This window comes from Rhizobium sp. BR 362 (assembly GCF_036528765.1).
GTDB lineage: Bacteria > Pseudomonadota > Alphaproteobacteria > Rhizobiales > Rhizobiaceae > Rhizobium.
The window spans coordinates 1-55,533 of the sequence record NZ_JARWGH010000034.1; the positions used below are offsets into that span (position 1 = coordinate 1).

Here is a 55,533-nt window from a genome sequence, read left to right on the forward strand (position 1 = left end):
GGTGAAGCTGTTCGTGGCGGTATCGCCATCGGAATCGGTTGCCGTATAGCCGAAGGTCAGCGTGATGGCATCCGAACCCTTGGCGTCGTCGAGCGACTGCACCAGCGTGAAGTTATAGTGGCCGTTGTCGGTGTCCGAGACGGTGGCATAGAAGACGATGTTCGAGCCAACCGCGCCCTCGCCATTCATCACGGCCGTCGGAGCGGCCTCGCCGGTGTAACCGATCAGCGTGCCATCGGCCAGCAGCGCCGTGTGAACGGCAAGGCCATGCGAGCTCAGCGCTTCGCCATCCTGGCCCTGTGTCGTGACGGTGGCATCGGTGAAGGCGACCGAGCGGTCGCCGGCACCACCCTGGTCGGTGTTGGCGTTATCGGCACCCCAGGAGATGTTGAGCGAGCCGGTGGTGATGGCATCGGTCTCGACATGCGGGTTTTCGTTGCCGCTCGGAAGCGCGCCTTCGGTGACGGAACTGGCATCGCCGGTCGCAGCGACAGGCTTGTCGTCGGCAACGGTGAYGGTGAAGCTGTTCGTGGCGGTATCGCCATCGGAATCGGTTGCCGTATAGCCGAAGGTCAGCGTGATGGCATCCGAACCCTTGGCGTCGTCGAGCGACTGCACCAGCGTGAAGTTATAGTGGCCATTGTCGGTATCCGAGACGGTGGCATAGAAGACGATGTTCGAGCCAACCGCGCCCTCGCCATTCATCACGCCCGTCGGAGCGGCCTCGCCGGTGTAACCGATCAGCGTGCCATCGGCCAGCAGCGCCGTGTGAACGGCAAGGCCATGCGAGCTCAGCGCGCCGTTGTCCTCACCCGTCGCTGAAACTGTGGCATTGGTGAAGGCAACCGACCGGTCGCCGAGGCCGCCCTTGTCGGTGTTGCCGCCGTCAGCACCCCAGGAGATGTTAAGTGAACCAGTGGCGGTCGCGTCGCCGGTCGCATGGGTCAGGGCTGCGTTGCCGGCAGACAGAGCTGCTTCGGTAACCGAACCCGCCGTACCAACGGCCGCAACCGGCACACTGTCCGTGATATCGACGGTCGCGACAGCCGAAACCGTATGGCCGCTCGTGTCGGAGACTGTATACCGAAATTGCAGTTCAAGCACATCGCTGGCGGAATTGGCGCCGCGGGGATGGTCGAGAGCAGCGAGCTGGGTGAAGGTGTACGCGCCGGTCGAGGCGTTGAATACCAGCGTGAAGACCGTGACGCCATTAGCAACGCCCGTGACCGTGTGGCCGTTCTGGGTGACGACAACGGGAACGCCGCCGGAGGTCAGTCCTGATAGCTGCTGAGTGCCGCTACCGGTAATTTCTGCCTCGCCAACAAGCGTCACGGTGGTGATCGAGGCATTATTGCCGCCAAACCCGAAGCGGCCGGTGCTGCTTGTCGTGAGGAAGGCGCCAGTGCTGCTGCCGCGTTCGATCAGCGAGGCTGTTTCGGTCGCCTGCTGAAGGATAAAGGGAACGCGAGTCTGGGTGCCAGACAGATTGCCGCCGTTACCGTTGCCGACTATATCGCCAGGACCGAGGAGACCAATCAAATTGAGCGGCGTGCGGGGATTCCCAGCCTGGCTGTCCGTGAACTGGTGGCCGGAATCCGTGCTATTGCCGGCATGAACCGAACCATCAGGACCTTCGGCGACGTTGACGCCCTGCTGCTGGAGTGCAGCGACAACGGCCTGCTGCGGCAGCGTGACTTCGCCAATCAGGAAGGTCGGGACATGCAGCGCGCCGTTGATGATGACGATGCGCGTGCCGTCGGCCTGGATGAGAACAAGGTTGCGACCCTCGACGTGGATGTCGTCGATCGAGGTGTTCGCCGGCAGATGGACGACATTGCCATTGTCGGGCACGATTTGGATCGGCTGACGGGTGTCGGCGTTTTGCGGCTCGTTGGCGGCAACGCGCGCAGTCTTGCCGTTCGCCTGCTGCTCGGCGGCCTGCGCCAATTCGAACGCGGCAACATCAGCATTCTGCGACAACGGCAGCGGCCGAGACGCATTGATCTCAGCTGCGAGACTCGCGTTCCGGTCGCCCGATGCGAAATCGTTCGAAACCGCTTCGTGGTCTACCGTCGAAATGCGCGAATCTTCCATAAGTCTAACCCCCGGTGTCTCGTAATGTGGCGCCAATCAATTACGAGAGCGGGGGGATTGCAATACTTCGTTAACCTCACCGATATAGCCGGTTATGCACGACCGCAGATATATTTACCCATGGTTAACTCAACAACCTAACAACTCCTTAAGTATACCGCTTGACTTTGCGTCAGCCGCCGTGTGCAAATGCCCCACCTAGGCTGTCGCAGCCTGGGTTGGAGAATTGGGGGAGTGAGTTTTGCCGTTTGCGATCAGCCTTTCGTTGAGCCATTTGACTAATTGGCTGCCGCGACCAGCACGCTGTGCCTTTCTCATCCTCTGCGCCGGCCTCGCCGGCTGCCAGATGGACGGTGCAGGCCTAGGCAGCAACAGCAAAAACGACGACATAAAAATGCCGTCCACCGCAATCGATGAAACCTATGGCGGCGAAAGCGGCACGGAAGTCACCCTGCTGCTGCGCAAAGGTGCGGCAGGCCTCTACGAAGGTCCGGCCCGTGACGTGCGCGACGGCGCGGTGCTTGGCGTCGGCGAGCTTGGCAACAATCAGATTCGGCTACGCGTAAAGGATGTCGGCCCGGGTCTGGCCGGAGTCACTGCGCAAGTCGCGGCAGCCAAGGGCCGAAATGCCGCGCTGATCGTCAGCTACCTGCCGCCGGCCGAAACCGCTGCCATCGCTGCCATTCCCCCTGCCCAGCGCCCGCCATTGCTGAACCTTGCGAGTGCTATGACCTTGACCGGTGGCAATGTCTTCAACCTCGCCTCGGACGAAATCGACAGCGCAACCGAGGGCGTCAAGGCGCCCGGCCCCGGAGGTCACAAGAAGGTGTCGGCGCTCGTGCCTGCGGATTTTTCTCAATCCGACAGCACGAGGTTGAGCAATGCCATCTGGAACAGCGGCAACACTTTCATGGGCCTCGGCCGTTACAACACAAGCGATCAGGCCGCGGATATCCTGACCAAGAACCGGCCGCTTATCCAGTCGGCCGAGATCGTGGTGATTCTCGGCGGCACGTCGGAAATCGGCGCAGTGGCGAGTGCCGTGCGCAGTGCTGCGATTCCCGGCCAGGCTCTGGTGGGCACCAACAGGTGGCCGCAATCGGTCTACACGGCGCCGGCTGCGACGGGGGCATTTGTCGCGACGGACGATACGCAAAGCAGCGGGCTCATTGCCGAACGCTATCAGCGCCATTTCAACCACCCGCTGACAACCTCCGGCGCCTATGGCTACGACGCCATGGCGATCGCCTCCGGCCTTATCCGCTCCAAGGGGCCGCAAGCCATCACCGCCGCCAATTTGACGAACAAGGTCGGCTTCCGCGGCACGACCGGGCTCTTCCGCTTCAACGCCGCTGGCATGGTGGAGCGCAAAATGGTGATCAATACGATCGACGGCGGCAAGCTGAAGGTCGCGGCGCAGCCCTCACAATCGTTCTGAAGCAGACCACAGTCGGCATCGAGCGTAGCGTGTATTAGAGCGCGCTGTCGCTGCTGCTGTTGCCTCATCGATTCCCGCACCATACCGGGTCATTTTGATGCGCCCGGCAACATCATCCTTAATCCTTTCCCACCAAGCCCGCTAGAATTTTATACTTATCTGATCGTTCAATTTATACTCAGGTTATCTACGCTTCCGAACGCCATATTCAGAGGTCTCGCGCATTATTCTCCCAACAAGGGAGAAATAAGCGCCAATGGAACGCAAGAAAAATAAAATTATACTTGCAGCACTTGCTGCGACTTCCCTTACCTTTGGCCTGTCGTCATCGACGATTTGCCTGGCGGCGACCGGCGATACCGTCCGCCCCGTAGTCAACCTGCTTGCGGATCCGCGGGTCGACACAGTCATCGATCTCTTTGCGCCGGCCGCCGCGAACGCAGCCAAGGCGATAAGAGGCGTTGACCTTGCCGCGCTAAACCAGAGTCTTGCCGCCGAGCCGGCCGGCCTTCCGACTAACGCTACGGCCACTCTCCAGCCGGTACATCCCGCACAGCCGACCAACGCCCCGATGGGCGACTCGGTGTTCGGAACCGTCGCCATTCCTTTCAAGCATCTTGCGGCGCTCGACAAATTCGCAGGCCCGCTCGCCGAGATCCGGTCCGGCAAAGCGCTCGATTGCGGCGCGGGCGGATGCGACGCAGCCGCAGCCGCCGTCGCGGCTGCCGAGACAAAGACTGCCGGAGCCTCGATCCGCGACAAGATCAACACAATCAATTTCACCGTCAACCATGCCATCCGCTACGCCAGCGACATGGATACCTATCGTGTGGCGGACTACTGGGCGAAGCCGAGCGAAGCCCTATCGCACCAGCAGGGCGATTGTGAAGACTACGCCATATTAAAGATGGCAGCCCTCTACAAGGCAGGCGTCGATCTCGATCATATGACACTGGTCGTCCTCTTCGACCAGCAGCGGCATTTCTACCACGCCGTCCTGTCGGTTTCTGTCAACGGCAACAATCTCATCCTCGACAACATGCGCGATGAGGTTTTGTCCGACAAGCGCATTGCGGAATATTTGCCGCTTTATTCGATCGTCGCCGGCCGCGGCTATCTGCACGGCTCCCGCGATCCTCATGCGCAAGCAGTTGTCGCCGCAATGCCGCTCGCTAAGGTGGCGCCTGGCGAAGGCGAGATCCACTGATCGGACTGGCCTTTTCAACCTTCCGGAAGGAAGGCCGCGTCTAGTCAAAGAGGCGACGTTTTCAATAAACGGAAATATAACCGATCAGCATCGGCGCCTCGTGCGTCGGCGCCAGCGCCAAGTTGATCTGGCCCGTCAGAGATTGCGAACCGAGGCCAATCTTGAAACCGGTGTTCAGCGTTTTGCCACGGTTGGCCGATAGGACGGAGAGCACCTCCTCGACCTGAGTGTCGATCGAAAAGCGCAGGGTGCGTGCCGTCTGCTGGACGTCGTCGATCAGCGGCAGGCGATGGCGCAGCATCTTCAGGAAGGCATCGTTGAAGAGCTTGATCCCGCGTTCCTGCGTCAACACGACCGCCGGCGTCGGCGAGGCCTGAAGGACCGCGTTGAGATTGGTCAGCGACGCGACATCCTCGATGGCGTCCAGACGGCTCAGCGCCCATTTGAAGCTCAGCACGCGCAACAGCGAGGCGAGATTGCCGGTCTCCGGCATGTCGGCCGCCGTGTGGTAAACAAGGTCGCCGATGCTGATGCCGCCGGCTTCGGACATCCGTCCGAGGCTGTCCCAATAGATCCGCTCCAGGCGAATGCCGCGACGCTCGCCGCCGCCCGTCACGGCACGGAACCGCGGCTCCAGTTCGTCACCATCGACAGACGGCAAGGCTTCGCTGCGGACCATCGTCGTGACTTCGTCCTTTCCGGCTACTTTGCGCATGGCCGCCCTCACCGTTCCGTCAGCGCTTCGGAGCGCGCCTTGTTGATGGGCTTCATTAGATAGGCGAGGATCGCCTTGCGGCCGGTCATGATCTCGGCCGAAGCCACCATGCCGGGAATGATCGGATAGCGCTTGCCGTCACGCTCCAGCTCCGACTTGTCGGTCTTGATGCGCACGAGGTAATAGGTCTCGTTCTTGTCCTTATCGACGAGGCTGTCGGCGGAGACGTTGACGACCGTACCGTCCAGCGCGCCGAAGATCGAGAAATCGTAAGCCGAGATCTTGATGACCGCCGGCTGGCCGACGCGCACGAAGGCAACGTCGCGTGGTGAAATCTTTGCCTCGATCAGCAGATTGTCGGCTGTCGGCACGACGCCGGCGATGACCTTGCCGGCATCGACATAGGCGCCGATCGTATTGACCTCCAGCGTATTGACGATGCCGTCGACCGGGGAACGAATATCTGTATGCTTGACCCGGTCGGATGCCCCACGGATCGTCTCGTCGACGACGGAGAGCTCCGAGAGTGCCTGCCCCTTATCGGTCAATGCCTGCTGGCGCAACTGCAGCCCAAGGTCATTGACCTGCAGAGTCGCCTCCTTGATGGCCGCCTGCAGGCGATCCAGGCTTTCGATATAGACTTTAAGTTGACCTTGCAGGTCGACCAAGTCTCGCTGAACCTTCAGTACTTCAGTCTCCGCGACGAGCTTCTTCTCGCCGAGCGGCTTCAGCAGATCATACTGCTTCTGGGCGCCGGCGATATTCTGCGTCAGGCGGTCTATATTAGCGTGCGCCTCGTCCAACTCGTTCTGATGCTGCTTCAAGCGCTGATCGAGAACATTAAGCTTGTTCTGATAGGCGGCACGATCCGCCTCGAAGAGCTTTTCCTCATTGTCGCAGACGTTCTTCGCCGTGGCCAGAATATCGGCCGGGCAGACGAATTGTGCGTCGTAGTTGCCCGCCTCCTCCAAGGCGAGACGCTCAACCTTGGCACCGAGAGCGCGGGCCTTGGCCACGGACTCGCCGAGCGTCGATTGTGTCGTGGTATTGTCGAGCTGGACCAGAAGATCGCCCTTATGGACGACCTGGCCGAGATTGACATTGATCTGCTGGACAATGCCGGGCTCGGACGACTGTACGATCTGCGTCTTCGATACCGGTATCACCTTCCCCTCGCCGCGTGCGATCTCGTCGATGTCGGCCAAGGCCGCCCAGGCGATGAAGGCGGCGATCATCAAGGCGCAGATACCGAGGATCAGCCGAGCGAAAAATGGAGGATTGTCATGAATATTGTGACGACGAGTAGGCATCAGGACACTGCCTTGCGCTGCATAGCCTCGATGACGGCCTGCTTCGGTCCATCGGCAATGACGCGGCCCTTGTCGATGACGACCAGCCGGTCGACCAGCTCCAGCATGCTATGGCGATGGGTCGCCACAATCAGCGTCGTTTCCGGACCGAACGCATTCGTCAGCTTGTTGATCAGATGCCGCTCGCTCGCCAGATCCATCGCCCCGGAGGGCTCGTCGAGGAAGACGATCTTCGGCCGCGTCAGCAGCAGGCGAGCGATGGTCAATGCCTGCTTCTGACCATTCGAAAGGTTCGCGCCGCGCTCGCCGACCGGCATGTCGAAACCGCGCGGATGAACGGCGACGAATTCCTCAACACCGGTCATGCGCGAGACGGCCAGCAGCTCCTCGTCGCTGGCATCGGCCCGGCCGAGCAGCAGGTTTTCCTTCACCGTGCCGGAAAAGAGGTCTGACGATTGACCGGCGACAGCCACGGCGGCGCGCACCTCGGCCATGTGATACTGACGGATATCGACGCCATCGATCAGCACGCGGCCGCTGGCCGGCTGGAAAAGCCCATCGAGCAGCCGGCCGAGCGTCGTCTTGCCCGAACCGATGCGGCCGATAATTCCGATCTTCTCGCCGGGCGTGACGGTGAAGGACAACTGGTTGATGACCGACTGGTCGGAACCTGGATATTGGAAAGAGACATTCTGGAAGCTGAAGCCGCCGCTGCGGATCTGCCGGTTGACGAAGCCGACAGTCGACGGCCGGTCATCAGGCTGTTCCATGATCTTATCGAGAATGCGCAGCGACATTGTGGCCTGGCGGAAGCGCGCCAGTGTCATGGCGATCTGGCCGAAAGGTGCGCCGGCACGGCTCGCCAGCATGACGGTCGCGACGATCGCGCCCATGGCAATTTTTCCATCGGCAAATTCATAGGTGCCCGCCACGACGATGAACACGCTAACCATCTGTTGCAACAACATCGTCAAGTTGATGGCGTTCGACGAGATGTGCTTGATGTCCTCGCTGGTGCGGCTCGAAAATTTCGTCAGCTCCTGCCAACGGCGCAACATGGTCGCCTCCGCTCGAAGGCTCTTCAATGTTTCGATCGTGGAGATAGTCTCAACGAGCATCGATTGCCGGCGCGATGCCTCATTCGTCGCAGTCGCCATGCGCTTGCCAATCCGCGCCTGGGCGACGAGGCCGATCACGACAGACAGAACGAAGGCGACCGCGGGAATAATCACCAGCCAGTCGGCGATCATATAGATGACGATCAGGAAGATGATGACGAAGAGGCTGTCGATCAGCACGCCGATCGTGTTCGAAGTGAAGAATTCGCGCACGAATTCATATTGCGTGACCCGGTTAGCATATTCTCCTGTCGACATCGGGCGGGAGGCCAGCGTCGAATTCAGGATCTTGTCGAAGATCAGTTGAGACAGACGCATATCCGCCTTGCGGCCGGCATAGTCGATTAGCGACGCGCGGGCCGTCTTCAGCAGGAAATCGAACAGATAGGCCAGGGAAATGCCGGCAGTCAGGACCCAGAGCGTTGGGAACGCCTTGTTCGGCAGCACACGGTCGTAGACATTCATGGTGAAGAGCGGTGAGGCCAGCGCGATGACGTTGATAAACAGCGCTGCCAGCATGACGCGGGCATAGGTGCGCCAGTAGGGCACCAGCGTCGTTGCGAGCCAATGACGCTTCTCGATCTCCATCGCGTGACCGACGCGAGCTTCTTCCGAAGCATTCTGATAGAAGAGCGTGAAGGCAAAGGCGGCTTGCGGATTAAGCGCGGCAAGCTCATCCCGCGTCAGGCGGAGAGGCGCCCCGGCTGTTGACGCGATGTCGATGACATAGGAGCCATTTTCGGTCATTTCGAGCAATGGGAGCACGCCGCCACCGGCAAAGGAGACGATGGCGGGACAGTCGAAATTGCCGAGCCGGCAATCGCGCTCCTTATGCTTCAGCACCTGCAGGCCGACGCGTTCTGACAGGCGCTCGACATCGTCCTGCTCCATGGCCTCCAGAACTTCGTCCGGAACGCCTGAAAACAGCACTGTATCGGAGCTCGGGCGACCGTAAAACGCAGCGACCGATTTAAATGCCGATTTAAAAGTCTGCAGCGATACGCTCGCAGACACCTCAGGTGCCACGTTCAACATGGAGTATTATCCAATCCGGATCGCGACGATTAACGAATCGGCTCGAGCAGATCCATCGGTAGGCCAGGCTTCTGATGCGAGTCGTATTTGACATAACCGGGATCAGCGGTGTTCGACGACACACCGAACTGATCGCGGGCATAAGGCGTTGCTTGATCGACCGGCTTCAGCTTCATCGTCGACAACAAACTGCCCGATGCGGCGAGAATCTTGTATTCGGCAAAGAGCGAGGCAACGTCCGCCGTCTTGGCCAAAACTTGAGTGTTGAAGCGGGTGTTCTGGGCATCCAACAGATCGAGCAGCGAACGCTGACCGACCTTGAACTGCTCCCGATAGGACGTCACGAGCTGGGCGTTTGTCTTTTCCTGACCGTCCAAAATGCGGGCTAGCTGAGCCTGATTGGTGCGCTCGCTCCAGGCGGAACGGACAGATTGATCGACCTCGCGATAGGTCTCACTCAGCGCGTAGCGCTGTTCGGCGGCGCGACGGACCAGTTCCTGCTGATGCGCAGTATCGATGCCGCCGTGATAGAGGTTCCACTTGGCGACGACACCGACCTGGACGTCGCTGGTGTTGCCCTGGTTACCGTCAACATCATCGCCAATACGGGCACTGCCGACGAGATCCAGCTTCGGCAGGAAGGCAGACTTCGAACCGCGGACATCGGCGTCAGCGGCATTGACGTCGGCTTTGCCGGAGGAAATCTGCGGATTGTTCTTCTGCGCGATGAAAACGGCGTCATCCAGCGTCTTCGGCAGGTAACGGGCCACGGAAGCCGGACGCTGTGCATTGCTGATCGGCTCGCCTACAACCTGAAGGTAGCGGATCTTCGTGGCATCCAGTTCCTGCTTGGCTTCCTGAAGGCGGGCGTTTGCCGCTTGCAGGCGCTCGCGACCTTGATAGCGGTCGGCATCGGTAAGCGCGCCGCCCTTGATGCTATCCTCGATATTGCCGACCATTTGCTTATGGAAGGCGACGTTCTTCTCCGCCGCGGCGACGATTTCCGTCTGCAGCGTATATTCGAGATAATCCTGGGTTACTTCAAGCGCCAGGGCTTCCGAACGCTGCTGAACGCGAAAGGATGCGCTGTCGACGCGAGCCGCCTGCTTGTCCTTCTGCGCCTTGCGATCGCCGCCGTCAAACAACGTCTGGGTAATCGTCAAGCTAACGTCGGCCGGATTCAGGTAATCCGTGTTACGCGTCAGGGCTCCCGATGTGACGTCCGAAAGTCTACGGCGACCATAACCCGACTCCAGATCGATTGAGGGCAGATAAAGGCCCCTCGCCTGACGCAACTGGAACTCGGTTGCCTCCCGATTCTGCGCAGCCTCCATGATCTGCGGATTGGTTTGCATCGTCTTTTCTATTGCCTGCTGCAATGTCGTAGCGCAAGCAGCACCACCCAATAAAGAGCTCACGGTCACCGAAATCCCGATCGCCCCAATCAATCGTTTTCTATAAACCAAAATATACCCTTCCATATTGCAATACTTTGCTAATATATAATATGCTTTTGAAGCTTCTTCACCTATTAGCCATAGACGAAATCGCATTTGCTTGGAAAGCAGATTCCATACTTATTGTCTGAAACAGTTAATATCGCAGCGCGCAAGCCTTGGAACTAACAATTTTCCGACTATTTTTGGGCTATTCACAGCCGCAGCACGAATGTTGGCAGTGTTTTGCCATCAACCCAAATTTGAACGTTGCTCTCGAAAGTCTAGTTGTTCATCATTCTGCACCGCGCCATCGGCGGAAATGTTGCCGACGCTGGTCTTTGTCTAGCGATTAACGCTTCGGAACATTGTCGCGGCACAAATCCTCTTTGCTGTACAAATATAAATAAGCGGCCTTGGTTATGCTGCTAAGTGGCCTCACAAAATGAATTGCAATACGCATGGTCTTCACGGCAAGAGAACTTAATCGCAACGAAAAATTTTCCATCGGTCATATTGCGAAGCTCACACGAGCTTATATCGATCTACCATCAGAACCCGTGTGTAGCGTCGATAATGGCGTCACAGCAAAGATGGCTTCTGGCCCATTCCGGCTTTGCCCTGTTTCTCGGCTGTGCGGATAATCCGACGCCAGGGCTTTATAGCGGTCGTTTTATGGACTTCGCCATGAAGCAGGAGATTGCCAGCCGTAATACTGCGGCTTCCTTGCTGAAGGAGAATGCTGGATCAAAAGCTCGTCCGACCTGCACGGGCCAGTCCGGATCGCCGCATCACTTTGCTGGAGCCGACTGAAATAATCTTAGAATACATGATGAAATGGGTTCACATGCATCTCGTTTCTCTGGACTCCCTCGATGGTGGGAAAAGAGAGGCAAAGATCGCAGCCGATGCGCAAGCAGTTTGCGCGAATACAACCCGCCATCGGCAACATGAGCCTTAGCAGCAAGATATTCCGGGCATCCGGGAGCGACCCTTAGCCTGTTCAACTTGGCGATCTCCGGCAGCACGGTGATGGATTATCTCAAAAAGAAGGCTGAAGCTCAAGCACGCGCGGCCGCCGCACTTGCTTCCTCCGACCGGCCAAGTTTGGCCAGCGCGGCAGCCAGCTCCACAGCTTTCCGCCCGCCGACATCTGCTGGCGGACTTTCTCGACGGCACCATCGTTGCCATACAGCTGTCGGAGGAGGTCGATGGCAACGGTGCCGAACTTCTGGGGAACGCCTGCTCGATGGGGCTTGAGGGTATTATTGCCAAGCACCGGGATAGTCCCTATCGCTCGGGACGCACCGGTGACTGGCTGAAGATTCAAATGCGTTCAAAGCGAGAGTTTCATGATCATCGGCTATGAGCAGTCGACCGCTGCACGCGGCGGGATCGGCAGCCTGCTGCTCGGCCGCAAGGGCCATGGCTGGGTCCATGTCGGCTCGGTCGGCACCGGTTTCAACCCCAAGGATGCCCAATCCCTGGGCAGCACGCTCGATAAGTTGAAGACCAAGCAACCGGCGGTGCCGCTCAAGGGTAAGAACCTGGTCTTCGTGCAGCCGACATTGATCGCCGAGATCGAGTTTCGCGGATGGACCGATGACGGCAATTTACGGCACGCCTCCTATAAGGGCCTGCGGGAGGTCCAGGACAATGCTGCGGTTTTTGACATGGCCGAGCAGCCGGTCGGCTGAAAAAAGACTGGCTCGACCCTTGCGGCGAGTGGCTTTTCCGGTTGTTCTCCACGACGATCGAGACGTCAAGACAATGATCAATGCTATTTCCCGTGCGGGCGAAAAAATCGACGGCTCGCCAGGAGGGAAGGAGTTGGACGCCGGTCAAGCTCTCCGACTACCAAAGCTCCTCCTCGACCGCTTCCCGGATTGCACCGGCGATATAGTTGGCCAGATCGCCGCCGGCTGCTTGCGCGAGCATATCCCGGCTGATGTCCTCGGCCTCAGCAGCGGCAACGAGGTCTTCGACGAGCTTCGATGCGTCTGCCTGCTGCGTGCCACTGTCGATATGTTCGGATTTCCAGCGTTCAAGGAATTGAAAATGGTTGTCAATTCTGCCGCTCACGCCGCCCGCTTTGATTTTCCTAGACGCTTGATCGCCTGCTCGAGCGGCCGCTCGCCATCACAATAATCCTGCCAGGCCGAGCTCTTCGCAAGAAGCGCGGGCACCGTCCGCACTGTAAACCGCTGGGGATCGAGATCGGACTTCACCTGTGTCCAGGTGAGCGGCATCGATACGGTGGCGCCGGGACGTGCGCGCGGTGATAGCGGTGCGACGGCTGTCGCCATGCGATCGTTGCGCAGATAATCGAGGAAGATCCGGCCATTCCTCAGGCTCTTGGTCATTTTGATGAGATAGAGGGCGGGATTGTCGCGGGCCATCTGCTGGCAGACGTCGTGTGCGAAACCTTTCGCCTCAGCCCAGGCGAGCGGCTTGCGCTTGTTGACGGCAAGGGGCGTTACGACATGCAGGCCCTTGCCGCCCGTGGTCTTGCAGAAACTGACGAGACCGAGCTCATCCAACCGGTCGCGCATCTCGCGGGCGGCTGCGACCACAGTCGAAAACGGCACATCGGGTCCGGGATCGAGGTCGAACACCAGCCGGCCGGGCACTTCCGGCAGGCCAGGCTCGCAATTCCACGGATGCAGTTCGATGCCGCCAATCTGGGCGATGGCCGCAAGCCCCTCGATCCGGTCGATCTGCAGATAGGGCTTCTTGTCGCCGAAGACTTTCACCAGCTCGAGAAGGTTCGAGGTGCCGGGCATCGCATGGCGCTGGAAAAACTGTTCTCCGCCGATACCGTCCGGCGCCCGAATGATCGAACATGGCCGGCCCTTGATGTGCTCGATCAGCCAGGCGCCGACCAATTGATGATAACGCCCGAGCTCTTCCTTGGTGACGGGCTCGCCGTCTCCAGCGTCGGGCCAGAGCGGCTTGTCAGGATGGAAGATGAGGACGCCCATCACCTCGGCCTTCGCACCTTTGCGCCTGATGGGTTTGGCCTTGGCGGTCGGGGCGGGTTGCCGCGTTCTTGGAAGGCGGGGCCGGCTTTTCTGCCTCGACTTCTTTTGCCGGCTTGTCCTCGCGCAGGCCCTTGAAGGCGGCCTGGCGGACCAGGCCGTCCGCGGTCCACCCCTCGAATTCGATTTCGGCGACCAGCTCGGGCTTCAACCAGGCAACTTCGGCCTGCTTCTTCGGCGCGCCGATGCCGGCAAAACGGCGATCGCGCCGTCTCGAGCGCCTTTAGTTTCGGAAGGAGCATCTCGACTTTCCTGGCGCCGTAGCCAGTTCCCACACGCCCGACATAAACGAAGTGATCATTGCGAAAGACACCCACCAGCAGCGACCGGAATTTGCCGTTGGTCCTGGCGTAACCGCCGATCACCACCTCATGGCCGGCCCGGCATTTCGACTTCGCCCAGGTGTCGGTGCGACCCGATTGATAGGGCGCATCCATCTGTTTGGAGACGATACCTTCGAGCGACAGCTTGCAGGCGGATCGCAGCACCGCGTCACCGCCGGACTGGAAATGTTCGACGAAGCGAATGCGGGTATCATCGTTCGCCTCGGCAAGGAGATTTTGCAGCCGCTCCTTCCGCTCAACCAGGCGCAGGGACCGTAAATCCTCACCGCCATCAAACAGCAGGTCGAACCTGCTCAATTATCGCAGCATCCATTATGTCGATCAGACGAACAGCTGGATTCAGCACACCAACGAAGTGCTGCGTGCCAGCAACGGTGTGCTGCTGAGCATGGTCAACCAGGAGACCGGCATTCGCGGCTATCTTGTCTCCGGCAAAGACGATTTCCTCGTGCCATATCGCAATGGTATCAAGGACTATGAAAGCACCTTTGCGCAAGTGAAGGAACTTACGTCCGACAATCCCGCGCAACAGAAGCGGCTGGCGGCATTGAACGAGCGCGCATTGGGTTGGCGCAACGACGTCGCCGAAAAAGAAATCGCACTCATGCGCCAGCCCAATTCGGTCGAAGAAGCGCGATCGATGGAAGCAGGTGGCGCCGGCAAGACCTATATGGACGGCCTACGCGAATTGATTACCGAGATTCAAGATGCCGAGCGTGGTCTCATGGTCGAACGCACCGCCGCCGGAAAGGCAGCGGTCTCTTCCTCGGATTGGGTGAGCATTGGCGGCCTGGTTGGAATGTCGGCCTTCGCACTGATCGCCGGATTTGCCCTTTACCGCGGCATTGCCACACCCATCGCCAATACGACGCATACAATGCGGGCGCTTGCAGACGGTAATCTTGAGGTCGCGGTACCGTTCACGGATCTCAGGAACGAACTTGGCGACATGGCTCGTGCTGTCGAGGTGTTCAAGCAGAACGCCATCAAGGTTCGCGAGATGAATGCACAGGAGACGGCCTTGCAGGCCAAGAGCGCCGACCTGCAATCGAGCATTGGTCAGGTCGTCTCGGCGGCAGTTGCCGGCGATTTCACCCGCCGCATCACCAAGGACTATGATAACGCCGATCTCAACCGCTTCGCGGCCCAGGTCAACGAACTGGTGACTTCGGTCGACCGTGGCGTTGCCGAAACCCGCCGCGTCATCGCGGCCTTAGCCGGAGGCGATCTGACGGACAGCATGCGCGGCGAATTCCAGGGTGCATTCGGCGAGCTTCGGGACAATGTCAATCAGACCATGGCAAATCTGCGGGCAGTGCTCGGAGAGGTGCGTGCAGCCATCGATACGATCAACAGCGGTGCCGGCGAGATGAGAAAGGCGTCCGGCGATCTGTCGAAGCGCACGGAACAACAAGCCGCATCGCTGGAAGAGACCTCTTCGGCGCTGGAGGAGATCACAGTTGCCGTAAAGAGCTCGACCGAGCGGGCGCTGGAAGCCAGCCACATGGTCGATGAGGCTCGCCGCAGCACCGAGCAGTCGAGCGCCGTCGTCAAGGATGCGGTCGCGGCAATGGGGCGCATCGAGCAGGCCTCTGGTGAAATCGGGCAGATTATCAACGTCATTGACGAGATTGCTTTCCAGACCAACCTGCTGGCACTCAACGCTGGCGTCGAGGCAGCGCGCGCCGGGGATGCCGGCAAAGGCTTTGCCGTCGTTGCTCAGGAGGTGCGCGAACTTGCACAACGCTCCGCCAATGCGGCGAAGGACATCAAGGCTCTGATCTCACGCTCTGGCGAGGAGGTTGGCTCCGGGGTCAAGCTGGTGACAGCAACTGGCGAGGCGCTGACCCTCATCCAAGGCCATGTCGTCAAGATTAACGAACATGTCCATTTGATCGCCACGGCGGCTAAGGAGCAATCGACCGGATTGTCGGAGGTCAGCACGGCCGTTAATCAAATGGATCAGACCACGCAACAGAATGCAGCCATGGTGGAAGAATCGACAGCGTCGACGAACAGGCTCGCCGACGAGGCGGCAAACCTTGCGCGGCTGATCGCCCGCTTCAAGCTCGACGGTGGACACGCGGTGCCGCGAACCACCACATCGGACAACCGTCCGGTCGCCTCCCCCGCGCGCGCGCTCGGCCGCAGGCTCTCAAACGCATTCTCGGGGAACGCTGCGCTCGCTGCCAAGGGTGAATGGGAGGAATTTTGATAACCGGAACGAAGAGGTCATGAGGCGCCGAGCGGCACATGAGATCATAGTTCCTCGTCTTGGCGACCTGCAGTTCTGAAACGGAACTAGTTCGACCGAGATCCGACGTGGGCAGCGGCGGTGCCGCTGCCCACGTCACTGCAGCTTAAGCTTGAGCTGTCCCTCCGCCGATGGCTGCAATGACTGCTCTTCAGGAACTAGATTTTGGCGCGAAGCTCTTTTCCAACAGAGCAGGCCAGACCGCCGTTTCCAGATTATCGTTGTTTCGACTGTGCTATTGATCGAAAAAACGCCACACCCTTCACCTTATTCCTGTCAATGGCACTTCGCTGCGGTAAACGTGAACTTTTTCCCCGAACCAGCTACAGTGACCCAATCCGAATTGGGAAAATGCCGACAAATGTTGATATCGGTTACGTTTGTTCGAAAGGTCAGGATGGACTTCGTGCCATATCAGTGCGGCGCAGGTCTATTATTGCCGCATTTCAGGGAGCCAGCCTACTATGAGGCGACCGCGAGGCCGTCGTTGTGATCTCTCTGGCACCGCGTTCGATCGTCGGCTGGTTCGTGGTCTGCTGGGGCGTCTTCTTGCTGGCGGCGGTAACCGTGGGCATCCTGCTGTGGTCGCTTTATCGGGAGTCGACGGTCGAGCAGGTGCGCCGCGCATCCGCGACGATAACACATGGCTGTGATGCCATTGCCGACCGCTATCTTTTCTTCATTGCGGGGACAACTGACGCGCCGCGCGACCTGCACGATCCCGCCTTTGTCCAAGGGCTGACAAATGTGGTGCAGATCGCGCTGCGTAATCTCGACGGCGTCGAGGGCGGCGTGTGGCAGGCGCAAACGGGTTCGCTCGCTTATGCCTTTCCGACCTACGAAGGCGCGGGGAAAAAGACTGACCTGCCGCAGGCGGAGCAGTCCAGCATCAAAGAAGCGGCGGAGGCAGCCGCGCTGGATGGGACTCCCGCGGACAGACGCCAGGAGGCGCGTTCGCAAATATTGCTGCTGCGGGCCTGTCCGCTGTCCGGCCCCATCCCGAAGCTCGCTGCTTGGACGATGACGCGTATCGTCACAACAGGAGGGCGCGCCTTCGGCCTGGCGATGGGCGGGCTTGCCATCCTGTTGATCGTCGTAGCCGGTTCGGCCGCCTGGCTCGGCTATCTCCTTCTCGGCTGGTCCTCGCGCCTCAGGCAAATCGAGGCAGCGCTTGCGCAAGGGTCAGGGGACCTGCCGCTATTGACGGCGACCGGACAACGCGATCTTGACCGGATGGTTGACGCGATCAACGGCGCCAGCAATCGCCTCCGGGAGGCGCGGCTTAGGGCCGAGGACCTTGCCCGGCAGGTCGCACAGGGCCAGCGGCTCGCCGCCCTCGGTCGAGTGACTGCCGGTGTCGCTCACGAGATTCGCAATCCGATCGGCGCCATGCGGCTCAAGGCGGAAAATGCGCTCGCAGCAGCCGACGATCCGGCACGCAAGGATCGCGCTCTCCGTCTGGTTCTCGATCAGGTCGGCCGGCTCGACTTACTCCTCAGCAATCTGCTGCAATCGGTGCAGACTCCGTCGCTTCAACCCAAGCGCATCAACAACATTGCCGAATTTGTGCGGGAACGGGCGGCGTTCTTTCGCGAGCAAGCTGCCGAAGGGGGTATCGAGATCCTGGTCGACAGCGAGGGGGTTGAGGAAGCCTGTTTCGACGCGGAGCAGATTGCGCAGGCGATCGGAAATCTTATCCTCAATGCCGTTGAGAATACCCCGTCCGGCGGAGAGATCCGTCTTGCCGCACAACGCTCCGGCATGCGCCTCGTCTTTTCCGTTGTCGATAACGGACGAGGTGTTCCCGAAGCTTTGCGCGGAAACCTGTTCGAACCCTTCGTGACCGGACGCGCAAACGGCACAGGCCTTGGTCTCGCGATCGTCCGCGAAATTGTCGACGCACATGCGGGCGCCGTTCGTGTTGTGCATCGCGATGATGGAACGACCTTTCTGATGGAGTTACCATGGCAACCGTCCTGATCGTAGACGATGATATCGCGATGCGCGAAAGCCTCGCCGAAACCGTTGGCGACCTCGGTCATCAACCGGTGACGGCAAGTGGCGGACACACGGCGCTTGCTCTCGTCGCGCGCCAGCCGCCTGATGCGGTGCTGCTCGACCTGCGGATGCCGGATATGGACGGCCTCGAAGTTCTCCGCCGGCTTCGGACACTTCATCCAGGAAAGGCGTTGCCTGTCGCCATTCTCACAGCTCATGCCGGTGCCGCCAACACCATCGAAGCCATGCGGCTCGGTGCCTTCGACCATCTGACAAAACCGATCGGGCGCGAGGAGCTTGCCGCGCTGCTGTCCAGGATGACGCACATCCAACACCCGGCCCCGGCTGATCTGCCGATTTCCCACGGCGACGACAACGGCGAAGACTTGGTCGGCCCCAGCGCCGCCATGCGCGAGGTGCAGAAAACGATCGGTCTCGTCGCCGACAGTGACGCGACGGTGCTGCTGACGGGCGATACAGGCACCGGCAAGGAAGTGGTCGCACGCGCCATCCATCGATACGGGCATCGGGCACGAGCCGCGTTCATTGCGGTCAACTGCGCCGCGATCCCGTCCGATCTGCTTGAAAGCGAGCTGTTCGGTCACGTGCGTGGGGCTTTCACCGGCGCTATCGCGGAACGCAGCGGCGCGTTCAGAGATGCCCACGGGGGCACGCTATTTCTCGATGAGATCGGCGACATGCCTCTTACGATGCAGGCCAAAATCCTGCGCGCACTGCAAGACAAGACGGTCACACCGGTTGGCGGCCGTCCGATGCACGTCGATGTCCGCATCCTCGCCGCCACACATCGCGATCTCGCCGACCATATCCGGGCTGGTCGCTTTCGAGAGGACCTGTATTACCGCCTCAACGTGGTGCCCATTCATTTGCCCCCCTTGCGGGAACGGCTGGCCGACATAGTGCCGCTCGCAGAACACTTCCTGCAATCGGTGAGCGCATCGCCGAAACGGCTTGCTCCGCAAGCGGCTGCACGTCTGCTTGCCAGTGCATGGCCGGGAAACGTTCGCGAACTTAAAAATGCGATCGAGCGTGCCGCGGTCCTCAGCCGCGGCGAAATGATTGATGCTGCGGATTTCGATTTTCTCGGCGCGCCATCCGGCGCACGCTTCGATGAGCCTGAGGACTGGACGGCTGGCGACCTGCCCGGCGCAGTTGCTCGCCTTGAGGCCTACATGATCGGGCGGGCGCTGCGCGAGGCAGGCGGCAATCGCACGGAGGCTGCCCGCCGCCTCGGCATTCACCGGCAACTGCTTTACGCAAAGGCGGAAAAATACGGAATTGTCGCCGCCGGTTCGTCCGATGATACGACAACAGGTGTCGTCAATGCGGACGCCGCTCCTCAGGAGCAAAATAAAAATCTAGGGAATTCGGCGAGTTAGACTTTGGCACGGCGCTTGCTGCCTATCCTCCGGAACCGCAGGAAAACGGAGGATTGAATGCCATACTCAATAGCACGACTTATCGCGGCGGGCGCCGCCGTGGCGGCTTTGGACATGCCCTCGCAGTACCAGCCCAAACTATTCCCTCGTTGCATCCTGACGTTTCTCCTTCAGAGGCACGCGGCAAGGCCAATGACGAAGGGAAGCTCCCCGTTTTTCGAGGAACGGTAGCGCAGTACACGCTGACGCCCCACGGCGATGTTGACGGCTTCATTCTGACAGACGGCACGGAAGTTCATGTCCCACCACATTTTTCGACGCAGCTTGTATTCGCAGTGCGGCCGCGCGATGCCGTCGCAGTCCGGGGGCTACGCGCCTACAGCATTCCGATGATCGCAGCCGTCGCCGTCACCAATGAAACCACAGGACAGACGGTCATCGATACCGAATCTGCTGCAGGGCCCGAGAGACCTGACGACCGCGTTCAGCCTATGACGGTGCAGGGCCGAATAAAGGCGGCACTGCATGGTCCTGCCGGCGATCTCAATGGTGCGGTGCTCGACGACGGTACGATTCTAAGACTGCGGCCACCCGAAGCCGGGCACATGGCGTCGCTGCTGTCGCCGGGCGAGTCCGTCGTCGCTCGCGGAAACGGCCTCATCACACCGATGGGAAACGTTCTCGATGTCCAAAGCCTTGGCCAGGCCGCGCGCTAAGAAGCAAGACCGGCGGTGAATTTCCAACCTGCTATCTCAAGATCAACCGAAGAGCAAAAAGGAACACATCATGCACTGGATCGATCCGAACCATCTCCTGCCCATTCGTGGCAAGGTCGACTGCCTCCTCGCCAACCTCGCTGGAGAACGCGACGGCTTCGTGTTGATCTATGACGACGGCAGAGAAATTCTCGTCCAGGTGCCACCCCACCTGTCGATGGAGCTCAGCAATGCAATCCAGGTCGGCGACATCGTCACGGTTCGCGGCCTGAAGCCGCGGCATGCCGATGTGATCGCGGCGGTCAGCATTGAAGGCCGCGACGGCGGCATCGTGCTTGACCAGGATCCACCGAAGCACAAGCCGCAGCCTGAAGGGGGCAAGATGACGACGCATACGGTCGCCATTTACGGAGATGTGCGCCTCACGCTTTTCTCGCCAAAAGGCAAGCCGCGCGGCGCTCTTCTAACCGACGGAACCGTCCTTCGTCTCGACGTCAAGGACGCCTCTCGGTGGCGGGACGTCCTTAGACTGGGCGCCGGGCTCAGGGCTCGCGGAAGGGCGATCGCGACAGACGAAGGGCTCATCGTTGCCGTCGATGAAATTGATGCCGGCGATAGCGTCTTTAAGGCTATTGCAAAACCACGAACGCCGGAACAGCAGGAGACCCACCCGAGAGCGTCCGCGCCTATTGTTTTGACTCCATCTAGCCTGTCTTGAGGGGGAGTTTTCGAGTGCCGGATTTCCTGACAACCAGAAACGAACCGGAGACAAGCACGAACGGCCCGCGACCGCCAAACCGATTGCGGATTTTCGGCCGCTCGACTTGGGCGGCCGTAGCGGCTGTGGCCGTTAGCCTATTGACTGCGCACTATCTCGGATCCGCATGGATGTTCGATGCGGAGGTCGCCGGTTCCATCCATGTCTTCCCTGCGCTCGCAATCTTTTTGGCGACCTATGCGGTGGTGGCGCTTGGCAAGATTCCCGGCTGTCATCTCGATCGGACGGGAGCGGCGCTGCTTGGCGCAAGCCTCATGGTGGGAAGCGGAATCCTCTCGATGAAGGAAGCTTATGACGCGATCGATTTCGACACCATCGTGCTTTTGCTCGGCATGATGATCGTCGTCGCTCATCTGCGACTTTCCGGTGTCTTCCGCATCGTAAATGCCTGGGTAGGACGGCATGCGCGCTACCCCATCATTCTGCTTGCAGGGATCGTCCTGGTCGTCGGATTTGCCTCTGCCTTTCTGGTCAACGATACCATCTGCCTCGTGATGACGCCGCTCGTGCTCGATATCGTATTGCGGATGAAGCGGGAGCCCACTCCCTATCTCATCGGGATCGCGACTGCGTCAAACATTGGCAGCGTCGCGACTATCACCGGCAATCCGCAAAACATGATCGTCGGTACGCTCTCCGGCATACCCTATGGCCGCTTTGCCGCAACCCTTGCACCTGTCGCGGGTGTCGGGCTTATCCTGACCGTCGGTCTTTTGGCGGTGCTATTCCGCCGCGAGTTCACGGCGCGCGATGTTCTCGCCGTTGACGAGGAAGTGACCCGCTACCACCCGGCCGTGGCCTTCAAGACGCTGGTGGTCACCGCCGTCATGGTCCTCTTCTTCTTTCTCGGCCTGCCGGTGGCTGAGGTCGCCATTCTCAGCGGCGGGGCGCTCCTGATCACACGGCGCATTCGGCCGGAAAAAATCTATCGCGAGATCGACTGGCCGCTGCTCGTCATGTTCGCCGGCCTGTTCGTCGTCGTCGCCGGGCTGGAGAAGACGGCCATCACGCCGGATGTCGTTGCCTGGGTCGGGGCACTGCACCTCGATCATGTCGCCATTTTGAGTACTGTAACAGTGGTGCTCTCGAATATCGTCAGCAACGTTCCGGCGGTCCTGGTTCTTCGCCCCTTCGTCGCGGGGCTTGCGGATCCGCAGCGCGCCTGGCTCGTGGTCGCCATGGCGTCGACGCTCGCCGGCAATCTCACCTTGGTCGGTTCGGTTGCCAACCTGATCGTCGCCGAGCGCGCTCGCGCGGCAGGCATCCAGATCAGTTTTTCCGGCTATTTTCGGGTGGGCGCGCCACTCACGCTGCTCACGCTCGCCATCGGCGTATTTTGGCTGGGGTCGATCTGAGATGGCCAATCGCTCTCCGCGGCTCGAACCGCTCGATCTCATCAATTTCTTCCTCGCCGACGTGCGCGGGGCGTTTGGCCCCTATCTCGGCATCTTCCTGCTTACCGAGCGCCATTGGAGCCCTGCAACGATCGGCCTTGTCATGACCACCGGCGGCCTTGCGGGCCTGATCGTCCAGACGCCGGCAGGCGCCCTTATCGACGCCACCAAACATAAGCGCGCCGTGATCATCATCGCCTGCGCCATTCTCGCCATTGGCGCACTCGCCACCGTGGCAATGCCGGACTTCGCCGTCGTGCTGGCCGTCAATACGACAATGGCGATCGCCGGTGCCGTGTTCGGCCCAGCGATCGCCGCCATCACGCTAGGCCTTTATGGTCATGCCGCGCTCGCTCGGCGCTTCGGCCGCAATGGTGCGTTTGATCACGCCGGCAATGTCGCCATTGCGCTCCTTGCCGGTTTGATCGGCGAAGTCGCTTCGCAACGAGCGGTCTTCCTGCTCGTGCCGCTATTTGCGACACTCACCTCTCTTGCCGTCCTCGCAATTCCCACGCAGCAGATCGACCATTCCCGCGCGCGCGGACTGAATCCGGCGCAGGATAGTGCCGGATCGCCGACGGCGTTCGGCACTCTTCTTGCCTGCCGACCACTGCTGGTATTAGCGGTCTGCGCCGCACTCTTTCATTTCGCAAATGCGGCGATGCTGCCCCTCGTCGGCCAGGAGCTTGCCCTTGCTCATCCCGGCAACGAGACGGCGCTGATGTCGGCCTGTGTGATCGCTGCCCAATTGGTCATGCTGCCCGTCGCTCTCCTGGTCGGGGCAACTGCCGACCGCTTGGGACGCAAGCCGTTGTTCCTCGCCGCTTTCGCAATCCTACCACTCCGTGGCGCCCTCTATACTTTTTCCGATAATCCTTATTGGCTGATAGCGGTGCAGGCGCTTGATGGCGTGGGCGCCGGCCTATTCGGGGCGCTGACGCCCCTGGTCCTCGCCGACCTGATGAACGGGACAGGGCGCTATAACTTGAGCCAAGGCGCCATCGCCACCGTCCAAGGCGTCGGTGCATCGCTCAGCAACGTCGTCGCCGGTACGATTGTCACCGCCGCCGGCTATCACATGACCTATCTCGCGCTTGCGGCGATCGCCGCCATTGCCTTTGGAGTGTTCTTTTTGTTCATGCCGGAGACCTGTTCTAGAATCAGAAGCCCGCGGCTCAGTGAAACGCCGGACCCACGAACTCTCGCCCCATGCAAGCGCGCATGGCGTGAACGATGTCCCGCAGATAGCGAACAATCGCACGATTGGCCGGATCGTCGACCATGGCAAGATCTTCGCGCAGGACCTGAAGCATCCGATTGATCTCGATTAGCGTCCGTACGAGATCATCATCGTAGTCCTCACCCATGTCATCGATGAGATCGGTGACAGCCGTCGCCAAAGAGTCGATCCAAAGGAGGCGCTGCCCCGCGCTCAATTGCGCGAACAGGACAATGTCATCGACTGTCGGCATGTCTCCAGCCCTCCGACGGGAGACATGCGACCTTTGCGATCAATCGTCAATTCACAAACTCGGCATTGCTGCCCTTTCAATCCTAAGCCCTTGACGGGATTAGAACCCGCGATCCATTTTTGCCAAGACCTAGATTATTGAAATACATGATAACCTGGAGAATTCCCTGTGATGCGGTTCGGTCACCTCTGCTGGCGTGAATTGCTCATGATATACGGTGAATCACTATTGGCATTTCTCCGGCCCACTAACCTGGCGCGGACAACAAATTCTCTCGCCGGCCAACCATATATTTTAAAGCCTATTGAAAATAGTGGTGGTTATAAGGTTGTTTATTTCTACGATCCGGCGAGGCGAGCGACTTTTCTTAGTTCAATAGTTATGCCTGACGAACAATGCTGCCGAGCGAGCGCTGCGAGGCTTCGAAGTGCAGACGCAAGGCGAAAAGGCGCTGGCGAAAATCCAGTCGCACGGCAAGGCCGCCGGCATCCTGATCGGCGATCTCTCCCTCGCCAAACGCTATATCGAGCTCGGCGCGACTTCGTCGCGATCGGCAGCGACGTCACCTTGCTCGCCAATGCAACGACCAAACTCCTCGACGACTTCAAGAAAGCGGACGCCGCCACGCCGCCCGAACACGCAAAAGTCTACCGATTTTCCGAAACCAACCTGCTTGGACATCATGCGAACGGCTGTTGTCGAGCACGCGATTTTCCGCGCGCCCGCGGCTTCAATTGTGCATGATCAGTCAAAACGGACTGCACAGCTGGACGCGACGTCTCCTCGGATATCGATCATGATGAGCCTGAATGCCAGGAGGAGGAAATATGCGTTTCAAGAACAAGACCGCCCTGATCACCGGCGGCGGTACGGGTATCGGCGCGGCGGTTGCGCGCCGCATTCGGCAGGACGGTGGTGATGTCGCACTCGTCGGACGCCGGCCCGAGCCACTGAGAAGCGTAGCCGATGAAATCGGCGCGACCATCGTTGCGGCCGATGCCGCAGATGGCGTCGCGATGAAGGCCGCCGTGGAAAAAGTGGTCGAGATGCATGGCGGCCTCGACATCCTGATCGCCAACGCCGGCGGCCACGGCGTCGGCCCGACCGTCAGCATGTCGGATGAGACGTGGGATCTCGCCGTCCGCTTCAACCTTAATACCGCCTTCGTCAGCGCCCGCGAATCCCTGCCGCATCTCATCAAGAGCCAGGGCAACATCGTCGTCTTGGCCTCGATCGCCGGGCTTTTTGCCGGGCCAGATGCGGCCGGCTACGTCACCATGAAGCATGGCTGCATCGGGCTCGCGAAATCGCTGGCGCGCGACTATGGCCGCAAGGGCGTCCGCACCAACACCGTCTGCCCCGGCTGGGTGACGACGGCCATGGCCGACGAGCAGATGGAATTCATCGTCGAGAAGTACAAGCTGAAGAATATCGAGGAAGCCTATAGGCTCGTCACAAGGGATGTGCCGCTCGGACGGCCGGCAACCGCCGAAGATGTCGCCAATGCCGTCTGCTTCCTGGCATCGGGCGAAGCTTCGATGATCAACGGCGCTATCCTGACCGTCGATGGCGGCGCCGGCACCGTCGATCTGCCGACGCTGGCCTTTGCAGAATAACCGGAGGAAATACCGATGAACCAGAAACCCAAGGACTGGAAGACCTACGACGAATTCGCCTATGGCATCGATACGAACCGCCTGCCGGCAACGGCGGCCCTGACCGGCTCGCCTCACACAATCTCATTCGACGACGGCCGCACGCTCGAGCTTGCCTTCGCCAAAGGCGAGGTCAAATGGTCGGATGGTAAGGAGGGCGGCACTGACATCTCCGAGGTAATCGAAGTCGCGCCGAAGACCTATTTCGTCGAGATCATCTTTGCCGGCCGTCCTAAGGAAGCCGAGACGCTGATCCTGAACACCGCAACGCGCCGCGTACTGTCCATCTATTCCATCGTTCGCGACCTCAAAAATTCCGTCGGCGAGCCGCAGGTCGCCCAGATCTTCCGGCCCGGCATTATCGAGGGCGGGGCGGCAAGCGGACCGGCGCCGCACGAAAGCCGCGACCTGATTGGGCTCAGGGCACATTTCACCTACAGCCCCAATCACGTCTACGAGCACACCTATCTGTCGTCGCAGCGCTATGCCTGGCAATGCCTGGTCGGCGTTCAGCGCGGCCATGGCGACGTCGATCTCGCCACCACCTACAAGTTCGACGACAACCTGTACATCTTCACCTTCCGCGAATTCAAAATTCCGGTCGCATCCACATTCTTCTACAATCTCAATGACATGCGGTCGACAGGCAAGTTTCTCGGCATCACCGGAGATGGCCGTATCCAGAACAGCCCGGCCGGCGCCTTCATCCGTAAGGCATCGATGACCTATTACCTGCCCGGCCAGGAGCCAGTGTGAGGACGCCATGCGAAAAGCATTCGATATCGTAAAAGCGCATTACGACGCCAATGACCGCCGCGACATGGATGGCATGCTTGCAGACATCGCACCGGATTGCCGCTGGACGGAGATGGACGGTTTTCCCTGTGCGGGCACCTTTGTCGGTCCGCAGCAAGTCTTGGAGAACGTCTTTCAGGCGCTCGGCCAGACCTTCGATGGATACACCTTCAAGCTGGAACGACTTCTCGACGCCGGAGACGAGGTGGTCGGCGTCGGAGACTATAGCGGCACGCATAAAGGGACAGGCAAAGCCTTCAAAGCCCGTGTCGTGCATGTCTGGGGGGTAGCCGGCGACAAGATCCGGCGTTTCGAGCAGTTCACCGACACGCTAAGGGTGGCCGAATCCATGCGATGAGAAATCGAGGTGAGCCGACGCTCTGTCGGGTCACCTCACCCTGCCTAGGACATCCGGGCTTTGCGCCATTGCGACGGAGAAGCACCATAGCGATGGCGGAAGGCGCGCGAAAAATGTGCGCTGGAGGAAAAGCCGAGCGCAAAGGCGATCTCGGATATTTCTCCGGCATAACCGCCGGCGTCCCGCAATTGAGCCGCCGCTTTCTGCAGGCGCAGATCCCAGATGTAATCGGAGGGCGACAGGCGCTCGATCTCGAATGCGCGATAGACGTAGCGTACCGAGCACCCCATGCGGCGCGCAATCATGGTGACGCTCAAATCCGGTCGTTCGAGGTGGAGTACTATGAACTCCTTGATCCGCTGCAGTAGCACATCAAGCGGACTGGCGACGGACTTTGCCTGCGGCCGCTCGGCGCCGATCATGGTGCGCACGAGTTCGATCATGGTTTGGCCGACGCTGGCGCGCCGGGCCTCATCGAGATGGTCGATCTCATGCATGGTCGAGTCCATGAGCGATAGAAGTATCCGGCACATGCCATCCTGCTCGGCTTTCGCCAGGAAAGGCTGTGCCAACCGTTCCACGGCCGCCGTAGGGAGCGCGTGGCGCGGCAATTGCAGCAGCAGCTGGCGAACGGGCGTGCTGTTCGTCAGCATATAGGGGCGGCTGGGATCGTAGATGACAAGCCCATTCCGTGATACTGGCGCGTGCAATCCGCTCTGCGCCAGCGAAGCGCCCCCCTCCATCTGCACGATCAGCTTGATCGCGTCGGGATCGGCGGGCCTAGCCGTCACATGCTCGCCGAAGACGACGTGCCGATCGGCCTCCAGCCGCGTCAGCCGGCAGGCGCCCAGCATGGCCGATGCCATCCGGCTTTTTGCCTCGTCGCCAGAAGCGAAATCGAGCCGGACATTCCCGAAGAGACTGCGAGCCAGCCCCGGAAATTGCCGACCGCTGGCGCTCTCGATAGGCCTATGAACTGCTATAGCCATGACAGAGCACCTCAAGACGTGAGATAGCCGCCATCGACTGGCAGGCAGGCGCCCGTAATATAGCGTGCCGCGTCGGAAGACAGAAAGACGATCGCATCGGCAACTTCCTCGGCGGCGCCCCATCTTCCCGCCGGGATGCGTCGCAAAATCGGTGTCGAGGCGGATTCGTCGCCAAACAATGCTCGGCTCAGGGGCGTGACGATCCAGCCCGGCGCAACGGCATTTACGCGGATATCCGCTTGCGCATATTCTTGCGCCAGGGACTTCGTGAGCTGCACGATCGCGCCTTTGCTTGCAGCATAGGCCGGTCGGTCGGCAGCGCCGAAGGTCGAGTACATCGACGCGATATTGATCATCACCGATCCCGCCTTCATGCGGGCGCACGCCAGCCGGCAGCAATCCATGACGGATGTGAGATTGATTGCCATTACCTTGTCGAACGTCGCTTTCGCCCACTCGCCCCGATCGCGGCTGACGCCGGTACAATTGACCAGCACGTCAATCGCGCCGACCGATGAGAAGAAGCCTTCCAGTACGCCAGGCTTCAGGACATCCACCTCGCAATTTTCTATCTGCCTGCTTGCGGGCACGACAGAGGCAGCAAGTCCGAAACTCAGCACGCGGCCACCGAGATCCGCAAAACGACGGGCACTCGCCGCCCCTATGCCCGACGTGCCACCGGCAATAACAATCGTTCGGCCGGCAAAAAGATCGGCAGAGAATGTCATGAGAATCCCTTCGCTTCAGCTTGCGAGATAGGCGCCATGGAGAATGTCCGGTTGCGCCTTGAGGGTGGCGGCAGCGCCGGAAAAGACCAGGCGCCCGCGCTCCAGAACGAGCGCCTGGTCAGCCAGATCGATCGCGAGATTGGCGAACTGCTCGATCAGCAGGACGCCGATGCCGCTGGCGGCCGCGATCTTCAGCGCCTCGGCCAGGCGCTTGACGACGGCAGGCGCCAGCCCGAGCGACAGCTCGTCGACTATCATGAAACGGGGCTTGGCGACGAAGGCTTGCGCCATCGCCACCATCTGCTTCTGTCCGCCGGAAAGATCCGACGCCGATTGACGGCGCCGTTCGGCAAGCTCGGGAAAAATTTCATAGGCATGTTCCAGCCCTCGCCGGCGCGCTGCCGCCGAACCCTCGAGCGCCGCCACGAGAATATTATCCTCCACAGAAAGCTGCCCGAGCACGCGATGTCCTTCGGGGACGAGCGCAAGACCCGCCCGGCGAATGCGGTCAGGCGAGAACCCATTAAACGCCACATCGCCTAGACGCACCGAGCCGCCGCGCGGCAAGACGCCCGCCATAGCCATCACCGTACTCGACTTTCCGGCTCCGTTGGCGCCAAGCAATGTCGTGATCTTGCCGGCCGCGACCGAAAAGGAAACACCATGAATGACGCGCTTGCCGCCGCGCTCGACAACAAGATTCTCGACGCTCACTTCCGATGGGACGCTCATGTCAGAACTCCCCGAGATAGGCGCGCCGCACATTAGGATCGGCGAGAACCGTAGGTGTTGCCCCGAGCACCAGAAGCTTGCCGTAGTCGAGTACCATGGTTTCGCTGCACATGGACCGGATGAGATCGACATCGTGGTCGATGATGAGTACCTGCGCGCGGAATTCCGCCGGAATACGCAATACCAGTTCGCGAAAGACTTTCCCCTCCTCCTGGGTCAGGCCTGCGGCAGGCTCGTCGAGCAGGATGAGCTTCGGCTGGCCGACTACGCATTTGGCAAGCTCGACCAGACGGCGCTGGAAGAGATTGAGGGATTGGCCGAGCCGGTCGGCAACAGCGGTGAGACCCACAAAGGAAAGAGCCTGATCGACAGCGCTGGACCGGTGACCCATGTCGACGACATGATCGGCGATCGCGGCGATGTTGCCGGCGACCGTCAGGTCTTCCACCACTTGCTCGGTCTGGAACGAACGGCGCAAGCCTGCCCGGACACGCTGCAGCGGCGTCATCGGCAGCAGGGCCCGTTCTCCGAGCGACACCGAGCCCCGGATCGGTCTTACAAAACCGGAGAGCACATTGAGCAAAGTGGTCTTTCCTGCACCGTTCGGGCCGATAAGGCCGGCGACCGGCGCCGTCAGCACGGCGCTGAGCTCATTGATCGGCCGGACGCCACCGAATTGAACGATGAGATTATCGATCTTGATCATTGCGTCCTCCCGTGGAAAAAACGGCGCTCAACCGGGAGATCAGCGCCGATATCTGGCCGGCGATGCCGGTCGGCGCTGTCGCCAGCGCATGGAAGAGGGCGACGCCGAAAATCCCGATGGTGACATAGCCATCAATGCCGAAATCGGTCAGGAGGGCCGGCACTGCCCGCAACAACAGACCGGAGATCAGCGCGCCGTACCAGTTGAAGACACCGCCGACGATGGCAAGGGCGAAGAGATTGAGGCTTTCGAAAGCGCCGAAGGCGCGCCCGTCGAGCTGGCCGACATTGCCCGCAAGCAGGCCGCCCGCGAGACCCGCGAGAAAGCCGCTCAGCGCGAATGCCCATGCCTTGTAGATCAGGACATTGACGCCGCTTGCGACGGCAACCGTCTCGCCTTTGCGGATCAGTGCCCAAGCCCGGCCGGGGCGGGCAAGCTTATGCGATTGCGCGATCAGCAGGCCGATTGCCGCCACTGCGCAGACATAGAGGAAGTAGGAGACCTCTCCATTAGCCATTGCCGGCCTTACCAGCATCGCGCGGCCGGAGCCATCCGCCCGCCCCAGGAAGCCGGGACCACCATCAGGGAAACCCCAGGCGCTGATGACGATCTGGAAGGCGCCGGCAAGCATGAGCGTCACAAGCGCGAGATAGAGACCGCGCAGACGCAATGCCGGCACACCGAACGCCAGCCCCACCACCGAAGCGACCACAGCGCCGGCGAGGAGGCTGACTTCGAAAGGTGGATGAAAGGCGTGCCCGACGCGGAGCGTCACCCAGCCGCCGACACCGACAAGTGCAAACTGGCAAAGGGAGACAAGACCAAGCTGGCCATAGAGAATGGCGAGCCCGGCAACCGAGAGCGAGAGCGCGATCGCAGAGGTTGCGGCGGACAGCCAGAAGGAATTGGCAAGGCATGCGACGAGGATCGAAAAGGCCAACATCGTCACAGGCACATGAACAAGCTGCTTGGGCAGACGCACCATCGATATGCTTTCGGCGGTTGGGGCGTTTGTTTGCTCCTGAATGCTCATCTGTCCTTCAACGCGACTTTCGCGGTGCCTCCCAAAATTGTGACCGCGACAAGCGCGATGATGAAGGGTGCCGCTGCGCGATAGGGCGATATCCAGGCGATCGGCGTCAGCACCGCTTCGGTAATGCCGATCAGAATGCCGGCCACGGCCGTTTGCCACAACGACTGCAGCTGGCCGAGGATCGCAGCCGCGATTGCGGGTATGACCAGCAATGTCAGAAAGGTTCCCTGCAGCCGCACGAGATCAGCAAGTAGCAGGCCGGCAAAGCCCGAGAAGATGCCGGTGATGATCCAGGCCGCGGTTTCCGTGTAAAGAATGCGCACGCCGAGGATGGCGCTGAGATCGCGATCATTGGCAAGCGCACGCATGTCAAGGCCAAGCCGCGTGCGGGTGAGCAGCAACGTAATTCCGACGACCATGACCACGGCGAGAATGATGGCGATGATGCGCGTGAAGGTCAGACGGACAGCGAAAAGAGAAATAAACATCTGATCGGTCGGGAACTGCAAGCGGCGCGGCAGCTCGCCCCAGATCACCCCCATGAACGCGATCAGGACAAGCGCCGGCGCCAGGGTGCCGATAGCGCGCACGACGATATCGCGACGCGACAGCATGGGTGCGAATACCCGGCCATAGAGAAAGCTGATTGCCGCCGAGACGGCAACGGCGACCAGGATGGCAACGGCGAGCGGCATCTTCCACTCCAGCAGTTGCCAGGCGCAATGCGCACCGATCGCGCCGAAGGCACCGAATGCGAAGTTGAGAACGCCGGTCGCTCGAAACAGGACGACAAGGCCGACGCCGGACAGCGCATAGACGGCGCCGATGCCCAAGCCGGAGATGACAAAGGGTAGAAGGTTCATGGATCGATCCTTTCGGGTCGCTCGGCTCCGCGGTTTTGCCGCGGAACCGATTGCAAGCGTCAGGGCTCAGTTGATGCCGGCGGACTTTTCGAAAGCGCGGATGTCTTTCAGCTCCGGATCCGGCGACGGTGCGCAATCGGAGACGACCTTCCACTTTCCGCCTTCGCTGACGGCCATGCGCGTCGTCGAATTGGCGTTGTGGCGTGGCTGGCCATCGCCGAAATACCAGGGAGCACAGAAGATATCGCTCTTGAAATCCTTGATCTGGCGGACGGCAGCAGACGCCGTCTCGCGGTTGATCTTGGCCGGATCGAGCGTCATCAGCGCCTTCTCGGCGATGCGAGCCGCCAGATAGCCGGCCTGAGCGAAAGTATCGCGTGGGTCAGACTTCTGACCGTACTGGTCCATGACTGCGAGCCAGTTCTGATTGTCCGGGGTTTCGGCATTCAGATCGTTGAATTCCATGTTGACATAGAACTTGCCGTCCCAGCCGGAACCAATGGTTGCTGGCACGGAAAGATCATAGGCAGAGGCGGCGCTCAGGAAGGTGATCGTCTGGTTGAGGCCCTGTTCTTCGGCAGCCGTCAGCAGCGGCACGGTCACACCTTTCGGCAGACCAAGGACAATGACATCAGGTTTGCTTGAGGCTGCCTGAAGGATAATCGAGGTGGCATCCGCTGAGCCCGGATCCATTAGGATCGTCTGAGCAGCAAATCCCCTTTCCTTGGCCAAAAGCATCACGCCATCGCAGGACCACGTGCCGACATTCGGAATATTGGGGCCGATGCAGACGACAGACTTCGCGTTAAGCTTATCCAGCGCATAGCCCATCGCGCCCAGCATGGAGACACGGGGTCCGGCATTCGCCGGCGCATAATTTTCCGCAAAGTAGCATTCTCGCGGTACACCGACACCGGCTAGCACCAGAATGCCAGCCTTCTTGTAAAAATCCGCGTTGGCGCCGCATTCGACGAAACTCGAATTCCCGACCATCAGCACGGCTTTTTGATCGTTGACGAGCTTGGCGGCGAGCTGCGCGGCAATCTCCGGGTTCCACTGGTCGTCTTCGACCATATATTTGACCGGCCTGCCCTTGATGCCGCCATTGGCGTTCAGGCAATCGAAATAGGCCTTGGCCGCCTTCGTGGAATTCGAAAAGTCATCCGGTCCAGTCTTGCCGGTGATGGAGCCGATCACGATCGGCTCGCCTGTCGCCGGGTTGCCGGTATTATCGCCGCAGGATGCTCCGGCATGTGCGCTGAACGCCGAAATGAGCGTCAGGAAAAGGCCGATTGCCAGCCCTTTTAGTTTGATAGGCATTGTCTCCTCCAGTTTGTTCGTCCCGCTCCCCACGGGATCTGTGCTTCGATAATCTCCGGCTCAGCCGGAAATCGTCTTTCCCGCCATGAAGGCGGCGCCCCTTGCCGCAATCATCATCGTCGGAGCGTTGGTGTTGCCGGACACCAGGGTCGGCATGACCGAGGCATCGCAGACACGCAGTCCTTCGATGCCGCGTACCTTCAGATCCGGCCCGACGACTGCCATCGGGTCGTCGGCGCGGCCCATGCGCGCCGTTCCGGCCGGATGGAATACGGTCTTCGCCGATTGACGGATGTAGTCGCGCAGGCTCTGCGGATCCTTTTCGACACCCGGCTTCGGCAGCACGCGGCGCTTGACCAGTTTAGCAAGGGCTGGTGCATCGAGGATGCGGATCGCCGTTTCGACACCGCGAACCAAGGTCTCGAGATCGGCGGGATCGGAAAGCAGATTGGCGTTGAACTCCGTCTGATCCTTCGGGTCAGCGCTCTTCAGCCTGATCCAGCCACGGGAGCGCGGCCGCAGATAGCACGGCCCGATGCTGAGGCCATGACCCGGCTCGGGGTCGCGATCGACGAAGCCGATCAGCACCGGCAGGACATGGAACTGGACGTCCGGCTGCCCAGTGCCCGCCGTATCGACAAAGCCGCCGCACTCAACAACATTGGACGACAACAGTCCGCGCCGGGAGGTGAGATAGCGCAGCATATGGCCAACGGCGCGCAATCCGGTGTCGTGACCGAGAATCGAAATCGGCTCGCGCGTCTCGCCCTGCACCGGCACTTCCAGATGGTCTTGATAATTGGCGCCGACACCCGGCAGGTCGGCAACGACCTTGATGCCGAGCGAGGAGAGATGCGCGCCGTCGCCAATCCCAGAGAGTTGCAGGATCTTCGGCGTCGCGATGGCGCCGGCGGTGAGCGCGATCTCCCGCGACGCCTTGAAGGTGGTGCCATCGGCCAGCTCGACGCCTGCAGCCCTTTGTCTCTCGAAAAGAATGCGGGTGACTTTGCGCTCCGTCAGCACGGTCAGGTTCGGCCGTTTTTCAGCTTCGCGCAAAAAGGCCTGGGCGGAACTCCAGCGACGGCCGCCATAGGTCGTGCTTTGATAAAAGCCGACGCCGGCCTGATCGGCACCGTTGAAATCGTCATTATGGGGAATGCCGATCTCGGTCGCTGCCTTGACGAAGGCTTCGCTCAACGGATGACGGTGACGCGGATCGGAAACGCGCAGTGATCCCTTGCTGCCATGAAACTGACCGTTCAGCCGCTCATTGTTTTCGAGCGAGCGGAAGGCTGGAAGCACATCCTCATAGGACCACCCCTGGCAGCCCATTTGCGACCACGTGTCGTAATCGTTGCGATGACCGCGAACATAGATCATCGCATTCACGGAGCTGCCGCCACCGAGAACATTGCCCTGCGGCACGATGCTCGGCCGGCCATTCAGGCCCTTGTCGGGGTTCGACGCATAGGGATGAATATCAATGCCCTTGCCCAGCACCTTGAAGAAGGTTGCAGGGATATGGATCCAAGGATCCATGTCGCGGCGCCCTGACTCGATCAGCAGCACTTTATGCCCCTGATTTTCCGAAAGCCGGTTTGCCAGCACGCAGCCCGAGGAACCGCCGCCGACGATGATGTAGTCGTAGGTCGCCATGGCTCAGCTCAACACGGTCTGGATTGTGGTGAATTCCTTCAGTCCTTCGGTGCCGAACTCGACGCCGATACCGGACTGCTTCACGCCGCCGAAGGGCGCATTGGGCTGAATCGTGCCGTGTTTGTTGATCCACACCGAGCCGCATTCGAGCATTTTAGCATAGCGCTTCGCCTTCTCGGCATCGGATGACCAGACGGAGCCGCCAAGCCCGGCCGGATTCTGATTGGCGCGCGCAATCACCTCGTCAATGTCGCTGTAGCGGATAATCGGCAGGGCCGGACCGAATTGCTCCTCGTCCACCAGTCGCACGCCATGATCGACATCGGCAACAAGCGTGATCGGGTAGAAATAACCGGGCCGCTCCATCGGCGCCCCACCGGTCAGAATACGGCCGCCATTGGCCCGCGCGTCATCAACAAGTTCGCGCACTTTGTTGAACTGCATCTCGTTCTGCACCGGTCCGAGAATGCTGGCCTCGTCAAGGCCGTCACCGACGGCGATCTTGGCGGCATAATCGGCCAGGCCGCGGCAGACCTCTTCATAGATGCCGTCATGCACATAGAGGCGTTTCAGCGCCGCACAGGTCTGGCCATTGTTGATGAAGGCGCCCCAGAAGAGACCTTCGACAATGGCCTTTGGATTGGCATCGGGCAGGACGATGCCGGCATCATTGCCGCCAAGCTCCAGCGTCAGGCGTTTCAAGGTCGCGACCGCGGAGGCCATGATTTTCTTTCCGGTTTCAGTCGAGCCGGTGAAGGTCATCTTGGCGATGCCGGGATGTGCAGAGAGCGCAGCGCCGATGCTGTTTTCGCCAGTGATGACGTTGACGACGCCGGGCGGCAAAACCGCATTCATGATTTCAACCAGACGAATGGTCGACAACGGTGTCAAAGGCGACGGCTTGATGACGACCGTGTTGCCGGCCCGTACAGCCGGAACGATATGCCAGCAGGCGATCATGACAGGCCAGTTCCACGGCGTAATCGACCCGACGACACCGATCGGCTTGCGATGTAGCTCTACGCGGCCCTCATTGTCGTCCTGCAGGATCTCGACAGGCAGATCGAGTTCAGCGGTATGGCGTGTCCAGGCGAGCGCTGCGCCGATCTCGAAACGCGAACCGAGACCGTTGAGCGGCTTACCCTGCTCGCGGGTGAGGATTTGGGCGAGTTCCTCGGCATGCTCGTTGATTTTCTCCGCAATGTCGCGGCAGGCTCTCGCCCGCTCTCCGCTCGAGGTTTGCGACCAGCTCTTGAACGATTTCGCGGCAGCGGCAACTGCCTGTTCAAGTTCGGCTTCTCCAGCAAGCGGCATATAGCCGACGACTTCACCATTCGCCGGATTTGCGACCGGTGCATGATGGGATGTGGCGACAGGTTCGCCGCCGATGAGCAGAGCATACTGCTTCACGATATTCTCCTCCCGTGACTTCCGGGAGGACTATGGCTATTGCTGCAAAACCCGTCTTGGGGAGAAACGCGCCTCGTCTTGGACTGGAGCGCAGATTGCGCATCAGTCCAATTTATGCGCCGGCTCGGCGGAGCGAAGCAGTTCGCTCGGCGCACAATCGAACAGTTCCTTGAAGCTGCGATTAAAATAGGAAATGTCGTTGAAACCCGCCGAATAGGCGACTTCGGCGATAGTTGTGGAGTTGCGTTGCTCCTTCAACTGCTCGATCTTTTCACGCGCGAAACGCAGCCGCTTGTCGCGAATAACGGTCGTGCAGGTCATCCCCATGCCTTGGAAATCCTGCTGCAGGGTACGGATCGACACACCCAATCGTGTTGCCAGCCATTTGGCGTTAAGATCGGTATCGGTCAGGTGTTTGTCGATCAGAATGTCAACCATCTGCATGCGCCTGCCGGCACTGTCATGCAGTGAATTCAAGCTGGTGGTCTGGATGCCGGTCGACAGGAACGCCTGACGGGTCGTATCGAACATCAACTGACGCAGATGCGGAGAAGCCACATCACTTTCCGGCGTCGTCATCATCTTGGCAATGAGGGCACGCAGCATCACTGCCATCGGATCGCTGGCTACAAGCTTGCGGGCAACGTCGAAATCGACCTTGCGGTCCGAATACATCAATTGCCGCGGCAGATGTAGCGACAGATGATTGGAGAAGTGTCCGCGGAAATAAAAGGTCGTCGGCCGCGTGGAGTCGACCAGAATGCATTCGCCGACATCAAGGATGTTCTGTTGCCCGGAATGCTCGACGCCGCAGGCGCCTTCAAGCTGCAGGATCAGGAACAGGTGTTCATTGGCATCGCGGCGAATATCGTCCCAATCGCGGTGAACATAGTCGAGATCATTGGAAACATGGGCGAACTCCATGCCGCAGACATCGATTCGGCTCGCCGTACCGACGACGCTATCGCCGCGCCTCATCGTGTGCGGGTTGAAATTCCCGCAAATGCTTTGAAGCTCATCCACCCATTGATCGTAGGGTGTCGGTGACCAAGCCCGATCCACGAGGCTGCGGTTCTGCAACAGGTCCAACTCTGCCTCCCAACAGTGTCAGCATGGTTTAAGACTGCAGCAGCCGAGGCAGATCGTCAACTATTTATTTAACACATTAATTAATGAAGCCTGTGCGGTCTTCAGGCGCTCACTACTTACCACCCGGAATCACCTCGCCGATCAACGCGCGCCCTGCGGGCGTGATCCGCATCAAAACCCGTCGACCGTCAGCCCTGTCCTTATGCTTCGTGATGAAACCGCGCTCCTCCGCGAGCGAATCATACGCGTTAGGCTCGGCGCCTGGATCGAAGCCTTGTCTGCCACCTCTGTCGCATCTTGCCTGCTTCACAGAGAACGCGGATCGCCCGCCACCGCTGTTCGGTTACGTTTGGCCGACAGTGAACTCATCACCGCCTCGCGGGCACGCAGAAGTCCTATAGCCAAGGAACGGCGCCGATCCCGATGCGGTAGGTTGGACATTGCGGATGATGTACCGAAATCTGGTGGCTCTCTGGCGCCATTGGACATTTGTTTTTGCACCTTGCACGGCGGTTTAGATTAGGAAGTGATTTAATCAACATGAGAATAGTGCGGTGCAGGGCAATGGTCTTCTGTCAGTTAGCGATCGCACGACCTCGGCATGGCACGTTTGTGTGCTGCTTGTACCAAGCAGCACTCTCAACATAAATATTCCTACCGCCGGCCTATTTCGAAGCGACTCCTCGTCTCCGTTCGGCAACCTGCATCATATCGATAAACCGCCGTACCTTGGCGGGGCGAAAACGCGCGATCGGCAGCACCGCATGAATACCGCCGGCCGGCAGCGTCCAATCGGGGACCAATCGCTGTAGGCGCCCGGCCGCAATGTCATCATCGACCATATAGTCCGGAAAGACGGAAATACCCATGCCGGCTTTTACGCAGGCGTAGGCCGACGGCGTTTTGTCCGTCCGCACCGAAGAGCGCATCTCGACGATCTCCGATTGACGGCCTTCTTTCGAAAATACCCAGCGCAAGGACTGGCGAAGAACCGCGTTTTCGATCCAGGGGAGCGCAGACACGTCGGACGGCTCCATAACTCTTGGAAAACTTGCCGCCAGCTGTGGTGTCGCCACAAGGTACTGCTGGAATGTGCCCAGGCGCCGGGCCTTATTGCTCATATCGGCAAGCCAGCCGACCCTGATCGCCAGATCCAGTTGGCCATTGGCGAGATCAATGACACTATCATCGAATATAAGATCGACGCGCATTTGCGGGAAGCGCTCTCGATAGGCCGCGACAACAGACGCTACGACTGCGGCGCCGTAGTCCAATGGCGCGGTCAGCGTAAGCGTGCCGGCGGGTTCGCTCGCGTGAAGGGACATTTCTCCATAGGCCGCTTCCGCCTCACGAAGAATGATCACGCAGCGGTCGTAAAAGACCCTGCCCTCTTCCGTCGCATGCAGCCGCCGCGTCGTTCGCATCAGCAATGAAACGCCAAGCTCCTCCTCCAGCCGCGCCACCTGATGGCTGACCACGGCCTTGGCGACACCAAGCCGCCCACCGGCGGCGGTGAATGATCCGGTCTCCACAACCGAAGTGAAGAAAACCAGCCTATTAAGATTGAGGAGCTCGCTCATGTCATTGTCTGGTTAATTCATACAGTCTGTATGATTGACTGTTATTTTTCCATGCCGCAAGAGCTGAGATGATCTGTCCTTACGAACCGAGGACACGATCCATGCAGGAAATGTCGGCTACTTATCTCCTCGACCCATTATGCGGCTGGTGCTATGGCGCAAGCCCAATGATTGAGCGTCTGCGCTTTGCAGGCGCCGACCTCCGCCTCCTTCCGACGGGTCTGTTCTCGGGAACCGGCGCACGCGAGATGGATGCGTCGTTTGCAGCCTATGCCTGGTCGAACGACCGGCGCATCGAACGCCTGAGCGGCCAGCCTTTTTCGAAGGACTATCGCTTCAAAGTTTTGGATAAGCCTGGCACTCTGTTCGACTCGGGCGCCGCCACCCTCGCAATCACGGCGGCGGGCCTTGCGGATCATCGTAAGCGCTTCGACGCGCTGCGCCTTATCCAGCATGCCCGATATGTAGCGGGACTGGACATCACCAGCGTGGCTGTTCTCGCCGATCTGCTCTCTTCCGAAGGATTTGGCGAAGCCGCCCGCCTCCTGACCGAAGAATCGCCCGAGTTGCTCGACGCCAATCGGCAACTCGTCGCGGAGGGGCAGAACCTATTCCGCCGTCATGGTGCGAATGGAGTTCCAGCCCTGGTGGTCGAAAGAAACGGGCATCAGCGCCTTCTGGACGCGAGTGCCCTCTTCAGCAGCTATGACAACCTCGTGGCGCATCTACAGGCCGCTTGACCTCAGGAACACAAAGGAACCAGCATGTTTACCAGACGCGATGCACTCAAACTTTCCTTGGCCGCCGGCGTTATTTCGCTTATCCCCCTCGCGGCTTCCCGCGCCGCGAGCGCCAAGATCAAATGGCAATACTTCCAGGCGCCCGAGACCGGGTTCCGCCGCACGCCGGTGCTGCTCACCGGCAAGACGGAAGCCATTCTCATCGATGGCGGCTTCACGCTTTCAGATGGCCGCGCCGTCGCGGACGCCATCAAGACGACAGGCAAGCACCTGAGCACCATCTATGTCAGTTGCAATGATCCCGACTATTACTTCAGCCTTCGGCCGATCGCCGAATCCTTCCCCGATGCCAAAGTCATAGCCAAGCCTGTCACCGTTGCGGCCATTCATGCCAACGTCGAAGGCAAGCTCGCGGTCTGGGGACCGCAACTGAAAGAAAACGGTCCGCAAAAGCTATCGGACGTTGTCATTCCCACCGCGTCGGATCTGAATGCGCTCGAACTCGACGGCGAGAAGATCGAAATCGTCGAAGTCCCGAATATGCACGATCGCCGCTATCTCTGGGTTCCTTCCATCAAGGCTGTATTCGGAGGTGTGCTGATTTCCTCCGGGATCCACGTATGGGTCGCCGACGAGGCGACGCCTGAAAAGCGGCAAGCCTGGATTAAGGCGCTGGACGAATTGGTGGCTCGTAGGCCGAAGATCGTGATCCCTGCTCATCAGGCGGAGGGGGCTCCACAAGGTCTCGATGCCATCACGTTCACGCGCGACTATCTTCTCGCCTTCAACGAAGAGGAAGTGAAAGCCAAGGACAGCGCAGCATTGATCGCAGCGATGACCAAGCATTATCCCGATCTGACCGACGTCGGTTCGCTCGAATTGGGTGCCAAGGTTGCAAAGGGTGAGATGAAGTGGGGGTAAGCTGACCCAGTCGTTGCTGGAATTGTTCCCTTTTAATGGCAACACTCCTGCAAGGCGAACAAATAAATTGCATTTGGAAGTGCTCAATTGCATTCAAAGATTGGCTTCTCTTTTAACCGGCGAGGATTTTTGAAAAATGCCGTGTTCGCACTGAACGATCTATTAATTGCCCACCTTTGGCTTGGTCATGGACAAAAATGGGTACCTTTGGAATGCCCGCTGGGGAGCGGGAACGCTGGACTGTATTGGACCTTCTGGCCAACTGTTCCAAAGTATCAGGACACCCTTCACGCAACCCAGCTGCCCGGCATTTGTTGGAGAACATGCGCAAGGTATGCTTGTTACGTCCGCGTCGATCTCTCTTCCCCACAATCATGTCCAGGGAAAATCGGTGTTGGATGCCAGCGGGTTCGAAGGCGTGATCGATCCCTATTTTGTGATTCAGGATCAGCCTTTATAAGCTGGGCTTTGTAAACGGACGATTTTGATTCAAGTTGACTTTTCAAGCAATCCAGTTGAGATCCCATCAGGGGTGAGTAGCGGCCTGCACGGTGGCAGAGTAGGTCGCTAGAAAAGTCTCTGGAAGGGATACGAATCATCGGCCCGCCGTGTTGTATCGAAGCTCTAATAGGAATGAGACGTTAACCTTGGAAAAGGCGCTGCCTTCCTCAATGTGCAAGGCGAGATGTCCAGTTTCAGAGCGGCTGAGGATTTCAAAATGGCACGCGTAAACGGTAGAATCGCGTTCTGCAGAGCTTTTAACAGCGGCCCCGTCGCGACCTATGTTCCATAATTGCGTTACCACGCGAGGTCCACCAATTCGGTGGCGTTTATTTCTGTTGAGGCCTGAAATTTAAGAGCAGCGACTTGAGCTCGATTTCGTGCGGGCTGCTTCGTCAGGGCTCGCTCAGTCGAGCATGCGCTGTGCAAAGCAACAAATTTTACAGGATTTCTTAAGCCGGTTTTTATCGGACCTCTGTTTAGCTGACGCAGCATTACAAAACGGTATAACTCCGATATGATTCCACAACAGCGACATCCCTCCGCCACCATTTTCAAAGCCCTGCGGAGTGCCACGCTCGGCGCGCTGTGCGCTGTGGTCTGTTCCGTTGGTCTTTTACTTATGTTGAACCTGTTGATGCCGAATCGACCATTTTTAGTCGGATTTGTCGGTGCAGCACTTATCTCCGCATTTGTGGCCTTTCCGCTGCTTTTTGCCTTGCAGCTCAACAACGGCGTCGTCCGCAAGATGCAGGAAAACGTCACCCATGCGGCGCGCTACGACAGCGTGACGAAGACGCTGAACGGCACTGCCTTTGCCGCGGCCGTCGAGCACTTTATCGACCGGCGCAAGCATGTCGCGACCGATGCCGGCGGCATCGTCATCGCCGTCATCGTCGATACGCTCGACGACATCGGCCGCCGCTACGGGCCGCAATGGGCCGACACCGTGATGCAATCGCTTGCTTCGATCATCCAGTCCTCGGTTCGTCGTGGCGATCTGGTGGCGCGGCTTGCGACCAACGAACTCGGCATCTTCCTGCCTGGCGCCACGGTCGAGAACGCCCGCGACATCGGCACCCGCATCCGCACGGGCGTCTCTGCGGCCACCTTCAGCGCCGACGGCGCGCCGCTTTCCGTCGCCATCCGCCTCGGCGGCAGCTCCTTCGACAGCCCCGCCGACTTCAACCAACTCCGCCAGCTCGCCGACCAAATGGCTTTCGAGAGTGGCGACGAGAGCGACGACATCCCGATCAGCGCGCTGCCGGCCGCATGAGGCTGGCGAGCCCACCGCCGCGGCAGCGGCGGCATGGCCCAAACGGCGAGAGCCGTTTTTGATGCGGCGTCAAAGCCAGCTGGGATCTCGGTTGGCCTTGCAATCCTGCATGAACAGGGCTCTCCCCGATAGACCCACAAGCGCTGGCTCGGGCATCTCCGGCTACTGAACTGTCATAAACAACGGGGACGTCCAGATGCGGGATTGATCCCGCTGCCTTGCGGTCAGGAAAAGCGGATGCTCGCGTCCTTCCTGCAATCCGAGTTCGGCAATTGGTATTTCGCCGGAGAGATCGCGCGGCAGCGGCTGATCGGTAACGCGCTCTATCAGAAGCCGCAGCTCGACACCGGCAAGATCGATCGAGACGGAGCTCTTTGCGATCAGGTCGTTTCCGCTTGCCTCCAGCGACACTTCGGGAGCATGGATATGCGGCGGCGGGTGCAGCGGATCCCCGATCTTGCTGTAGCCATGGAGCTTTGCTGTAATGGCGATACGGGCATCACGCAGGTCCGAAAGCTTGAGCTCAATACCATCGACATCTCCATGTGTTGCCGTTTTGAAACGGAGCCTGCCGAGACCCGTACGCCACATGCTCTGTTCGGGATGGTCGAAGCCGACTCCGCGGGCATCTAGGAGCGCGGCGCCCGTCACAGCCACCTCACCGCTCCAATAGGCGGCCCGATATCGATCCTTGATCCGTGCGCCGCCGAAGCGGATGCGCACGCTCCTCTCGCTGAAGCCCGCTTCGGCATGCAAGTCGCGGCGCCAAACTACGCGGTCGCCGGCAAAGAGCTGAACCTCTTCCCAGCCGGCATGGCCGAGCAGCCGGTAAGCCAACGGCATTCCTGGCTCGGCATCGAACACTTCGCCCATAACATGTTTCCCTTGCGACAGAACCGCAAAACTGCGTTCACCGGTCGTGGCAAAAGTACGCCTCGCCCGAAGCGCGCTGCCAACGCCGGCCCGGTCGAAGCGGTCGGCGATGACGCCCGTCAGTCCGCCGCGCGAACCGAAGGTTCCGGTTGCCGGTGCGCCGCCACCGCACCGGCCTTGGTGCTCGTCACTGGCTGCGGAAGCGCCGACCCGATATCCGCGCGCGAGCGCCTCGGTATAGAGCCAATGAAATTGTCCCCAGGCGGAACCAATTTCGATGAGCCTTTCCAGCTCCGGATGGTTCCAATCCAGAATGCAGCGCCGGCCGCCCACATGCGGGATCAGCAAATGGCCCTCCGGATCGTCCTCATAAGCAGCATGGAGCCGGTCTACAGGCCAGACGCCCGGTCGGATCGTTCCGGCCGTCGTCTCATTCCACTCGAAAGAGCGAAGCGTCCGCCCCTTCTCATCGAAAGGAAACCGCGGTTTACCGTCGCGCAGGAAGACGACGTTGCGGTCGCCGCCGGCGGCGGAGTTGCCGCACCATTCCGTACCCGGATAGCAGACGAAGCGGCCGGGTTCGTTGAGTTCGTGGATGATCTCCACGGCCTTGTCCCAATTCGCCTCGGTGATGTTGAAGTCGTTGACCGTGTAGCCCACTACGTCAAGCCCGGCGATGTCGCGTCCATAGGTGAGATTGTACGTCGCATCGTTCGTGCCGACGGTGTCGTCGGAATGGACGTGCAAATCCGCATAGAGGGGGCGCAAGGCGCCCTCTTCGCTCTGTACATAGGCGACGGCCGGGGCGACGGACGGTTCGCCGTTCAGCCATGCTTCCAATTTCCACTCGCCGGCGCCCGCGAGGGAAAGGCCGGAAATCCAAACGAACGTCCAGCCTTCCGAGACGAATGTTATTGGCTCCGTTCGCGGCGACCCATCCGGAGCTGTAATGCCAAACCTGCCCTGCAGGTCGCGACCGTGACAGGTATTTCCCCATATGTCGTCGACACGCACGATCGGATCGAAGGATTGATCGAGGCCGACCAGCCGCGGCGCGATGATCTGAAGGGCGTGCGGTTGGCCGGCCAAGATCTCCAGCTTGCAATCGCCCGGCACTTCCGCAAATTTCGAGCTTCCCAACGGGTCGATGAACAGTCGAAAGCGGAACGCCTTCTCCACGAAAGTCTGCACACGGGTGCCGGCCCCACCCTGCCGCCGATCGCCGAGGCGGATTACGATCCGGTCGCCGGGATTGAGGTAGCCGTCGACGACATCGATGATGACAGCCTTTTGGAAGGGACGTTCGTGTCCCTTCTGATCGAAACGCACCTTCAGTGCCTGAACCGTACCCGGGCGTTGCCCCGGAACCAGAGGGCCGGCGTGATATTCGGCGGAAACATAATTGGCGCCAGTCGGGTCCGTTGTCTGAAAAAGCGCCCAGTCGGAATAGAACTTGAAAGCGAGCTTCAGCCATGCGCCGTCGGCGAGACCGACAGCGCCGACCTCATAAACGAGCTCAAGTTCGGTCCACTCACCCGCTGTCAGCGTCTGCCTCTGGCAAGTTAGACGGCCGAGAAAGGGAAGAGTATCGAAATGATCGGCAAGACCCGTAGGAGAACGGACGGCGGCTTGAGTCTTGTGCGGTAAAATCTCTGTCATGGGAAATGTCCGTTATTGTCCGCGCCAGCCTTCGTAGCGGCGCTCTATTCGTCGAAACACGAGGCTCTCCATGAGCCACGCGGTGAGCCCGATCAGCACGATGCCGAGAAGCACCTGCGCCGAATTGCCGAGCTGCCCGCCCATGGCGACCATCCAGCCGATACCTTGAGAGGCGCCGATCATCTCGGCCGCCACAAGCGCACGCCACGCCTGCGCAAAACCAATGCGCAATGCGGCAGTCAGGAAAGGGAGAGAAGCGGGAAGATATACATGAGCCAGTAGTTGCAGCCGCTTGGCACCCAAAATGCGTGCCGCACGCACCTCGCCGCTGCTGATGGAAAGCACGCCCTCCTGAATAGTCAGGGCCATTGGAAAGGCCGATGCGATGAATATGACGACGGCAATGGAAAGATATCCAAGGCCGAAGAAGATCAGTGACAGCGGCGCCCAGGCGATCGGCGGGATAGCCATGAAGAGGCCGACCAGAGGCTGGACGAACTCGCGGAACGGCCGCCAGAGTCCGGCGGATACGCCGATGAGCACCGCCGCCACGACGGCCACGCCGAATCCGCCGAATTCCCGCAGCAAGCTCGCCATGACCTGACGGCCCAACTCGCCCGACCGGACCCAGCGAACCCCCTCTGCCGCTACGTCCCAGGGCTGCGGCAGCACATAGGAAGGAACCCGGCTTGCCGCGAGGCACCATGTCACCAACAGGAACGGAAGCGCTGCCCAGCGCCAGGACGGTTGCGGGAAATGCAGCCGCGCTGCCAACTTTGTCATCGATCGGATCTCACTGTTGAGCGGCTGCCTTCGCGGCGAAGCTATCGTCAATGATGTCATTGACATTCAATCGCTTATCGAGAAAGCCAAGGTCGACGGAATAATCGATGAGCCGCTGGATAAAGGCACGGTCGGACGGCTCAATTTCAGCGGACCATCCGAGCCGTTTCCTTGCTTCCGCAACGATCTTTTCCGGCGGAACCACGCTTCCGTTGGCAGCCTTCAGGGATTCCAACTTAAAGCCTCGGGCGATGATCTGATTGGCCTCTTTAGGATGCTCTCTGAGAAAGGCAATGGCTTTCGAATTCGCCCGCAGCAGTTTCACCAGATCGTCCGGTCGCTCCTTCAGCGTCTCGGCAGGCGCTGCCACGACGTACCAGGGGTAGCCGGGCAAAGCTCCGTTCACATCGAAGACAACGCGACTTGCACCTCGGAGCACAGATTGGCTGATGAAGGGCTCCCACAAAAAAGCTGCATCGACGACGCCGGTATCGAGCGCGGCGTTCATGTTGCCTACGGGCATTTGCGACAGCGCGAGGTCCGTGTCCGGGCTGAGGCCGGCGGCCTCTTTCAGGACATAACCACGCAGCAGCACATCCATGCCGCTGCCTCTGTTGACGCCGGCGAGCCTCTCGCCTTTGAGATCGGAAAGCACGTGGATGGGGCCATCCGTCTTCGCGATAACGGCGGCCTGACCATAGTTGACCTTGGCGATGATTTTCGCCTCGAGACCGCGCGCGGCCCACTGATAGACCGGCGGCGCACCGATATAGGCCACGTCGATTTCGCCTCCGGCCACTGCCTGCTGGATGACCGGACCGTCGCCAAAACCCCTGAGCTCGACGTTCAACCCCTCTTCCCGAAAATAACCTTTCTCCTCGGCAATCAACGCGGGCGCATTCGCCATCGCCTGGACCCAACCAATGCGAAGCGGTCGCGTGTCCTCGGCATGGGCAGGCAAAGCGGCTGCAAATGCGAGAAGAACTGCAGGTAAAATGCCTTTCATCGAATAGTCCTTTTCAAATAACGCGTTTATTGCCGGCCGTGAGCTTGGCGATTTCCTCGGAGAGCCGTTCGCGCAGTTCCGCGAACAATGGATTGGCTCTCGTGCCGCGCTGGTCGCGAGGACGCGGCAGATTGATTGCCACTTCGGCTGTTATGCCTGCCGGCGGCACGCCGAGGACGAGCACCCGGTCGGCGAGATAGACCGCTTCGTCGATGTCATGGGTGATGAACAGCACGGTTTGGCCCAAACTCGACCAGATGAGCAGCAGTTCGTCGTTAAGGGTTGCGCGCGTCATCGCGTCGAGTGCCGCGAATGGTTCATCCATGAGCAAAAGGCGCGGCTCGAGCGCCAGTGAACGTGCAAGCGCAACGCGCTGACGCTGGCCACCCGACAGCCGATGAGGCGGCTCCTCCGCTTGCTCTACCAGACCGACAAGCCGCAGAAAATTGAGCGCCACGGCTCGCTGCTCCTGCAGCGATCCCCGGCGATTCATGCGCAGGCCAAAGCGGACATTTTCCAGGACACTCAGCCAGGGAAAGAGGTTCGGCGACTGAAATACATAACCGAGGCCCGGATGTTCGGGCGCAACGGGCGCACCGTCTATGGTGATATGTCCCGATTGCGGGCGCAGAAAGCCGGACAGAAGATTCAGCAGCGTCGACTTACCGCATCCGGACGGACCCAGAACCGCCACTAATTCTCCTGGGCGAGCCTTCAGCGAAAACCGTTCGAATACGCCGCGTCGGCCTTCGGGATAGGCGAAAGCCATGCCGTCCACGGAAAAGGCGGCACCGGATGAAATCTGCCGTGGAGTAGGTAGAGATGCCATGTTGCCTTCGGACGACCCTGGATTGGAGTTGCCGCAATTTTTAATACATTATAATACAGGTTATCAACGTGAAGAGTTCCCCTTGTATGGCGGCAACCGGGAACTCTATTCCAAAGCTGCTCTGCTCCGTGGTCTTTTCAACCTCGATGGAAAACCTATGAACCTGATACGGAACAACCCGGTGGCGATGTACCTGCAGATCGCCGATCGGCTTCGTGCCGAAATCACCGAAGGGACCTACGAGCCCTCCGGACGGCTCCCGTCGGAATCGCAGATCATGGCCCGCTTCAATGTCAGCCGCGTCACCGTCCGGCTGGCGCTGGAACAGGTCGACAAGGACGGGCTAATCGAGCGTCGGAAAGGCAAGGGCACTTTCGTGGCCGGCAAGCAGGTGCGCCATCAAATCGATACGCTGCGTAGCTTTCATGAGTCGCTGAAGGTTCAGGGTTTCGACGCCACCATGCGCATCATCGAGCTAAGCGCGCTTGAAACGCCATCAGCTTTCATCCCCCTGTTCGGAACGCAATGTACGCTTCTTGAGCGGCTTCATGTGGTAAATGACGAGCCAATTGCAGTGGGCCGAAGCCTCTTGCCAGCCTTCATGTCGGATCTGCAGCGAGAGTTCGCCGAGCAGCAACCGACTTATGCGCTTCTTAAAGACAGAGCCGGCGCCAATATTGTTTCCGCCGAAATTGCGATCGGCGCGCGCGCTGTGTCGTCTCGGATAACGTCGCCGATAGGAGCAGCCGCAAATGCGGTCCTGCTCGTGCTCGAACGGACATCATATTTCGATAACGGCGCCTGCGCCGAGAGATCGGAATTCTTCATTCGACCGGAACGCTACAAATTTGTCCTCGGCAATCGAATTCCTGAGCGCTAACTGTTCAAGTATTTTCTCTTGAGCGGATACGAACCGAAGACCCACCAGATCTGATGGCATTAAGCCCTTTGATGCTATTGGATTTCGCCAGATACTGATTTGTCGAAGGAACTGGCGGCCGGGGAATATACTCTAGACCTTATGTTCCTGGTGTGAAGGTGGCCCGTTCGCGCGCTCCTGTCACACCGCGGCCGACATTGGTCAACATTGTACTTTAGCAATCGCAAATATTGCGAGGATGAGAAGCCCCTAGCAAAGCGGGAAGTGTTCCATTCATCGCCCTCAAAGGAAGGCTGGAAGGTCACTTCAGGCGAAAAGATCATTTCCACCCATAAAACCCATGCGGAATCTGAGAGTGCCGCGACCGCTGCGGCCTGCGGGGGCCGCGCGGCTCACAATAGGGGTGCTCGCGCCCAAGCCATTTTGCATAAAAATGATGGGACGATCCGTGAAGAGCGAACATACGGTGACGATCGTCGGAAAACGCCGGGCTGAAGGCACCGAAAATTGCCTGCATTGCGAGGTGCCAGCACTGGTCGTCGGCAGCAAGAACTCTCTAAGCCATCAAGCCACACAATCGCTCAGCACAGCGTCTAAGACGGCCTTTTCACGGCGAGCAATGTTGACGTCTTCCAGGTTCTCGGAAAAGACCAGCATCGCTTTCCAAATGCACCAGCCGCGTGCTCGCGTTCAGGTATCGGCGTCAGTGGAATAATGCGCGCGAAATTGCCGGCGTGCGGACGCATCGAACATCGTCCAATTGATGACGAGATCGCAGGCGGGATCGCCGACTGCGGAATTGCCAAAATCGGTCACCGCGTGCAGTCGACCGCCTCGAATCAGCAGATTGCCCGAGGCGATGTCTCCGTGAACCCATATTGCAGGATGGGTCCAGCGGCTCCGCTTCCCAGATGTGGCCGAGCCTATCGCTATCGACAACGCCGGAGAGTTTTGCAAGGCATGAGCGTGTCTGCACGTCATAGACCGCCAAGTCCCCCGCCCTGAAGAAATTTGCTACGCTCGCCGGCGGCGCTCCTTCCGTCCCGCATTGAGCCAGAGCCTTGAGGAAATGCGCCACATCCTCGGCGAACTGTCCTAGGTCGCCGATGACTTCGGTGCTCGCCGGCTCGCCATCGATCCATTCCCAAATCGACCAGGGAAAGGGATAGCCATGGCCGGGCTTACCCAGAGCGACGGGCACTGGAATGGCGAAGGACAGGTGCGGAGCGAGCCTTGGCAGCCAAGTGGTCTCTTTCTCCGTCTGGGACAGATAGACGCTCTACGCGGGAAGACGCACCGAGGTGGAAGGTATGGTTGTCCCAGCCGCTGCGGAGGACCGGCTTCACCCGCAGATGAGAGAACTGAGGAAACTGATCGGCGATGAGGGCTGCAATCGTCGCCCTGTCGATCGCTACACTCTCGTCTACTGGGATCCATTCACTCATTCGTCTCTCCCCGATCATGGGCGGATGGGTGTTCAATGCATACCCGGTGGGCATGCAAGTTATGCTACAGCAGAGAGGCCCCTTGGGGGGCGCCTGGCAGCCGTGCATCCATCGGAAATGGTTCGCAAGCTTTTCCTACGCTATTTTTCCTTAGGTTTGAAATTGACGAGCAGCGACTTAAGCTCGATCTCGCGCACACGCCGGGCAGCTTCGTCGGGGCTCACCCATTCAAGCAGGCGCTGTCCTTTCTCCTTAAAATCAGCCCTGGTCTCTTTCACCTCCACCTGGAACATATCGACGACACATGGCACGACGTTGCCGTTTTCAAGATCCTTCAGATAGGTATACCGTCCAACCGGCGCCTTGCGAATCTTGCCGCGAACCCCGGCCTCTTCCCAAGCTTCGATCGCAGCCGCCTCATGAGGCTTTTTACCCTTCATCGGCCATCCCTTCGGAATGATCCACCGCCCGCTATCACGTGAGGTAACGACAAGGATCTCGATCTGCTTCCCGCCTTCCTTATAGCGGAAGCAAAGCGCACCATACTGATTTCGGAACGCGCCGGCAAACAGCTTGTCCGGCGTCCGCGCCAGTTGTTGCAGCAAATGGCTTGATTTTGTCGACGCAGGCTTTCCGCAGTCTTCCTTTGACATGTAATCGAGCTTGTCAGATTTTTGCCGTGGTCTCAATTGCTCCACCATAAGGCTAAGGCCACCGTCCGCCATGACGCGCTCGGCGCATGAAATGCGAAGCAAGACCCTGTTCTAAGCGGTCTGACGGACGCAGATTCGAACGTCGCGATTTGTTCGCTCTTGAACGATGTAGTAGGCGCGATCGCCACCCGGCCTAGTTCCGGGGCGATGAACACTCGTCATTTCCTCGCAGCGGCTGGGCCGGATTGCCTCGACTCTCGGCGTTGGTACTTTGGGGTGATGACAGGCACCACTGTTGCTTTCAAAAGATCATCACAGCTAACGCGTAAACAGCAGCCGATATCAATGCGGATATCGGAAGCGTCACAATCCAGGCGACGACGATATTGCTGGCAAGGCCCCAGCGCACCGCCGAAACGCGCCGGGCCGCACCCACACCGACGATCGCGCCGGTGATCGTATGCGTGGTGGATACCGGTATGCCAAGCCAAGTCGCCCCGAACAGCGTTAAGGCGCCGCCGGTCTCAGCGCAAAAACCCTGCATCGGATTAAGCCTCGTGATTTTCGAGCCCATCGTATGTACGATCCGCCAGCCGCCGAACAGCGTGCCAAGCGCCATTGCCGCCTGGCACGATATCACCACCCACAAGGGCACATAGAAGCTGGAACCTAGGTAACCTTGGGAAAACAACAAAACGGCAATGATGCCCATCGTTTTCTGCGCATCATTGCCACCATGTCCAAGCGAGTAAAGCGAGGCAGAGACGAATTGCAGGACGCGAAAGGTCCGGTCGACGGCGAATGGCGTCTGCCGCAGGAATAACCACGACACAACCAGGATCAGCAGCAAGGCGAGGAAAAAGCCAATCATTGGCGACAGGAAAATGGCAGAGACCGTTTTTGCCAGACCTGAAAACACAATGGCACTTCCGCCAGTCTTGGCCAAACCGGCGCCTACAAGTCCCCCGACAAGGGCATGCGACGAACTCGACGGAATGCCGAACAGCCACGTGATGACATTCCACACTATCGCGCCAGAAAGAGCAGAAAAGATTATCACAGGCGTCACAATAGCGGGATCGATGATGCCTGTGCCAAGCGTCTCCGCAACATGTAATCCGAAAAACAGGAAGGCGATGAAATTGAAGAACGCGGCCCAGAACACGGCATATTGCGGCCTTAGCACACGAGTCGAGACGATAGTTGCAATTGAATTGGCTGCGTCATGTAGGCCATTTAAAAAATCGAAGACAAGGGCAACCGCGACCAGTCCGATCAGAGCGGGCAAGACAAGGGTTGCGTTCATCAGACGTTCTCAATGACGATGCCGCTGATCTCATTGGCGACATCTTCGAACCGGTCAACAACCTTTTCCAATTCGCCATAGATTTCGCTGCCGATCAGATATGCCATGACATTGTTATTGCCGTGAGTGCGAAAGAGGTTTTTCAAGCCCTCTTCGTAAAGCTCGTCCGACTTGCCTTCAACACGCGTAACTTCTTCGGCGAGCCCGCCCAGCCGTGCGGAATTCGGCCCGATCTCGGCGAGCAATGGTATTGCTTCGGCGACAAGGCGGGCTGCCTGGGCAATCAGGACTCCCATCTCTCGCATCCCTGGCTCAAACGTATGTTGCTCGAAACGTCGGATAGTTTTGACCGTCTTATTGAGCATGTCGATCGCATCATCCATGGACTGGATCAGGTCCTTGATGTCGCCGCGATCGAAAGGCGTGATAAAGCTGCGGCGGATGGCAAGCAGCACCTCGCGGGTAATTTCGTCCGCCTGATGCTCAAGATCGATAATGCGGCGGCAGTGGCTTTCGATCTCGCCTTCGCCGGCAAGCATTGCCTCCATAGCCTCTGCTGCAGCGACACCTGCCCGGGAATGGCGCTCGAAGAGATGAAAGAACTTGTCCTCGCGCGGCAACAGCTTTTTGAACCAGCCCAGCATGTTCGATACCCGTCTACAGGATTGTCACAAAGCTGTCATAAATGAAAACGGCTTGGGGTAAAGGTTCGAAATCGCACCCATACATTTTTCATCCGAATTTAAGCGACTTATTTACCGTTATGACAGTTTTATAATGGCCACAGCGCGACAGGGTAATCCCGTGATACCCGCGCCATACGCGTTTGACGCCTTGCATGATGCTGAGCGCCAACTCCGTCTCTGCCGGTTCTATGATGCTAACGTGCGGATCACTTGAGTGATTACAAATGCTGACCGTCGTTTCAGCCCGCATCAGTGCAAAACTTGCGGCCCTCTCCGCGATCGGCATTCTAATGGTCGCGACCATGCTTCTGATTGTCCTTTATGGCGGCCAGAAGATTGCTGACCGGTCAGAGCTTCTGAAAAATCAGCTCGTTGTTTCCCGCAATTTGGTTGACGCGAAAGCATCTCTACGCGGCATGCTGATCGGCATTCGCGATCTCCGACTGGCGTCATCGCCTGAAGAAGTGACGAAGGCTGTCGACTACTTATCTGCACGCCATCATTCCGTGATCCACTATCTTGATGAGGCAGCCACCCAGCTAGACCAGACTGACCGGGACCGAGTGCAAACCCTCAAATCATTGAGCGAGGATTTCTTCGCTGCGACCGCCGACCTGGTCGATGTCGTGAAGATGAAATTGCAGAGCAAAGATACCTCTCCTGCCATTCAAGCTAAGGCAACAGAGACTCAGGCAAAACTTCTGGCGACTTCCGATCAGGCAGCCAAACTGTTCGATGAGGGCGTGGACGCCGCGAAAAGGCTTGCGAGCCAGGCTGACGAAGATGCGAATGCAGCCGCAAAGCTGATCTTACGACTCAATCTTGGCATTGGGTTGCTGGCGATCGCCACGTTGTTCATCTCCGCCCTTTACGGCTCAAAGGCGATTGTCAGCCCAATTACCGTTTTGACCAACAGCATGGGTGTGCTCGCCGAAGGAAATCTGGAAGTGCCCGTTTGCTACGTCAGCCGTCATGACGAAATCGGCGCTATGGCGCGAGCGGTGGAAGTTTTTAAGCAGAATGGTATCAAAGTTCGGGATTTGAATGCCCAGGAAGCGGCTTTACGGGCTAAAAGCGCCGACCTGCAGGCAAGCATTGGTGCGGTCGTCTCCGCGGCAGTTGCGGGAAATTTCAAACAGCGGATCACAAAGGTCTATGACAATCCGGATCTCAACCGTTTTGCCACCGGCGTCAACGAATTGGTGGCCTCTGTTGATAACAGCATCGCTGAAACCCGCCGGATTGTCGCAGCCCTTGCAGAGGGAGATCTGACCGAAATGATGCGAGGAGAATTCGAGGGGGTTTTTGGCGAGCTGAAGGACAACGTCAACGCGACGGTGGCCAATTTGCATTCCATACTCGGCGAAGTGTCCGGCGCAGTCGAAACCGTCAATAGCAATACCACGGAGATGCGGACTGTATCCGACAGCCTGTCCAAGCGCACCGAGCAACAAGCAGCCGCGCTCGAAGAAACGTCTTCGGCGCTCGAGGAAATCACTGTCGCAGTGAAGAATTCCACGGCACGGGCGCTGGAAGCCAGCCATATGGTCGACGAAGCACGCAAGAGCACTGAAGAATCAAGTTCGGTCGTTAAGCAAGCCATTGCGGCGATGGGCAGGATTGAGCAAGCCTCCGGCGAGATTGGTCAAATCATCAACGTCATTGATGAAATCGCTTTCCAGACAAACCTGCTTGCTTTGAATGCGGGCGTCGAGGCCGCCCGTGCGGGCGATGCCGGCAAGGGCTTTGCGGTCGTTGCCCAGGAAGTTCGCGAGTTGGCGCAACGATCTGCGAATGCCGCGAAGGATATCAAGGCGCTGATCAATCGCTCCAGCGATGAGGTTACCGTCGGCGTGAAGCTGGTCACCGCGACGGGGTCAGCCCTGGCGACGATCGAACGTCAAGTTCTCAAGGTAAACGAGCATGTTCATTCGATCTCGATTGCTGCAAGGGAACAATCGACGGGCCTTTCAGAAGTTAGCACCGCGGTGAGCCAAATGGATCAGGCCACACAGCAAAACGCTGCCATGGTGGAGGAATCGACCGCTGCCACCAATGGCCTGGCCGATCAGGTTACGACACTTCGCAATCTCATTGCTCGATTCAAATTAGAACCATTGACGGCGCCGCGTCTTATCGTTGGAGCCGCAAGGCCGGTCGAATCGCCGGCGCTGGCACTCGGTCGTAAGCTTGCAAATAATTTCATTGGCAATGCGGCGACCGCTCGCAAGGCGGATTGGGAAGAGTTTTGATGCCTGAGGTGCCCTCTACCCAGGTCGCTACCCCCGCGTATTCCGAACCGTCTCTGCCCCGAAACATCGTAACAGGGCTGAACGGTTCACTTAATGATTTGCGGGATGAATTCAAAAGGGGATTGCGACACCCTCGACAGCAACTTGTTGTTCTCAGATCCGACGGGTGCTCTATCCTGTCACTTGCAGTCTAGTCGCTGAATTACGGAGAAGCGGAGGATCCAGTCTCTCTTCCGTTCCGAAAACCTGGGCCTATGCGGCTTGATTTGCTGACCCATCAGAAGTGACTGCCATCGATGAGCTCTTCTTATCGAGGGATTATTTGCTAACTGGAAGTTCACTCGCAGTGATGGTATGAAATCATTTATGCGGACAAGTCCCCGGCACTTGCGCGCACTGAGTGAGCCCTTGTTCGCTCTCCCGGCCCCCTGCCTTGCCCAGCCAAATCGCATGGACATCTGAATGCAAGCCTCCGTCAGGGTTTGCTGCGATAGCGGAAGCTTGCGGGAATTAGCCGCGCACCAAGCAATTGTTCTCCCAGCATAAGACAAACCCGTGTAACCGCCTCGTACAAAGCCCGAGAAAACTATTTTTTTGAGGTTCGATTTTCGTGGCGTAAGACGAATTCGGAAGCACGGACCCGAACAGCCGCCGGGTGCCAGTCGGTCGCTCTGCCATTGCTGATATTGCGTCGGCCGTGAAGAACTCGGAAGCTGCTGATTTGACGTAAGAATCGAGGGATCTGCAGATCTTCTAATTGCAGGAAACGGCGGCGGAACGGGCTGTTTCCTTGCAAAATCAGTTTGAGGTTTCCTTGGTTGGCGAAGCGTGATTCACTGGGTTTTTCGCGGTGAATCGGAGAGCCAGGAATGGGTAAACCACGCGAACGGCGCGAAACGGGTGAACAGGATTTATTCCGCTCCCGGCTCGACCAGATCATCAACATGAAGCACGAACTGGTGCGTCTGGCGCGGGCTATCGACTGGCCGGTGTTAGAAGTCCACTTCGGCACGGTCTATTCGGACGGGGCGGGCATGCCGCCATTGCCGACGCGGCTGATGG

General features: G+C 59.3%; 45 protein-coding genes and 5 pseudogenes. 23 read left to right on the forward strand and 27 right to left on the reverse strand.

All coding sequences use genetic code 11. The annotated features are described in order from the left end of the window. Positions 1-2,094, reverse strand: a 2,094-nt coding sequence (locus tag QDY28_RS25740) for a T1SS-143 repeat domain-containing protein (protein ID WP_331384211.1), incomplete at its 3' end; no start/stop codon positions are given. Between the two features lie 394 nt (positions 2,095-2,488). On the opposite strand from QDY28_RS25740, the gene QDY28_RS25745 reads away from it, so the two are divergent. After that, entirely contained in the window at positions 2,489-3,532 is a 1,044-nt protein-coding gene (locus QDY28_RS25745; RefSeq protein WP_331384212.1) for a hypothetical protein, read from the forward strand. A gap of 256 nt (positions 3,533-3,788) precedes the next feature. Continuing rightward, positions 3,789-4,739, forward strand: coding sequence for a transglutaminase-like cysteine peptidase (locus QDY28_RS25750; protein ID WP_331384213.1), 951 nt, complete (start codon positions 3,789-3,791; stop codon positions 4,737-4,739). A gap of 61 nt (positions 4,740-4,800) precedes the next feature. On the opposite strand, the gene QDY28_RS25755 is transcribed toward QDY28_RS25750, so the two are convergent. Genes QDY28_RS25755 through QDY28_RS25770 form a run of 4 tightly spaced genes read right to left on the reverse strand, consistent with a single transcriptional unit; the run spans position 4,801 to position 10,398 of the window. Then, positions 4,801-5,454, reverse strand: coding sequence for a ribbon-helix-helix domain-containing protein (locus QDY28_RS25755; protein WP_331384214.1), 654 nt, complete (start codon positions 5,452-5,454; stop codon positions 4,801-4,803). 8 nt (positions 5,455-5,462) lie between these two features. Beyond that, on the reverse strand, positions 5,463-6,764 hold the full coding sequence (locus QDY28_RS25760; RefSeq protein WP_331384215.1) for an HlyD family type I secretion periplasmic adaptor subunit: 1,302 nt from the start codon (positions 6,762-6,764) through the stop codon (positions 5,463-5,465). Further along, entirely contained in the window at positions 6,764-8,917 is a 2,154-nt protein-coding gene (locus tag QDY28_RS25765) for a type I secretion system permease/ATPase (RefSeq protein WP_331384216.1), read from the reverse strand. The genes QDY28_RS25760 and QDY28_RS25765 overlap by 1 nt, the downstream gene beginning before the upstream one ends. A 29-nt stretch (positions 8,918-8,946) precedes the next feature. Then, on the reverse strand, positions 8,947-10,398 hold the full coding sequence (locus QDY28_RS25770; RefSeq protein WP_331384217.1) for a TolC family outer membrane protein: 1,452 nt from the start codon (positions 10,396-10,398) through the stop codon (positions 8,947-8,949). 531 nt (positions 10,399-10,929) lie between these two features. Here QDY28_RS25770 and QDY28_RS25775 point away from each other — a divergent pair. Both QDY28_RS25775 and QDY28_RS25780 read left to right on the forward strand, forming a co-directional pair. Beyond that, the gene (locus tag QDY28_RS25775) at positions 10,930-11,166 is read left to right on the forward strand and encodes a hypothetical protein (protein ID WP_331384218.1); all 237 of its coding nucleotides are present in this window, start codon (positions 10,930-10,932) and stop codon (positions 11,164-11,166) included. Positions 11,167-11,485: 319 nt separating this feature from the next. Beyond that, positions 11,486-12,050, forward strand: a pseudogene (locus QDY28_RS25780) (ATP dependent DNA ligase); the annotation flags it as partial. Between the two features lie 157 nt (positions 12,051-12,207). Here the strand turns inward: QDY28_RS25780 and QDY28_RS25785 are convergent. Together QDY28_RS25785 and ligD are read right to left on the reverse strand one after the other, a co-directional pair. Further along, on the reverse strand, positions 12,208-12,435 hold the full coding sequence (locus QDY28_RS25785) for a hypothetical protein (protein ID WP_331384219.1): 228 nt from the start codon (positions 12,433-12,435) through the stop codon (positions 12,208-12,210). Continuing rightward, positions 12,432-14,023 (reverse strand): annotated as a pseudogene (gene ligD, locus QDY28_RS25790) (DNA ligase D); the annotation flags it as partial. The pseudogene ligD and the gene QDY28_RS25785, both read right to left, overlap by 4 nt. Between ligD and QDY28_RS25795 the strand changes: the two are divergent. From QDY28_RS25795 to QDY28_RS25845, 11 genes and pseudogenes are all read left to right on the forward strand, one after another. Further along, on the forward strand, positions 13,917-15,950 hold the full coding sequence (locus QDY28_RS25795) for a methyl-accepting chemotaxis protein (RefSeq protein WP_331384220.1): 2,034 nt from the start codon (positions 13,917-13,919) through the stop codon (positions 15,948-15,950). The pseudogene ligD and the gene QDY28_RS25795 overlap by 107 nt on opposite strands. 528 nt (positions 15,951-16,478) lie before the next feature. Next, the gene (locus QDY28_RS25800; protein WP_331384221.1) at positions 16,479-17,969 is read left to right on the forward strand and encodes a sensor histidine kinase; all 1,491 of its coding nucleotides are present in this window, start codon (positions 16,479-16,481) and stop codon (positions 17,967-17,969) included. Further along, entirely contained in the window at positions 17,954-19,387 is a 1,434-nt protein-coding gene (locus QDY28_RS25805) for a sigma-54-dependent transcriptional regulator (RefSeq protein ID WP_331384222.1), read from the forward strand. Before QDY28_RS25800 ends, QDY28_RS25805 begins: the two co-directional genes overlap by 16 nt. Positions 19,388-19,440: 53 nt before the next feature. Next, positions 19,441-20,103: a hypothetical protein gene (locus QDY28_RS25810; RefSeq protein WP_331384223.1), complete on the forward strand. Its 663-nt coding sequence runs from the start codon at positions 19,441-19,443 to the stop codon at positions 20,101-20,103. Positions 20,104-20,173: 70 nt separating this feature from the next. After that, the gene (locus tag QDY28_RS25815; RefSeq protein ID WP_331384224.1) at positions 20,174-20,821 is read left to right on the forward strand and encodes a hypothetical protein; all 648 of its coding nucleotides are present in this window, start codon (positions 20,174-20,176) and stop codon (positions 20,819-20,821) included. 170 nt (positions 20,822-20,991) lie between these two features. Beyond that, entirely contained in the window at positions 20,992-22,236 is a 1,245-nt protein-coding gene (locus QDY28_RS25820; protein ID WP_331384225.1) for an anion transporter, read from the forward strand. A 1-nt stretch (position 22,237) separates the two neighbouring features. Next, positions 22,238-23,596 carry an MFS transporter gene (locus QDY28_RS25825; RefSeq protein WP_331384226.1) on the forward strand — a complete coding sequence of 453 codons (1,359 nt, stop codon included), beginning with the start codon at positions 22,238-22,240 and terminating at the stop codon, positions 23,594-23,596. A gap of 575 nt (positions 23,597-24,171) precedes the next feature. Then, positions 24,172-24,398, forward strand: a pseudogene (locus QDY28_RS25830) (2-keto-3-deoxy-L-rhamnonate aldolase); the annotation flags it as partial. 176 nt (positions 24,399-24,574) lie between these two features. Then, positions 24,575-25,363, forward strand: a complete 789-nt coding sequence (locus QDY28_RS25835; RefSeq protein WP_331384227.1) for an SDR family NAD(P)-dependent oxidoreductase — start codon at positions 24,575-24,577, stop codon at positions 25,361-25,363. A gap of 15 nt (positions 25,364-25,378) precedes the next feature. Beyond that, on the forward strand, positions 25,379-26,158 hold the full coding sequence (locus tag QDY28_RS25840) for a MoaF C-terminal domain-containing protein (RefSeq protein WP_331384228.1): 780 nt from the start codon (positions 25,379-25,381) through the stop codon (positions 26,156-26,158). A 7-nt stretch (positions 26,159-26,165) separates the two neighbouring features. After that, positions 26,166-26,555, forward strand: coding sequence for a nuclear transport factor 2 family protein (locus QDY28_RS25845; protein ID WP_331384229.1), 390 nt, complete (start codon positions 26,166-26,168; stop codon positions 26,553-26,555). 44 nt (positions 26,556-26,599) lie between these two features. Here the strand turns inward: QDY28_RS25845 and QDY28_RS25850 are convergent, their stop codons facing one another. The 11 genes from QDY28_RS25850 to QDY28_RS25905 form a co-directional block, all read right to left on the reverse strand. Continuing rightward, positions 26,600-27,544 (reverse strand): helix-turn-helix domain-containing protein, encoded by a 945-nt coding sequence (locus tag QDY28_RS25850; RefSeq protein ID WP_331384230.1) that lies wholly within the window; start codon positions 27,542-27,544, stop codon positions 26,600-26,602. Positions 27,545-27,555: 11 nt separating this feature from the next. Continuing rightward, positions 27,556-28,272, reverse strand: coding sequence for an SDR family NAD(P)-dependent oxidoreductase (locus tag QDY28_RS25855; RefSeq protein WP_331384231.1), 717 nt, complete (start codon positions 28,270-28,272; stop codon positions 27,556-27,558). A gap of 15 nt (positions 28,273-28,287) precedes the next feature. Beyond that, positions 28,288-29,004: an ABC transporter ATP-binding protein gene (locus tag QDY28_RS25860; RefSeq protein ID WP_331384232.1), complete on the reverse strand. Its 717-nt coding sequence runs from the start codon at positions 29,002-29,004 to the stop codon at positions 28,288-28,290. Position 29,005: 1 nt separating this feature from the next. After that, a complete protein-coding gene (locus tag QDY28_RS25865; protein ID WP_331384233.1) occupies positions 29,006-29,710 on the reverse strand; it encodes an ABC transporter ATP-binding protein in 705 nt (234 codons plus the stop codon). Beyond that, positions 29,694-30,743, reverse strand: a complete 1,050-nt coding sequence (locus QDY28_RS25870) for a branched-chain amino acid ABC transporter permease (RefSeq protein ID WP_331384234.1) — start codon at positions 30,741-30,743, stop codon at positions 29,694-29,696. The genes QDY28_RS25865 and QDY28_RS25870 overlap by 17 nt, the downstream gene beginning before the upstream one ends. Next, a complete protein-coding gene (locus QDY28_RS25875; protein WP_331384235.1) occupies positions 30,740-31,606 on the reverse strand; it encodes a branched-chain amino acid ABC transporter permease in 867 nt (288 codons plus the stop codon). The genes QDY28_RS25870 and QDY28_RS25875 overlap by 4 nt, the downstream gene beginning before the upstream one ends. A 66-nt stretch (positions 31,607-31,672) precedes the next feature. Then, positions 31,673-32,926, reverse strand: a complete 1,254-nt coding sequence (locus QDY28_RS25880; protein WP_331384236.1) for an ABC transporter substrate-binding protein — start codon at positions 32,924-32,926, stop codon at positions 31,673-31,675. Between the two features lie 60 nt (positions 32,927-32,986). Continuing rightward, positions 32,987-34,582, reverse strand: a complete 1,596-nt coding sequence (locus QDY28_RS25885) for a GMC family oxidoreductase (RefSeq protein WP_331384237.1) — start codon at positions 34,580-34,582, stop codon at positions 32,987-32,989. 3 nt (positions 34,583-34,585) lie between these two features. Beyond that, entirely contained in the window at positions 34,586-35,992 is a 1,407-nt protein-coding gene (locus QDY28_RS25890; RefSeq protein WP_331384238.1) for an aldehyde dehydrogenase family protein, read from the reverse strand. 102 nt (positions 35,993-36,094) lie between these two features. Next, on the reverse strand, positions 36,095-37,081 hold the full coding sequence (locus tag QDY28_RS25895; RefSeq protein ID WP_331384239.1) for a helix-turn-helix domain-containing protein: 987 nt from the start codon (positions 37,079-37,081) through the stop codon (positions 36,095-36,097). Between the two features lie 665 nt (positions 37,082-37,746). Next, on the reverse strand, positions 37,747-38,661 hold the full coding sequence (locus tag QDY28_RS25905) for a LysR family transcriptional regulator (RefSeq protein ID WP_331384240.1): 915 nt from the start codon (positions 38,659-38,661) through the stop codon (positions 37,747-37,749). Between the two features lie 167 nt (positions 38,662-38,828). Here QDY28_RS25905 and QDY28_RS25910 point away from each other — a divergent pair, with 167 nt between their 5' ends. From QDY28_RS25910 to QDY28_RS25920, 4 genes are all read left to right on the forward strand, one after another. Beyond that, the gene (locus tag QDY28_RS25910; protein WP_331384241.1) at positions 38,829-39,401 is read left to right on the forward strand and encodes a DsbA family protein; all 573 of its coding nucleotides are present in this window, start codon (positions 38,829-38,831) and stop codon (positions 39,399-39,401) included. 24 nt (positions 39,402-39,425) lie between these two features. Next, positions 39,426-40,322 carry an MBL fold metallo-hydrolase gene (locus tag QDY28_RS25915; RefSeq protein WP_331384242.1) on the forward strand — a complete coding sequence of 299 codons (897 nt, stop codon included), beginning with the start codon at positions 39,426-39,428 and terminating at the stop codon, positions 40,320-40,322. A 187-nt stretch (positions 40,323-40,509) separates the two neighbouring features. Beyond that, a complete protein-coding gene (locus tag QDY28_RS31065; RefSeq protein ID WP_442967591.1) occupies positions 40,510-40,782 on the forward strand; it encodes an SMP-30/gluconolactonase/LRE family protein in 273 nt (90 codons plus the stop codon). A 678-nt stretch (positions 40,783-41,460) separates the two neighbouring features. Then, entirely contained in the window at positions 41,461-42,099 is a 639-nt protein-coding gene (locus QDY28_RS25920) for a GGDEF domain-containing protein (protein WP_331384243.1), read from the forward strand. A 162-nt stretch (positions 42,100-42,261) separates the two neighbouring features. On the opposite strand, the gene QDY28_RS25925 is transcribed toward QDY28_RS25920, so the two are convergent. From QDY28_RS25925 to QDY28_RS25940, 4 genes are read right to left on the reverse strand one after another with little or no spacing between them, the layout of a single operon-like run. Further along, positions 42,262-44,631, reverse strand: coding sequence for a hypothetical protein (locus QDY28_RS25925; RefSeq protein ID WP_331384244.1), 2,370 nt, complete (start codon positions 44,629-44,631; stop codon positions 42,262-42,264). 12 nt (positions 44,632-44,643) lie between these two features. Then, positions 44,644-45,414: an ABC transporter permease gene (locus tag QDY28_RS25930; protein ID WP_331384245.1), complete on the reverse strand. Its 771-nt coding sequence runs from the start codon at positions 45,412-45,414 to the stop codon at positions 44,644-44,646. 10 nt (positions 45,415-45,424) lie between these two features. Then, positions 45,425-46,420: an ABC transporter substrate-binding protein gene (locus tag QDY28_RS25935; RefSeq protein ID WP_331384246.1), complete on the reverse strand. Its 996-nt coding sequence runs from the start codon at positions 46,418-46,420 to the stop codon at positions 45,425-45,427. Between the two features lie 13 nt (positions 46,421-46,433). After that, the gene (locus QDY28_RS25940) at positions 46,434-47,249 is read right to left on the reverse strand and encodes an ABC transporter ATP-binding protein (protein WP_331384247.1); all 816 of its coding nucleotides are present in this window, start codon (positions 47,247-47,249) and stop codon (positions 46,434-46,436) included. On the opposite strand from QDY28_RS25940, the gene QDY28_RS25945 reads away from it, so the two are divergent. Continuing rightward, entirely contained in the window at positions 47,188-48,129 is a 942-nt protein-coding gene (locus QDY28_RS25945) for a GntR family transcriptional regulator (protein WP_331384248.1), read from the forward strand. The genes QDY28_RS25940 and QDY28_RS25945 overlap by 62 nt on opposite strands. Before the next feature lie 264 nt (positions 48,130-48,393). Next, positions 48,394-48,624: a DUF2188 domain-containing protein gene (locus tag QDY28_RS31070; protein WP_442967590.1), complete on the forward strand. Its 231-nt coding sequence runs from the start codon at positions 48,394-48,396 to the stop codon at positions 48,622-48,624. Positions 48,625-48,819: 195 nt separating this feature from the next. On the opposite strand, the gene QDY28_RS25950 is transcribed toward QDY28_RS31070, so the two are convergent. The 5 genes and pseudogenes from QDY28_RS25950 to QDY28_RS25970 all read right to left on the reverse strand — a co-directional run bounded on the left by QDY28_RS25950 (position 48,820) and on the right by QDY28_RS25970 (position 52,177). Continuing rightward, positions 48,820-49,110 carry a phosphotransferase gene (locus QDY28_RS25950; RefSeq protein WP_331384249.1) on the reverse strand — a complete coding sequence of 97 codons (291 nt, stop codon included), beginning with the start codon at positions 49,108-49,110 and terminating at the stop codon, positions 48,820-48,822. Positions 49,111-49,174: 64 nt separating this feature from the next. Next, positions 49,175-49,399, reverse strand: a pseudogene (locus QDY28_RS25955) (phosphotransferase); the annotation flags it as partial. Positions 49,400-49,714: 315 nt separating this feature from the next. Then, a complete protein-coding gene (locus QDY28_RS25960; RefSeq protein WP_331384253.1) occupies positions 49,715-50,227 on the reverse strand; it encodes an NUDIX hydrolase in 513 nt (170 codons plus the stop codon). A 301-nt stretch (positions 50,228-50,528) separates the two neighbouring features. Next, positions 50,529-51,533, reverse strand: a complete 1,005-nt coding sequence (locus tag QDY28_RS25965) for an inorganic phosphate transporter (protein WP_331384250.1) — start codon at positions 51,531-51,533, stop codon at positions 50,529-50,531. Continuing rightward, positions 51,533-52,177, reverse strand: coding sequence for a DUF47 domain-containing protein (locus tag QDY28_RS25970; RefSeq protein WP_331384251.1), 645 nt, complete (start codon positions 52,175-52,177; stop codon positions 51,533-51,535). The genes QDY28_RS25965 and QDY28_RS25970 overlap by 1 nt, the downstream gene beginning before the upstream one ends. Before the next feature lie 266 nt (positions 52,178-52,443). Between QDY28_RS25970 and QDY28_RS25975 the strand changes: the two genes are divergently transcribed. Together QDY28_RS25975 and QDY28_RS25980 are read left to right on the forward strand one after the other, a co-directional pair. Then, complete coding sequence (locus QDY28_RS25975) at positions 52,444-54,471, forward strand: methyl-accepting chemotaxis protein (RefSeq protein ID WP_331384252.1); 2,028 nt, start codon at positions 52,444-52,446, stop codon at positions 54,469-54,471. 869 nt (positions 54,472-55,340) lie between these two features. After that, positions 55,341-55,533 (forward strand): annotated as a pseudogene (locus QDY28_RS25980) (IS5/IS1182 family transposase); the annotation flags it as partial.

What these genes read in the sequence shown, in the direction of transcription:
- QDY28_RS25840 (WP_331384228.1), top strand. Translation starts at nt 25,379, where the DNA reads ATGAACCAGAAACCCAAGGACTGGAAGACCTACGACGAATTCGCCTAT.
- QDY28_RS25885 (WP_331384237.1), bottom strand. Translation starts at nt 34,582, where the DNA reads ATGGCGACCTACGACTACATCATCGTCGGCGGCGGTTCCTCGGGCTGC.
- QDY28_RS25860 (WP_331384232.1), bottom strand. Translation starts at nt 29,004, where the DNA reads ATGAGCGTCCCATCGGAAGTGAGCGTCGAGAATCTTGTTGTCGAGCGC.
- QDY28_RS25905 (WP_331384240.1), bottom strand. Translation starts at nt 38,661, where the DNA reads ATGAGCGAGCTCCTCAATCTTAATAGGCTGGTTTTCTTCACTTCGGTT.
- QDY28_RS25805 (WP_331384222.1), top strand. Translation starts at nt 17,954, where the DNA reads ATGGCAACCGTCCTGATCGTAGACGATGATATCGCGATGCGCGAAAGC.
- QDY28_RS25855 (WP_331384231.1), bottom strand. Translation starts at nt 28,272, where the DNA reads ATGACATTCTCTGCCGATCTTTTTGCCGGCCGAACGATTGTTATTGCC.
- QDY28_RS25865 (WP_331384233.1), bottom strand. Translation starts at nt 29,710, where the DNA reads ATGATCAAGATCGATAATCTCATCGTTCAATTCGGTGGCGTCCGGCCG.
- QDY28_RS25965 (WP_331384250.1), bottom strand. Translation starts at nt 51,533, where the DNA reads ATGAACGCAACCCTTGTCTTGCCCGCTCTGATCGGACTGGTCGCGGTT.
- QDY28_RS25950 (WP_331384249.1), bottom strand. Translation starts at nt 49,110, where the DNA reads ATGACGTGCAGACACGCTCATGCCTTGCAAAACTCTCCGGCGTTGTCG.
- QDY28_RS25795 (WP_331384220.1), top strand. Translation starts at nt 13,917, where the DNA reads ATGCGGGTATCATCGTTCGCCTCGGCAAGGAGATTTTGCAGCCGCTCC.
- QDY28_RS25915 (WP_331384242.1), top strand. Translation starts at nt 39,426, where the DNA reads ATGTTTACCAGACGCGATGCACTCAAACTTTCCTTGGCCGCCGGCGTT.
- QDY28_RS25755 (WP_331384214.1), bottom strand. Translation starts at nt 5,454, where the DNA reads ATGCGCAAAGTAGCCGGAAAGGACGAAGTCACGACGATGGTCCGCAGC.
- QDY28_RS25945 (WP_331384248.1), top strand. Translation starts at nt 47,188, where the DNA reads ATGCCGTCCACGGAAAAGGCGGCACCGGATGAAATCTGCCGTGGAGTA.
- QDY28_RS25925 (WP_331384244.1), bottom strand. Translation starts at nt 44,631, where the DNA reads ATGACAGAGATTTTACCGCACAAGACTCAAGCCGCCGTCCGTTCTCCT.
- QDY28_RS25845 (WP_331384229.1), top strand. Translation starts at nt 26,166, where the DNA reads ATGCGAAAAGCATTCGATATCGTAAAAGCGCATTACGACGCCAATGAC.
- QDY28_RS25770 (WP_331384217.1), bottom strand. Translation starts at nt 10,398, where the DNA reads ATGGAAGGGTATATTTTGGTTTATAGAAAACGATTGATTGGGGCGATC.
- QDY28_RS25825 (WP_331384226.1), top strand. Translation starts at nt 22,238, where the DNA reads ATGGCCAATCGCTCTCCGCGGCTCGAACCGCTCGATCTCATCAATTTC.
- QDY28_RS25970 (WP_331384251.1), bottom strand. Translation starts at nt 52,177, where the DNA reads ATGCTGGGCTGGTTCAAAAAGCTGTTGCCGCGCGAGGACAAGTTCTTT.
- QDY28_RS25870 (WP_331384234.1), bottom strand. Translation starts at nt 30,743, where the DNA reads ATGAGCATTCAGGAGCAAACAAACGCCCCAACCGCCGAAAGCATATCG.
- QDY28_RS25765 (WP_331384216.1), bottom strand. Translation starts at nt 8,917, where the DNA reads ATGTTGAACGTGGCACCTGAGGTGTCTGCGAGCGTATCGCTGCAGACT.
- QDY28_RS25835 (WP_331384227.1), top strand. Translation starts at nt 24,575, where the DNA reads ATGCGTTTCAAGAACAAGACCGCCCTGATCACCGGCGGCGGTACGGGT.
- QDY28_RS25910 (WP_331384241.1), top strand. Translation starts at nt 38,829, where the DNA reads ATGATTGAGCGTCTGCGCTTTGCAGGCGCCGACCTCCGCCTCCTTCCG.
- QDY28_RS31065 (WP_442967591.1), top strand. Translation starts at nt 40,510, where the DNA reads ATGGACAAAAATGGGTACCTTTGGAATGCCCGCTGGGGAGCGGGAACG.
- QDY28_RS25975 (WP_331384252.1), top strand. Translation starts at nt 52,444, where the DNA reads ATGCTGACCGTCGTTTCAGCCCGCATCAGTGCAAAACTTGCGGCCCTC.
- QDY28_RS25750 (WP_331384213.1), top strand. Translation starts at nt 3,789, where the DNA reads ATGGAACGCAAGAAAAATAAAATTATACTTGCAGCACTTGCTGCGACT.
- QDY28_RS25745 (WP_331384212.1), top strand. Translation starts at nt 2,489, where the DNA reads ATGCCGTCCACCGCAATCGATGAAACCTATGGCGGCGAAAGCGGCACG.
- QDY28_RS25930 (WP_331384245.1), bottom strand. Translation starts at nt 45,414, where the DNA reads ATGACAAAGTTGGCAGCGCGGCTGCATTTCCCGCAACCGTCCTGGCGC.
- QDY28_RS25920 (WP_331384243.1), top strand. Translation starts at nt 41,461, where the DNA reads ATGCCGAATCGACCATTTTTAGTCGGATTTGTCGGTGCAGCACTTATC.
- QDY28_RS25775 (WP_331384218.1), top strand. Translation starts at nt 10,930, where the DNA reads ATGGCGTCACAGCAAAGATGGCTTCTGGCCCATTCCGGCTTTGCCCTG.
- QDY28_RS25850 (WP_331384230.1), bottom strand. Translation starts at nt 27,544, where the DNA reads ATGGCTATAGCAGTTCATAGGCCTATCGAGAGCGCCAGCGGTCGGCAA.
- QDY28_RS25760 (WP_331384215.1), bottom strand. Translation starts at nt 6,764, where the DNA reads ATGCCTACTCGTCGTCACAATATTCATGACAATCCTCCATTTTTCGCT.
- QDY28_RS25880 (WP_331384236.1), bottom strand. Translation starts at nt 32,926, where the DNA reads ATGCCTATCAAACTAAAAGGGCTGGCAATCGGCCTTTTCCTGACGCTC.
- QDY28_RS25940 (WP_331384247.1), bottom strand. Translation starts at nt 47,249, where the DNA reads ATGGCATCTCTACCTACTCCACGGCAGATTTCATCCGGTGCCGCCTTT.
- QDY28_RS25935 (WP_331384246.1), bottom strand. Translation starts at nt 46,420, where the DNA reads ATGAAAGGCATTTTACCTGCAGTTCTTCTCGCATTTGCAGCCGCTTTG.
- QDY28_RS25960 (WP_331384253.1), bottom strand. Translation starts at nt 50,227, where the DNA reads ATGTCAAAGGAAGACTGCGGAAAGCCTGCGTCGACAAAATCAAGCCAT.
- QDY28_RS25820 (WP_331384225.1), top strand. Translation starts at nt 20,992, where the DNA reads ATGTTCGATGCGGAGGTCGCCGGTTCCATCCATGTCTTCCCTGCGCTC.
- QDY28_RS25875 (WP_331384235.1), bottom strand. Translation starts at nt 31,606, where the DNA reads ATGAACCTTCTACCCTTTGTCATCTCCGGCTTGGGCATCGGCGCCGTC.
- QDY28_RS25815 (WP_331384224.1), top strand. Translation starts at nt 20,174, where the DNA reads ATGCACTGGATCGATCCGAACCATCTCCTGCCCATTCGTGGCAAGGTC.